Raw genomic sequence first — 40,667 nt, 5'->3', positions numbered from 1 at the left:
CTGTTCCAGCTCCAGCTCCAGCTCCAGCTCCAGCTCCAGCTCCAGCTCCAGCTCCAGCTCCAGCTCCAGCTCCAGCTCCAGCTCCAGCTCCGACGCCAGCGCCTGCTCCCGTTGTGGCGCCGGTTGTCGCGTCCGCTTCGTCATCAGTTACGCATGACGCGCAGTGGTACCGTCAGCGCGCGGGCTCCGAATACGTGGTTCAGTTGCTGGGTACGCGCTCAGAAGCGGCGGCCCGCAGTTTTATCGGTAAGCACGCCGGCGTCCCTGATCTGGGCTATTTCGAGACGACGCATCAGGGGGCCGCCTGGTTTGTGGTCACGCAGGGGATTTATCCTTCCCGCCAGGCTGCCCAGGCCGGAATTGCCGAGCTGCCTGCTGTTCTGCGCGACAGCAAGCCCTGGCCGCGCAGCATTGGGGACATTCAGGGCGGTTTGCGCTGAGCCTGAGCCCGTCGGTGCAAGGCTGACGGGCGCGGGCGTGACCCTGTGGCAGTATCGGTAAAGCGCCTTCGGGCGCTTGGCAGGGGCGGCAAAAGTTTCCTATTTACGACATTTGGATATGCCCAAGCGGCATTTTTTGCCCAAAAAAAATTGTGGGCGCTGATGCCGCTGTGTACAATTACTCCCCTTTTGTCCGGCGCAGGGCCAGATTTCTCTGTGATCTGGAGTCTAACGCGCCCGAATTTACTAGCTTTTTGAGAGAGTGCCTATGAAAGCAGGTCTATACCAGCCTGATCAGTTCAAGGATAACTGTGGCTTTGGTTTGATTGCCCACATGGAAGGCCAGCCCAGTCATCACCTGCTGCAGACGGCAATTGAAGCGCTGACGTGCATGACCCATCGCGGCGGCATTAACGCCGACGGCAAGACCGGCGATGGTTGCGGCCTGCTCATTCAGAAGCCGGACCGTTTTCTGCGCGAGGTTGCCCGCGAGGCGCTGGCGGTTGAACTGCCCGACCAGTACGCCGTGGGCATGGTGTTCATGGGCGCCGACGAGGCTGCCAGCACCGCTGCCAAACAGGCTTTTGCCGACGCCTTGAGTGATCAGGGGCTGACCGGTCTGGGCTGGCGCGAAGTGCCGGTCGATCCGTCGGTTCTCGGCCCGCTGGCCCTGAGCAGCATGCCGCGTATTGAGCAAGTGTTCGTATCAGGCGAGGGCCTGGACGAGCAGCAATTTGCCGTCAAGTTGTTCTACGTGCGCCGCAAGGCTGAAATCGCCATGCAGGCCGACAGCAACTTCTATGTCTGCAGCCTGTCGCACAAGGTCGTGTCCTACAAGGGCCTGATGATGCCGGCCGATCTGGACAAGTTCTATCCGGATCTGGGCGATGCCCGAATGGAAACCGCGATCAGCGTGTTCCACCAGCGCTTCTCAACCAATACCCTGCCGAAGTGGCCGCTGGCGCAGCCGTTCCGTCTGGTTGCCCACAATGGTGAAATCAACACCATCACCGCCAACCGTAACTGGGCCCAGGCGCGCCGTAACAAGTTCACCAACGATCTGATGCCCGATCTGGACAGCCTGGCACCGCTGGTCAACACCACCGGTTCCGACTCATCGAGCATGGACAACATGCTTGAGCTGCTGATCTGCGGCGGCATGGATCTGTTCCGCGCCATCCGCATGGTCGTGCCGCCGGCGTGGCAAAACGTGGAGACCATGGATGCCGATCTGCGGGCGTTCTACGAATACAACTCCATGCATATGGAAGCCTGGGACGGCCCGGCCGGTATTGTACTGACCGAAGGTCGCTACGCGGTCTGTCTGCTCGACCGCAACGGTCTGCGCCCGGCGCGTTATGTCATCACCAAGAACGGCTATATCACCCTGGCCTCCGAAATCGGCGTGTGGGACTACCAGCCCGAAGACGTTGTCAGCAAGGGCCGTGTTGGTCCGGGTCAGATTCTGGCTGTCGACACTCAGACTGGCGAAGTGCTGCACACCGATGATGTGGCTAATCGTCTGAAGTCCCGTCATCCGTACCGCAAGTGGCTGAAGGAGAACGCGCTGCGTATCCAGGCTACGCTGGATGATCGCGACCACGGCTCCGATTTCCTCTCGTCCGAGCGTCTCAAGCAGTACATGAAGATGTTCCAGGTCACCTTCGAAGAGCGTGACCAGGTGCTGCGCCCGCTGGCCGAGAACGGTCAGGAAGCGGTCGGCTCCATGGGCGACGACACGCCGATGGCGGTGCTGTCCGGTCGCGTGCGTTCGGTCTATGACTACTTCCGTCAGCAGTTCGCCCAGGTTACCAATCCGGCGATCGACCCGCTGCGTGAAGCCATCGTCATGTCGCTGGAAACCTGCCTGGGTGCTGAGCGCAACGTCTTTGAAGAGACTGCCGATCACGCCAATCGCGCGATTCTCAGCTCGCCGGTGATCTCTCCGGCCAAGTGGCGCACCATCATGAATCTGGACGAGCGTCCCGGTTTTGCGCGCCACGTCATTGACCTCAACGTCGCTGAAGGCACGCCGCTTGGCGAGGCCGTGCGCGATATCGCCGCCCAGGCCGAGGCCGCCGTGCGTGAAGGCAAGACGCTGATCGTGCTGAGCGACCGGGCTATCGAGCAGGGCAAGCTGCCGGTCCACGCGGCGCTGGCTGTCGGTGCTGTGCATCACCACCTGACCGCTACCGGCCTGCGTTGCGAGTGCAATATCCTGGTTGAAACCGCGACCACCCGTGATCCGCATCACTACGCGGTGCTGATCGGCTTCGGTGCGACCGCGGTCTACCCGTACCTGGCGTATGAAGTGCTGGGTGACCTGATCCGTACCGGCGAAGTCATTGGCGACCTGTACGAAACCTTCAAGTACTACCGCAAGGGTATTTCCAAGGGCCTGCTGAAGATCCTGTCGAAGATGGGTATCTCCACCATCGCGTCCTATCGTGGTGCTCAGCTGTTTGAAGCTGTGGGTCTGGCCGATGAAGTGGTTGATGTCTGCTTCAAGGGTGTTGCCAGCCGCATTCAGGGTGCCCGCTTCCAGGACCTGCAGGCCGAGCAGGCGCTGCTGGCCAAGGAAGCATGGAACCCGCGCAAGGCGATCCAGCAGGGTGGTCTGCTCAAGTTCGTGTTTGGTGGCGAATACCATGCCTACAATCCGGACGTGGTCCGCGCGCTGCAGGATGCGGTGCAGGGCGACAGCTACGACAAGTATCAGGAATACGCTGCGCTGGTGAACAGCCGCCCGGTTGCGGCGCTGCGTGATCTGCTCAAGGTGCGCGACGACCAGCAGGCGATTGCCCTGGATGACGTCGAGCCGCTGGAGTCGATCTTCAAGCGCTTTGACTCTGCCGGTATCTCGCTGGGTGCACTGTCTCCCGAGGCGCATGAGGCCATCGCCGAGGCGATGAACCGTCTGGGCGCGCGTTCCAACTCCGGTGAGGGTGGCGAAGATCCGGCCCGTTACGGTACCGAGCGTACCTCCAAGATCAAGCAGATCGCCTCCGGTCGCTTCGGTGTGACCCCGGAATACCTGGTCAACGCCGAGGTGCTGCAGATCAAGGTTGCCCAGGGTGCCAAGCCCGGTGAGGGTGGCCAGCTGCCGGGTGGCAAGGTCAACGAGCTGATTGCCCGTCTGCGTTATGCAGTCCCGGGTGTGACGCTGATTTCACCGCCGCCACACCACGACATCTACTCGATTGAAGATCTGTCGCAGCTGATCTTTGACCTCAAGCAGGTCAACCCGCAGGCGCTGGTCTCGGTCAAGCTGGTTTCCGAGCCGGGCGTGGGTACCATCGCCGCCGGTGTGGCCAAGGCCTACGCTGACCTGATCACCATCTCCGGTTACGACGGTGGTACTGGCGCCTCGCCGCTGACCTCCATCCGTTACGCCGGCTCGCCGTGGGAGCTGGGCCTGTCCGAAGCCCATCAGACCCTGCGTGGCAATGATCTGCGTGGCAAGGTCCGGGTACAGACCGACGGTGGCCTGAAGACCGGTCTGGACGTGATCAAGGCGGCGATCCTCGGTGCCGAGAGCTTCGGTTTCGGTACTGCACCGATGATCGCGCTGGGCTGCAAATACCTGCGCATCTGCCACCTGAACAACTGCGCGACCGGTGTTGCGACCCAGAATCAGCACCTGCGTGACAACCACTACATCGGTACCGTGCAGATGGTGATGAACTTCTTCACCTACGTCGCCATGGAAACCCGTGAGTGGCTGGCCAAGCTGGGTGTGCGCAGTCTGCAGGATCTGATCGGCCGTACCGATCTGCTGGAAATCCTGCCTGGCACGACCGCCAAGCAGCAAAACCTGGATCTCGAGCCGTTGCTGTTCAGCAAGGACGTTCCGGCCGACAAGCCGCAGTTCTGCGAGTCGCCGCGCAACCCGCCGTTCGACAAGGGCCTGACTGCCGAGAAGATGGTCGAGATGGCGCGTGCCGCCATCGACGGTCGTACCGGTGGCGAGTTCGAGCTGTCGCTGACCAACTGTGACCGTTCCATCGGTGCCCGTGTGTCCGGCGAGATCGCCAAGGTACACGGTAACCAGGGTATGGCCAGCGCACCGATCACCTTCCGTATGAAGGGCACGGCCGGTCAGAGCTTCGGCGTCTGGAACGCCGGTGGTTTGCACATGTATCTGGAAGGCGATGCCAACGACTACGTCGGCAAGGGCATGACCGGCGGCAAACTGACCATCGTACCGCCCAAGGGCAGCCCGTTCCGCTCCGAGCAGACCTCGATCATCGGCAACACCTGCCTGTACGGTGCCACCGGTGGCAAGCTGTTCGCAGCCGGCGTGGCCGGTGAGCGCTTCGCGGTGCGTAACTCCGGTGCGCACGCGGTCATCGAAGGCGCTGGCGACCACTGCTGTGAGTACATGACCGGTGGTATGGTCTGCGTGCTCGGCAGTACCGGCCACAATTTCGGTGCCGGTATGACCGGTGGCTTTGCCTATGTGCTGGATATGGACAATACCTTCTTCGACAAGCTCAATCATGAGCTGGTCGAGTTGCACCGCATCAGCAACGAGGCGATGGAGATGTACCGCAGCCACCTGACCCAGGTGCTGACCGAGTACGTCACCGAAACCGGCAGTGCATGGGGTGCCGAGGTGCTGGACAACCTGGACGACTACATCCGCCGCTTCTGGCTGGTCAAGCCGAAGGCCGCAAGCCTGCGGGCCCTGCTGACCAGCACGCGAGCGAACCCACAATAAAGCCGCCGCAGGCAGGCTGCCGCGCACCGAGCGCCCCAGCCTGCCGCTGGCCCTGATGAGTCTTGCAGTGGTGTGATCAAGCCGCCGCTGCAGTTTAGAGGTTGAGATATGGCAGACCGTTTGAACAACGACTTCCAGTTTATCGATGTAGGTCGTGAAGATCCCAAGAAGCGCCCGCTGCGCGTGCGCAAGACCCAGTTCGTCGAGATTCACGAGCAGTTCAAGCCGGAAGCGGCGTCCGACCAGGCGCACCGCTGCCTCGGTTGTGGCAACCCCTACTGTGAGTGGAAGTGCCCGGTACACAACTTTATTCCGAACTGGCTGAAGCTGGTCTCCGAGGGCAATATCCTCGAAGCCGCCGAGCTGTCGCACCAGACCAACACCCTGCCGGAAGTCTGCGGCCGCGTGTGCCCGCAGGACCGTCTGTGTGAAGGCGCCTGTACCCTGAACGACGGTTTTGGTGCGGTTACCATCGGCTCGGTCGAGAAGTACATTACCGATACCGCCTTCGCCATGGGCTGGCGCCCGGACATGTCCGGCGTCGTGCCAACCGGCAAGCGGGTGGCGATCATCGGTGCCGGCCCGGCCGGCCTGGGTTGCGCCGACGTGCTGGCGCGTGCCGGTGTCAGCCCGGTGGTATTCGACCGTTACCCGGAAATCGGAGGCCTGCTGACCTTCGGTATCCCCGAGTTCAAGCTCGAGAAGAGCGTGCTGTCACGCCGCCGCGAAGTATTCGAAGGGATGGGTATCGAGTTCCGCCTGAACACCGAGATCGGCAAGGACGTCATGATCGACGACCTGCTTGCCGAGTACGATGCCGTGTTCATGGGCATGGGTACCTACACCTACATGAAGGGCGGCTTCCCGGGTGAAGATCTGCCGGGCGTCTACGACGCGCTGGACTTCCTGATCGCCAACGTCAACCGCAACCTCGGGTTCGAGAAGTCCGCTGATGACTTTATCGATATGAAGGGCAAGAAGGTTGTTGTCCTCGGCGGTGGTGATACCGCGATGGACTGTAACCGCACGTCCATTCGCCAGGGTGCGACCGCAGTGACCTGCGCCTACCGCCGTGACGAAGCCAACATGCCGGGTTCGCGCAAGGAAGTGAAGAACGCCAAGGACGAGGGCGTGAAGTTCCTGTTCAACCGTCAGCCGATCGCCATTGTTGGCGAAGACAAGGTTGAAGGCGTCAAGGTGGTGGAAACCCGTCTGGGTGAGCCGGACGCCCGCGGTCGCCGCAGCCCCGAGCCGATTCCGGGTTCCGAAGAAGTGCTGCCGGCCGATGCCGTGGTCATTGCCTTCGGTTTCCGTCCGAGCCCGGCCGACTGGTTTGCTGACAAGAACGTCGAGACTGACAGCCAGGGTCGCGTGATTGCGCCTGAGCAAGGTCAGTACAAGTTCCAGACCAGCAACCCGAAGATCTTTGCCGGTGGCGACATGGTGCGCGGCTCCGATCTGGTGGTGACCGCGATCTTCGAAGGTCGCCAGGCTGCCGAGGGTATCCTCGACTTCCTCGGCGTGTGACAACCGGTCACACATACAGGGGCGCCTTCGGGCGCCCTTGTTGTTTCTGGCCCTGATCTTTCCCGCCAATTGCCGCTACAATGGCCGCTGACTTTTTCGACTGGATGTGCCCCCATGACCGAACTCAAGAATGATCGTTTCCTGCGCGCGCTGATGCGTCAGCCGGTGGATGTCACCCCTGTGTGGATGATGCGCCAGGCTGGCCGCTATCTGCCGGAGTATCGCGCCTCGCGTGCACGGGCGGGTGATTTCATGGGGCTGTGCATGAATCCGGAGATGGCCTGCGAAGTAACCCTGCAGCCGCTGGATCGCTACCCGCTGGACGCGGCCATTCTGTTCTCCGATATTTTGACGATTCCGGATGCCATGGGGCAGGGCCTGTACTTTGAGACCGGCGAAGGTCCGCGCTTTCGCAAGGTGATTAACAGTCTGGCCGATATCGAGGCGCTGCCGGTTCCCGATCCGGAGAACGATCTGGGATACGTGATGGATGCGGTGCGCACCATTCGCCGTGAGTTGAACGGCCGGGTGCCGCTGATCGGCTTCTCCGGCAGCCCCTGGACGCTGGCGACCTACATGGTCGAGGGCGGCTCTTCCAAGGACTTCCGCAAGACCAAGGCCATGCTCTACGACCAGCCTGAGGCCATGCACCTGCTGCTCGACAAGCTCGCCCAGTCTGTCACCAGCTACCTGAACGGCCAGATTCTTGCCGGCGCCCAGGCGGTGCAAATTTTTGATACCTGGGGCGGCAACCTGTCTGCCGACGCCTACCAGAAGTTTTCGCTGGCCTACATGCGCAAGATCGTTTCCGGTCTGATTCGCGAGCATGACGGTCGCAAGATTCCGGTCATCCTGTTCACCAAGAACGGCGGCCTGTGGCTGGAGAGTATCGCCGATGCCGGTGCCGATGCGCTGGGTCTGGACTGGACCATGGACATTGGCGTCGCCCGCTCGCGGATTGGTTCAAAGGTTGCATTACAGGGCAATATGGACCCGACTGTGCTGTACGCCAAGCCGGCGGCGATTCGTGCCGAGGTGGCACGTATCCTCGCCAGCTACGGCAAGGGCAGCGGCCATGTATTCAACCTGGGCCACGGTATTACACCCGAGGTCGACCCGGCTCACGCCGGCGCCTTTATCGAGGCGGTACATGAATTGTCAGCGATCTATCACGATCCGAATGCTATCGTGGTCTGACGGTTCCTGCGCCAAGATGGCGCACGACGGAAGCGACTGAACAAGGAGAAGGCGTATGCGCAGGGTAGTGTTCAACCAGAAGGGTGGGGTCGGTAAATCCAGCATCGCCTGCAACCTCGCCGCGGTCAGTGCCGCGGCGGGCTACAAGACCCTGGTGATTGACCTGGACCCGCAGGCCAACTCCAGTCACTACCTGCTGGGCGAGCGCATGGCGGATGTCGATACCACCATCGCCGACTTCTTCGCCCAGACCCTGTCGAGCGGCCTGTTCAGCAAGAAGGCCGAGCACTTCGTCACCGAGACACCGTTCGAGAACCTCTGGCTGATGCCGGCCAGCCCGGAGCTGGCCGAGCTGCAGCACAAGCTGGAATCGCGCTACAAGATCCAGAAGCTGCGCAAGTTGCTGAACGACCTCAAGGACAACTACGAGCGGATCTATATTGATACCGCTCCGGCGTTCAACTTCTACACCATGTCGGCGCTGATTGCCGCCGACCGCGTGCTGATCCCGTTCGACTGCGACAGCTTCTCCCGGCAGGCGCTCTACGGTCTGCTGAGCGAGTTGGAAGACGTGCGTGAAGAGCATAACGAGGATCTGGCGGTTGAAGGTATTGTCGTCAACCAGTTCCAGCCGCGTGCGGCGTTGCCGCAGAAGATGCTTGATGAACTCATTGCCGCGGGGTTGCCGGTGTTGCCGGTTCATCTGAACAGCTCGGTACGCATGCGCGAGTCGCATGAGGCGGCCACTCCGCTGATCTTCCTCGACGGCCGTCACAAGCTGACCCAGCAGTTCATGGCGCTGCACGACCACATCGAGAGTCAATAAGTCACGCCTGTCCGGATTGACCGTCCGGGCTTCCTTCTGCATGCTCGGCGCTGGGCTTGAACAACTCGATAACAAGGACAGCGCAATGAAGCTTGAAACGCTCGCCATTCACGCCGGCTACACTCCCGATCCGAACACCCACGCGGTGGCCGTGCCGATCTATCAGACCACCTCCTACGCCTTTGACAATACCCAGCACGGTGCCGACCTGTTCGACCTGAAGGTGCCTGGCAACATCTACAGCCGCATCATGAACCCGACCAACGATGTGCTGGAGCAGCGGGTTGCCGCGCTCGAGGGCGGCGTGGGTGCGCTGGCGGTGGCCTCCGGCATGGCCGCGATTACCTATGCGATCCAGACGCTGGCCGAAGCCGGCGACAATATCGTGTCGGTGGCCAAGCTGTATGGCGGCACCTACAACCTGTTTGCCCACACTCTGCCGCGTCAGGGCATCGAGACCCGCTTTGCCGCCCACGACGACATCGCCGCGCTGGAAAGCCTGATCGATGCGCGCACCAAGGCGGTGTTCTGCGAATCCATCGGCAACCCCTCCGGTAACGTCATCGACATTCAGGCGCTGGCCGACGCAGCTCATCGTCATGGCGTGCCGCTGATCGTCGATAACACCGTGGCTACCCCGGCGCTGTGCCGCCCGTTTGAACACGGCGCGGACATCGTGGTCCACTCGCTGACCAAATATATGGGCGGTCACGGTACCACTCTGGGCGGTATCGTTGTCGATGGTGGCTGCTTCCCCTGGGCCGAGAACGCGGAACGCTTCCCGCTGCTCAATACCGCCGACCCGTCCTATCACGGCGTGGTCTATACCGAGGCCTTCGGCCCGGCCGCCTTCATTGGTCGCTGCCGCGTGGTGCCGCTGCGCAACATGGGCGCGGCGCTGTCGCCATTCAACGCCTTCATGATCCTGCAGGGGCTGGAAACGCTGGCGCTGCGCATGGAGCGCCACTGCGACAACGCGATGGCGGTGGCGGCGTTCCTGCAGAACCACCCGCAGGTCGCCTGGGTGCAGTACGCCGGGCTGGAAGATCACCCCGAGCACGCTCTCGCCAAACGCTATATGGGCGGCAAGCCGGCGTCGGTACTGTCGTTCGGGATCAAGGGCGGGCAGGAAGCCGGTGCGCGCTTTATCGACGCGCTCAACCTGGTAGTGCGACTGGTCAATATCGGCGACGCCAAGTCACTGGCCTGCCACCCGGCCTCCACTACCCACCGTCAGCTGAACGACGAGGAGCTGGCCAAGGCCGGCGTGCCGCGTGACATGGTGCGCCTGTCGATCGGTATCGAACATATCGACGACATCCTCGCCGACCTGTCGCAGGCGCTCGACGCTTCGCTTTAGTCACCTCCCGCTTTGCGGGAGCTGAGCTACAAGCGGCAAGCCATAAGCCACAAGCAAAACCCGCGCGGTGTTGAATCGCGCGGGTTTTCTTTTGGGCAGCTTCCAGCTCGCGCGCGCCTGCGCGCGCTAGGGAAACAGCGGCCAGACGAGCGGAATGATCAGCGAGCCGGCTGCCCACATGATCAGGTTCAGCGGCACACCGATGCGCATAAAGTCGGCGAACCGGTAGCCACCGGCGCTGTAGACAAAGGTGTTGGTCTGGTAGCCGATCGGGGTGGCGAAGCTGGCGCTGGCGGCGAACATCACGGCGACAACGAAGGGCGTCGGGTCGGCACCGAGTTGCTGGGCCACACCGATGGCAATCGGGGTGACCAGTACAGCGACCGCGTTATTGCTGACGACTTCGGTAAGCACCGAGGTCAGCAGGTAGATGAACGACAGCATGAACAGCGGGCCAAGCAGCGGCGCCAGGGTCATCACGTGGCTGACCACGGTGTCCACCAGGCCGACCTTGTTCATCGCAATACTGATCGCCAGCATACCGAAGATCAGGGTCAGGATGCGCCAGTCGATGGCCTTGTAGGCGTCCTCGGTATCCAGACAGCCGGTGGCAACCACCAGTGCGGCGGCGATCATTGCCAGCCCCTCGATCGGCATGACCTTGAAGGCGGCCAGCACCATCACGGCCAGCACGGCGGCGATGGCAATCGGCGCCTTGTCGCGGCGGTAGGCGCGTTCCTGTACCGAGTTCAGGCTGATCAGCTCGCCGTTGTCGGCAAACTTCTTGATCTGAGCGGGTGTGCCCTCGACCAGCATGACGTCGCCGAATTGCAGCTCGAAGTCGTCCAGGTTGTCCTGAATATTCTCGTTATGGCGATGCACTGCCAGCACGTGAATACCGTAGCGCGCAGTCAGGTTGAGATCGCGCATCGGGCGGTGGCTGTAGCGCGAGTTGCGGCCGACGATGGCCTCGGCCAGCATCACGTCGCGGGTCGAGATGGTCTCGAAGCTGTCCGGGCGGTTGATCGCCAGCAGGCCGTTCTGGCGCAGCTCGACGAAGTCGCGCATGCCGGCATGCAGCACCAGCCGGTCGCCGGCCAGCAGCCGGGTGTCGTTGAGCGGAGTCGACAGCTCGTCGTCGCCACGGAAGATTTTCAGCACCCGGATACCGCTGTTGCCGTTCAGGTTGGCCTGGCTGATGGTCTGACCAATCACCGGCGAGTCGTGCGGTACCAGCAGCTCGGTCATGAATGTACGGGACTGATCCGGGCGCAGCTGGCGCGACAGGCTTTCGCGTTCCGGCAGCAGGCGGTGACCAATCAGCAGCACGAAGGCCATACCGATACCGGCCAGAATCAGGCCGGGCAGGGTAATGTCGAACATGCCGAAGGGCTCCATGCCCATTTGCCGGGCTACGCCGTCGACCAGAATGTTGGTCGAGGTGCCGATCATGGTCATGGTGCCGCCAAAAATGGTGGCGTAGGACAGCGGGATCAGCATCTTCGAAGGCTTGCTGCCAATCCCGGTTGCCAGCGCGATGGCGACCGGCGTGAGAATCGCGACCACCGGGGTATTGTTGATAAAGGTCGACAGCAGCAGGGCGGTCATCATCAGGCTGAACAGGGTGCGCCACTGGCTGCCCCCGCCCATGCGGGCGAGCCAGTTGCCCAGGGTTTCAACGCAGCCGGTGCGCTCCAGCGCGGCAGACAGAATAAACATGCAGGCGATGGTAATGGGCGCGCTGTTCGACAATACACCCATTACCTCGGCCGGGCTCAGCAATTGGCTGACCAGCAGCACGGCAACGGCGATGCCGACGACCACGTCGGGGCTGAACCTTTCCCGCGCGAACGCGTAGAACACCCAGCACAGCAGCAGCGCCACGCCAATCAGTGGCAGTGAATCCCAGCTCATCGGTACCGAACTCTCTCGTGAGGTATCGGGTCCATGCTTGGACCCTTGCAGGGCGTCACATTAAGAGGCGGCGCTATATTTGTCCAAGCACAAAAACTGATTTTTATATGCTTGAAAGGAATAAGCGAGACTCAGGATGAACAGCTGATTTCCAGATGCCTGCCCCAGTCCGGCGGCGTCGCCGCATAGGCATCGGCACCGGGCTGTGGCTCGAACGGCCGGCGCAGGATGTGGTGCAGATGACGTACTTCATCGAAGTCATCCTGTTCGGCCGCGGCGATGGCGTTCTGCGCCAGATAGTTGCGCAGCACATACAGCGGGTTGGCGGCCTGGCGCGCGGCCGGGCTGGCCTGGCAACGGCGCTGGTGCTCGCGATACCAGTTGTCGAAGGCGTTGCGATCAATGAACTGATCACGCACCAACGGATTATCTTCGGCCAGCTTGCGCAGGGTCAGGTGGTAATCGGCGCCACTGGTCTGCATCAGTTGCAGCAGCGCGTCCAGTTGCTCGGCGTCTTCCAGGCGGGCGTCGCCCCAGCCGAGTCGTCGGCGCATCAGCGTCAGATAGTGCTGCTCGAAGGTCGGCATGAACTGCGCCAGCTCGGCTTTCAGCGCATCGACCGCAATAAAGGGCGTCAGCGCCTGAGCCAGACAGGCGAGATTCCACTGGGCGATCATCGGCTGCCGATGGAAGGCATAGCGGCCTTCGTGGTCGGAGTGGTTGCAGACATGCCGTGCATCGAAGGCGTCGAGGAAGGCGTAGGGGCCGAAGTCGAAGGTAATCCCCAGAATCGACATATTGTCGGTGTTCATCACCCCGTGACAGAAACCCCAGGCTTGCCAATGGGCGATCATCTCGGCAGTGCGCTGGAGCACACTGCGAAACATCGCCAGCTCGGGTTCCGGCTGGTTGCGGCAGTCGGGGTAGCAGGTGTCGAGGGTGAAATCGAGCAACTGGCGCAGCTCATTGTGTTTGCGGGTGTAATAGAAGTACTCGAAGTGGCCGAAGCGAATATGCGAGCGCGCCAGGCGCAGCAGCATGGCGCCACGCTCTTCGCGTTCGCGGTAGACCGGGTTGTCGCCGACGGTCACGCACAGGGCACGGCTGCTGGGGATGCCAAGCGCATGCAGCGCCTCGCTGGCGAGGAACTCGCGGATCGACGAGCGCAGTACCGCGCGGCCGTCGCCCATGCGCGAGTAGGGCGTACTGCCGGCACCCTTGAGGTGCAGATCCCAGTGCTCGCCGGCCTGGTTTACCGCCTCGCCCAGCAGCAGGCCGCGGCCATCGCCAAGCTGCGGGTTGTAGGCGCCAAACTGGTGGCCGGAATAGATCATTGCCCGTGGTTCGGCGCTGCTCCACAGCTTGTGGCCCGAGAACAGTTCGGTGAACAGCGGGTCTCTTGCTTCGGCCGGATCCAGATCGAGCAGCCGCAGGGCATCCTCGCTGCAAACCACCAGTCGCGGGTTGTGCAGCGGGTCGGGCAGGACCTTGCTGGAGAAGGTATCGCCCAGTGCGGCGAAGCGGTTATCAAAGTGCAGATCGGCCAGAGTGGACACAGCGGGTTCCCGAAACAATGGATGCAGTGCCTATGCTACAGCAGGATGCTTCCGGTGTTATGGCTCTCCATCAGGCGGGGTAATGGACGAGCCAAAACCTTGACCACAGGGACGGGCATCCCTAGTGTTCAAACACCTGTATGAAACCATGCTGCCAGTTCTGCCTGGCGCCCCCTGGAGAGTCGACATGCCTGAATATAACGCCCCCTTGCGCGATATGCGCTTCGTCATGGATGAACTGCTGGACATGACCGGCAGCTATGCTGCCTATGGTCTGGAAGATGCCACCCCTGATCTGGTCAGCGCGATCCTCGAAGAGGGCGCCAAGTTCACCAATCAGGTGCTGTCTCCGTTGAACCGCAGCGGTGACGAAGAAGGCTGCCATATCGAAAATGGTGTGGTCACCACTCCGAAGGGCTTCAAGGAAGCCTATCAGGCCTACTGCGAGAACGGCTGGGGCTCGATGACCGCATCGCCGGAATTCGGTGGACAGGGTCTGCCGTCCTCGCTGGGTCTGATCATCAGCGAGATGGTTGCCTCGGCCAACTACTCGTTCAGCATGTACCCGGGCCTGTCCCACGGCTGTGCTGCGGCGATTGCAGCGCACGGTACCCAGGAGCAGAAAGACCTGTACCTGAGCAAGCTGACCCCCGGCACCTGGACTGGTACCATGTGTCTGACCGAGCCGCATTGCGGGACCGACCTGGGCCTGATCAAGACCCGCGCCGTACCGCAGGCTGACGGCACCTACAAGGTCACCGGCACCAAGATCTTCATTTCGTGCGGTGAGCACGACATGGCCGAAAACATCGTCCACCTGGTTCTGGCCAAGCTGCCCGACGCGCCAGCTGGCACCAAGGGTATCTCGCTGTTCATCGTGCCCAAGTTCCTGCCCGACGCCAACGGCGAAGTGGGCGAGCGCAACAGCCTGATATGCGGCTCCATCGAACACAAGATGGGCATCAAGGCCTCTGCTACCTGCGTCATGAACTTTGACGATGCCACCGGCTTTTTGATCGGCGACATCAACAAGGGTCTGAACTGCATGTTCACCATGATGAACCACGCTCGTCTGGGTACCGGCATGCAGGGCCTGTGTCACGGTGAAGCGTCCTATCAGTCGGCTCTGGCCTATGCCAAGGACCGCCTGCAGATGCGTTCGCTCAAAGGCCCGGCTGCCCCGGAAAAAGCGGCTGATCCGATCATCGTTCATCCGGACGTGCGTCGCATGCTGCTGACCATGAAAGCGTTCAACGAAGGTAACCGCGCGCTGGCCTACCACACCGCCAGCCTGCTGGATCAGGCTCACTACGCAGCAGAAGAAGAGGCCCGCGCCGATGCCGAGGCCCAGCTGGCCTTCCTGACGCCGATCTGTAAGGCCTTTATGACCGATACCGGTCTGGAAGCCACCCTGCTGGGTCAGCAGATCTTCGGCGGTCACGGATTCATCCGTGAGTGGGGGCAGGAGCAGCAGGTGCGTGATTGCCGTATCGCCCAGATCTATGAAGGCACCAACGGCATTCAGGCCCTCGACCTGCTCGGTCGCAAGGTGCTGGGTAGCCAGGGCAAGCTGCTGAAAACCTTCACCAAGCAGGTTCACCTGCTGTGCAAGGAAGTGGAAGGCAACGCCACCTTTGGCGAGTACGCCAAGAAGCTGGCCCAGCTCAACACCCAGTGGGGCGAGCTGACTACCGCCGTTGGTATGAAGGCGATGCAGAACCCCGAGGAAGTGGGCGCAGCGTCCGTTGATTACCTGGCGTTCTCCGGCTACGTTGTGCACGCCTACTTCTGGTTGAAGATGGCACTGGTCGCTCAGGCCAAGCTGGATGCCGGCACCACCGAGGTCGACTTCTACAAGGGCAAGCTGGCGACCCAGGCGTTCTACTACCAGCGTCTGCTGCCGCGCGCCCAGGCGCATGCCGAGGCGCTGAGTGCCGGTGCCTCTACTCTGATGGATATTGCTGTCGAGCAGTTCTGATCCATCCGTTGGTCCAGGAAACCCCGGCTTGCCGGGGTTTTTTGTTGTCTGGCGTGCAGGCTTTGGGTCATGCTTGGCACATCTGACCCTGATCTGCCGATGTTGCTTATGGTGACCAATCAATAATAAAAAGTCATAAAAAGACGCTACAGGTTTTTTTGTTGTCGATATACAATCTCCCGCCTGCGCCGGTATATCCCGGCACTGAATCATGAGGAGATATCCATGGCCGACTATAAAGCTCCCCTGCGCGACATGCGCTTCGTTCTCAACGAGGTCTTCGAGATCTCCAAGCTCTGGGCCGAGCTGCCCGGTCTTGCCGAGATTGTTGACGAAGACACCGCAGCCGCGATTCTGGAGGAAGCCGGCAAGGTAACCGGTGGTGTGGTCGCACCGCTGAATCGCAGTGGCGACGAGGAAGGATGCTCCTGGAACAATGGTGCCGTAACGACGCCGGCCGGCTTCCGGGAAGCCTACAAGACCTACGCCGAAGGCGGCTGGGTTGGTGTCAGCGGGGCGCCCGAGTTTGGTGGCATGGGCATGCCCAAGGTCATCGGTGCCCAGGTCGAGGAAATGGTCAACTCGGCCAACCTGTCTTTCGGTCTGTATCCGATGCTGACCTCCGGTGCCTGCCTGTCGATCCTCAACCACGCCAGCGAAGAGCTGAAGGAAAAGTACCTGCCGAATATGTATGCCGGTACCTGGGCAGGCTCCATGTGCCTGACCGAGCCGCACTGCGGCACCGACCTCGGCATCATTCGCACCAAGGCCGAGCCGCAGGCTGACGGCAGCTACAAGATTTCCGGTACCAAGATCTTCATCACCGGTGGTGAACACGATCTGACCGAGAACATCATTCACCTGGTACTGGCCAAGCTGCCTGACGCACCGGCTGGCCCGAAGGGTATTTCGCTGTTCCTGGTGCCCAAGGTCATGGTCAATGACGATGGTTCGCTGGGTGAGAAGAACTCCCTGTCTTGCGGCTCCATCGAGCACAAGATGGGCATCAAGGCCTCTGCCACCTGTGTGATGAACTTCGACGGCGCCACCGGCTGGATTGTCGACGAGCCGAACAAGGGCCTCAATGCGATGTTCACCATGATGAACTACGAGCGCCTGGGTGTAGGCATTCAGGGCCTGTCGCTGGGTGAGCGCTCCTACCAGAATGCCATCGAGTACGCCCGTGATCGTCTGCAGAGCCGTGCGCCGACCGGCCCGGTCAACAAGGACAAGGCTGCCGACCCGATCATCGTTCACCCGGACGTGCGTCGCATGCTGCTGACCATGAAAGCGCTGAACGAAGGCGGTCGCGCCTTCTCCAGCTACGTTGCCATGCAGCTCGATACCGCCAAGTACAGCGAGGATGCGGCTACCCGCAAGCGCGCCGAGGAACTGGTTGCACTGCTGACGCCGGTTGCCAAGGCATTCCTCACCGACATGGGGCTGGAAACCACGGTGCACGGCCAGCAGATCTTTGGCGGCCACGGCTTTATCCGTGAGTGGGGTCAGGAGCAGCTGATCCGCGACTGCCGTATCACTCAGATCTACGAAGGTACCAACGGGATCCAGTCGCTGGACCTAATGGGCCGCAAGATCGTCGGCAGCGGTGGGGCGTTCTACAAGCACTTCAGCGACGAGGTCAAAGCCTTCATTGCCAGTGCCGATGCTTCTCTGGCCGAGTTCACCGGCCCGCTGGAAGCGGCCATCGGCAACCTCGACGAACTCACCGCCTGGGTTATCGAGCAGTCGAAGGGTAACCCGAATGAAATCGGCGCGGCCTCGGTCGAGTATCTGCAGGCCTTCGGTTACACCGCCTATGCCTACATGTGGGCACTGATGGCGCGTACCGCCATGGCCAAGCAGGCGGAAGACGAGTTCTACGTGAGCAAGCTGGGCACTGCGCGTTTCTACTTCGCCCGTCTGTTGCCGCGTATCCACTCACTGACCTCGTCGGTCAAGGCGGGCAGTGATGCACTGTATTTGCTGACAGCGGATCAGTTCTAACTCGGATCGTGCCACGAAAGGCCCCGCTTCGACGGGGCTTTTTCGTTTCTGCGCGGCATTGTTGCTGTCGTCGGACCTATTCAGGAGGCGAAGCGCTGCCGGAGCGGGTAAACTGTGCGCGATTTTACTTTTCTCTCCCCGGAGCTTGCTCATGTCCCGTGTATCTCTCAGCCGCTACCTGATCGAACAGACGCGCAGTCACAATACCCCCGCCGACCTGCGTTTCCTCATCGAGGTGGTGGCGCGCGCCTGCAAGGAAATCAGCCATGCCGTATCCAAGGGTGCCCTTGGTGGTGTGCTGGGCAGCATGGGTACCGAGAACGTCCAGGGTGAAGTGCAGAAAAAGCTTGATGTGATCTCGAATGAAATCCTGCTGGAGGCCAACGAGTGGGGCGGCCACCTGGCCGGCATGGCGTCCGAGGAAATGGACAATGCCTATCAGATTCCGGGGCAGTATCCCAAAGGTGCCTACCTGCTGGTGTTCGATCCGCTGGATGGCTCCAGTAATATCGACGTGAACGTCTCGGTCGGTACCATCTTTTCCGTGCTGCGTTGCCCTGACAAGTATGTCGAGCAGACCGGCAGCCTCGATGAGCACGCCTTCCTGCAGCCGGGTACCGAGCAGGTGGCTGCCGGTTACGCCATCTATGGCCCGCAGACCATGCTGGTGCTGACCCTGGGCGATGGCGTCATGGGCTTTACTCTGGATCGGGAGATGGGCAGCTTCTTCCTGACTCACGAAAATCTCAAGGTGCCGACCAGTACCGCCGAGTTCGCGATCAACATGTCCAATCAGCGTCACTGGGAAGCACCGGTCAAGCGCTATGTTGACGAACTGCTGGCAGGCGTCGAGGGGCCGCTGAACAAGAACTACAACATGCGCTGGATTGCCTCCATGGTCGCCGATGTGCACCGCATTCTTACCCGTGGCGGCGTATTCATGTACCCGCGCGATGGCCGCGAGCCGGAGAAGCCGGGCAAGCTGCGCCTGATGTACGAGGCCAACCCGATGTCGATGCTGATCGAGCAGGCCGGTGGCGCCGCGACTAACGGTACTCAGCGCATTCTCGATATTCAGCCGGAGTCCCTGCACCAGCGGGTTGCCGTGTTCCTCGGCTCGAAGGAAGAAGTTGAGCGGGTTACCGGCTATCACCAGGGCTGAGCCGGGTCAGGCCGCCGGCCTGGTCGGGGCCTGATGACCCGATGTAAGCATTTGCTTACGCGTTGTGCTGGCGTTGGCCTATGGGCACACCCTGCGATGCTGCGTAGTATCAAAAGCGCTAGGAGCATCGCAGGAAGCGACCAGAACAACAGGGAACAGGGACGGTGCCTCGGAGGCACAACACATTAGGGATGATCAGGATCCTTTCTGCAAAACCTCGCCTCGGCGGGGTTTTTTCTTGCCTGCGATTTGTCCGGGGATACGTCAGCACGTACCCCCCGTTGCACCGCTCAGCCGCTGAAACGACAGCTCAAACTGCCCAGCGTGCCCATCTCTACTTCGGCCAGATCGCCGGCAGCAACCGGCTGCATGCCCGCCAGCGCGCCGGTCATGATGACGTCTCCGCTGCGCAGGTGCTGCCCGGCAGTGACCATTTGATTGATCAGCCACAGGGCTGCATCCAACGGGTTGCCCATGCTGCTGCCGGTGTTTCCGCTGCCCACCTTTTCGCCGTTGAGCTTCAGAGCCACCGGCAGGTCATCCAGCTGCACGCTGTCTGCTGCAACGCACTGGCCCAGCACGTGGGCACCAAAGGACAGGTTGTCGGCTACCGCATCAGCCAGAGACTTCGGCCAGCCCTCATAGGCTGAGTCGCAAACCTCCAGCGCGGGCATCACACCTTCGAGCGCCGCGATCAGTTCGGCGCGATCGGCCAGAGGATCTTCGATATCGCGAGCCAGGCGCATCGCAACCTCAACCTCCAGTCGCGGCGCGATAAAGTCAGCGTGGCGCAGGGTGGCGCCGTCGTTATATTCGTTGGCCGCCAGCAGCACGCCGCGCAGCGGTTCGGCGACGCCGAGTGCCGCTCGGGCCCGGGCGTCGGTCAGCCCCAGCTTGTAACCGGCCGGCCGCGCGCCGTTCAGCTGGCGGGCGATCAGCGCGTGTTGTACCGCGTAGGCGGACGTCAGGTCGGTCAGGGCATACTCGGTGGCGATCGAGCCGCGCGGCATTCCGCTGCTGCGGGCCTCCAGCAGCGCCTCTGCGGCCTGTTCTATATGACTCATGCCGTTTCTCCCCGGCTCGGTTTTTCGCCGACAACCGTGGTGCGGAACATCTCGCGGCGCTTGCCGAAGTAGTCCGAAATGGGCTGATGCCAGACGCAGCGGTTGTCCCAGATCGCCAGTGTGCCCGGCGTCCAGCGCATGCGGCAAGTAAAGGCCGGGGCGGCGGCGACGCTGAACAGGTAGTCGAGCAGCGGGCGTGACTCCTCCGGCTTCATGCCGGCGATGCCGAGGGTATAGGCCGGATTGGCGAACAGTACCTCGCGGCCGGTTTCCGGGTGGCGAATGATCATCGGATGGGTGCGGACATCTTCATCGACGTTTTCGCCGAAGCGGATCTGCATGTTCTCGATGCCGGCGTTGTGTACGGCCTTCGGGCCGTAACCGAACTCGGGGGTGTGGATGCCGTCGAGCTGGCGCAGCAGATTGCGCAGGGTGGGAGACAGCCACTCGCAGGCCAGGTACATGTTGTTGAACAGGGTGTCGCCGCCGCTTTCCGGCACATCGTGGCCGTACAGCAGGGTGAAGGCCGGCGGCCGCTCCTGGAATGACCAGTCGCTGTGCCAGGCGCCGCCGAACACGAATGGGCTGCCTTCGCCGGCTTCCTTGAGCACATGCACCACATGCGGATGATCGGCCATCGGCTGCACATAGGGTTCCTTGCCGAACTTGCCGAAACGCAGCGTCACGGCTTCGAGCTGCTCGACGCTCAGGTTCTGGTCCCGGATGAACAGCACGCCATGGTCCATCAGTGCCTGGCGCAGATCGGCCTGTCCGGCGTCACTGAGGTTGTTGAGGTCGATGTCGTGGATGTCTGCACCCAGTGAGCCTGCCACCGGTACGGTGCGGAAATGGTTGCTGGAGCGGGCCTGATTATTTTTCGCCGTGGTGTAGAAGAACTCGGGCATGGCTGTCACCTGCAGTGGTCTGTCTTGTTGTTGATGTTTTTGTTCTGCCAGGCAAGATTGCGCCTGTGCGCGGTGGCTATCCATGATAATTTCTGCCATGACATGACAATAACTGCCACGAGGTTGTATGAACTGGCGTGAAGTACGTGATGCCACCAACGTGCGCCATCTGCTGAACACCGCGCGCGGTCTTGGCTGTTCCGTCGAGGCGTGTCTGCAGGGCAGCGGGCTGGACGAGGGCGTGCTGAGTGCCGGGGCCAGGATACAGCGCTGGCAGGAACTGGCCGTGATCCGCAATCTGGTGGCGCTGGCGCCGGAACCCGGTCTCGGGCTGCTGGTGGGCAGTCGTTATCAACTGACCAGTCTGGGGCTGCTCGGCTACACCATGCTGGCCTGTCGCAATCTGCATGAGGCACTGTTGGTCAGTACCCAGTTTCGTGAACTGACGCTGTCGATCTGTCCGGTTCAGTTGCAGCCCTTTGACGGTGGCGTGCGCATGAGCCTGGACCACAAGGTACTGCCTCCGGATGCACAGGATATGGTTGCCGAGCGCGGGCTGGCAGTCTGGAAGCGCATCTTCGGTGAGTTGCTGCAGCGCCCCTTTGTGCCGTTTCGGGTGGAGCTGGCGCTGTCGCGCCCTGCCACCGCCGAGTGTTACGAAACCTACTTCGAATGCCCGGTGGTAATGGGTGCTGCCAGTAACGCGGTACTGATTGCGGACGCGGACCTGACCAGCGCCCTGCCGCTCGCCAACGAGCTTACCCGCAACGCCTGTGCGGCCCTGTGCCGGCAACTGTGTGATGGGCTTGAAGACGTGGTGTCGCCGTTCGCGCGGCAGGTTCTTCAGGTGCTGATCAGCCATTCGGGTGAACCTCCCGCCGCCGTCGAGGTGGCGGCGGCACTGGGCATATCCGAGCGTTCGCTGCATCGCCGGCTGGCGGCCGAGGGACAACCCTTTCGTCAGCTCGATGAGCGGGTGCGCGCGCGCCTGGCTGAACGCCTGCTGGGCGACAGTGATCTCGGACTGGATGCCATTGCCGCGCAGTTGGGCTACAGCGAAGCGGCCAGTTTTTCCCGTGCCTTCAAGCGCTGGACCGGCGTCTCGCCGTCGCACTGGCGTGCAGCTCAGCGGGCAGCAGCGCTGGGGCTTGAACCGTCTTCGCCGGCAGTTGTCCCGTCTCGGCAATATTAATAGGTCTCGATTCCGAGACAGTGCGTATCTCCTGTCTATACTGACCAGGTCGTCCGCATCCGGGCGGATGCGCAGCTAGTCCACCGACGTTGGATAAGGAGTGCTTCATATGTCTGGTTGGTATGAATTGAGCAACAGCACGGACGGGCAGTTCCGCTTTGTCCTCAAGGCGGGAAACGCTGAAACCATCCTCACCAGTGAGCTGTACAAGACCCGCGCCAGCGCCGAGAACGGCATCGCGTCAGTACAGAAAAATTGCACGGAGGATGGGCGCTATGAGCGCAAGGAGGCAAAGGACGGACGCCATTTCTTCAATCTCAAGGCGGCCAATCATCAGGTGATCGGCACCAGCCAGATGTACTCCGCGGCGGCGAGCTGCGAGAAGGGCATCGAGTCGGTCAAGAGCAACGGCACCAGCGACGTCATCAAGGACAAGACCGGCAGCTGAGCTTGGCCTCGTTTTTGCCCCTGCCTGCTTGACGCGCCCTGTCCGGCAGGCTGGCCCGGTTGTGCCCGCTGTTGTCAGAGTGACTGGCCGGAATGTGCGGCCATCGCTTGTTGCAGACCGCACTGAGGGCGCAATATGGGGGCACGTGAACAACCCAGAGGCACCTCGTGAATCAAGTTTGTCCTGACGATTTTGTAAAGGTCGATTCCGCGGAAGCGGCGGTCGACCGCCTGGCCATGCTTTACCAGCAGGCCACCAATGCGCTGCGCAGCGCTCTCAAGCAATACCTCAAGGATCGCACTCCGCCAAGTGCCGCGCACTGCGCGTTCCGCTACCCTGAGCTGCGGCTCACCTATCACTGCCAGGGTGAAGTGCCGAGCAGTGTGCGCGCCTACGCCAAGGTGCAGGTGCCCGGCACCTACGCGGTAACCGTGACCCAGCCGGACGCCTTCCGTACCTACCTGCTGGATCAGCTGCGGCCACTGATGTCCGACTTTACCGTCACTGTGGAAGTGGGCCCGAGTCAGGCCAATATTCCCTATCCGTATGTGGTCGAGCAGGGTGACGAGCTGGGCGCCTCGGGCGTTACCGCTGCCGAGCTGGCGCGGGTGTTCCCGAGTACCGATCTGTCCGCCGCCAATGACGGCACCGCCGACGGCCTGTACGACTGGGAAGACCAGGACCCGCTGCCGCTGGCGTTGTTTGACGCCGCCCGCACCGACTTTTCGCTGCGCCGTCTGGTGCATTACACCGGCAGCGACTGGCGCCATGTACAGCCGTGGATTCTGCTGACCAACTACCACCGCTACGTGGATCAGTTCATCCGCCACGGTCTGAACATGCTGCAGACCGATTCTCGCTTTCAGCGCATGGTGCTGCCGGGCAACGTGGTAGTTGAACGCGGCATGTCCGAAGGTGAGATGCAGGCGATCATCGAGTCGGTGGTCTGGCACCGGTTCCAGATGCCGGCTTATCACCTGCAGGGCAATAGCCCAAGCGAAGGCATCACCCTGGTCAATATCGGCGTGGGCCCGTCCAACGCCAAGAACATCACCGACCATCTGGCCGTGCTGCGGCCGCACTGCTGGCTGATGATCGGTCACTGTGGCGGTCTGCGTCAGTCGCAGACCATCGGTGACTATGTGCTGGCGCACGCCTACATGCGCCGCGACGGTATCCTCGACCGGGTTCTGCCACCGAACATTCCGCTGCCGGCGCTGGCCGAGGTGCAGCAGGCGCTGCAGCAGGCGGCAGCCGACGTGACGGGCGAGCAGGGCGATGACCTCAAGCGCCGTCTGCGCACCGGCACGGTGCTGACCTATGACGACCGCAACTGGGAACTGCGCTGGGCCCAGGAACGGCCGCTGATCAATCTGGCGCGGGCGATTGCGGTTGACATGGAGAGCGGCACCATCGCAGCTCAGGGCTACCGTCTGCGGGTGCCCTACGGCACCTTGCTGTGTGTGTCGGACAAGCCACTGCACAGCGAGATCAAGCTGCCGGGCGCGGCGGGCGCCTTTTACGAGCGCGCCGTGACCCAGCATCTGCATATCGGCATTCATGCGCTGGAGCTGATGCGCAGCCAGCTCGATTCGCTGCATTCGCGCAAGCTGCGCAGTTTCGACGAGCCGCCGTTCCGCTAGCCAGCACTGCACTGCACTGTCACTGCCCTGTCACCGCTGTCGCCTAGTATCGGCCCGACAGCGAACAGGAGCAGGTTGGATGAAGCGGCATAACAGCAAGGGGCGTCTCCATGTCGGGCACGCTTGAATGGGGCGGGCCGCTCAGGCGCAGACGCTGGCCGCAACGCCTGCTGTTACTGCTGCTTGCCGCGAGTGTGATGGCGGCAGTCTTTGCGTGGCGATACACGCTGGTCGAGTTGACCGGATTCCGCTTCAGCGGTGCGGCGATCAGCGACGGGCGCGGCGTGTTCGGGCTTGCGGATTACCGGGTGAAACATCAGGCACAGGTCATTGCCGGCATCGGCAATGACCTGTCCGGCATCACCCACGATGCCGATAACGACCGGCTGCTGGCGATCACCAACGCGGGCCCTGTTCAGGTACTGGCCCTTGACCGACAGGGCCGGCTGCTTGGCCTCTATCCACTGATCGGCTTCGAGGACCCGGAAGATCTGGCCTGGCTGGGCGACGGGCTGCTGTTGATTGTTGAAGAGCGGGTGCAGCGGTTGAATGTGGTCCGTCTTCCCGCGCATCCTGCCCCGATCAGGCGTGATCAGGCGCGGCAACTGACGCTGGGACTGGCCTTGTCGGATGACAACAAGGGTTTTGAAGGTGCCGCTTACGACCACCGGCGTGATCTGCTTTACGTGGTCAAGGAACGTGACGCCCAGCAGCTCTACCGCATCAGCGGCCTGCGTCCCACCCTGGCTGGAAATCTGCAACTCGATATCCGGGATCTGAGTGACTGGATCGATGCCGCCGGTGTGTCAAAAGACCTTTCCGCCATCACCGTCGAGCCTGACAGCGGCCACCTGTTGCTGCTCAGTGATGAGTCGCAGGTGTTGTTTGAACTGGGCTCTGACGGGGCGCTTCTCGACTGCCGCAGCCTGCGGGCTGGTGGCGGCCTTGATGCCGACATCCCGCAGCCGGAAGGGGTGGTGCTGGATAGCCGCGGCGAGCTGTTTGTCGTCAGCGAGCCCAACCTCTTCTATCGCTTCGTGCGGTAGCTCCGCTGCTCCATGCAACATTCTTGTGATCAGAGTGTAACCGCTCTGTCTCGGGGTTTTCACAGCGCATCGGTAGTCTTTGCGACTCACTCATATGGTTCGTTAAGGATGCGCCATGTTTATTCGTACAGGATTGGTTTGTTTACTGGCGGCAGGTCTGTTGACCGGCTGCCTTTCGTCGGAAAGCAGTAGCAGCAGCGATGCTGGAGGGCCGCCGGTTGCGCCGGAGGCACCGACCCTGCGGGTCGGGATCATTCCCGATACCCAGGGCGGAGGTCAGAATGCGTCGGTGATGCCGATGCGCGCGTTGATGGAGTTTTACCGTGAGCAGGACGTCGACCTGCTGCTGATTGTCGGTGATCTGTCTGAGGAGGCCACTCCTGCCGAATATGCCCAGTGGCGCAGTGTTGTCGACGATTACCGGGATGACTTCGTCATGCTGCCGTTGCAGGGCAACCACGATATCAAGGGCACTGATCAGGACTGGTATGACAACGTCAGTGACCTGATTCCGGACGACGCCATTCAGATGGCCGGTCAGACAGACAAGAACTATGCCCTGGTGCGGGACAACGTGCTTATTGTCACGGTTTCGTACGGACAGATTCCGTTCGCCTATGACTTTGTTCGGGAGATGATCGAAACCTACCGTGATCAGGTTGATCACATCATCGTGTCTTCCCATAACACCATGGTCGGCAGCCGTTACGGCAACATCCGCGAGCGTGCGGTAGAAGCCTATGACACCTCCGCCGGGGATCAGCAGTTTCTGCTGGTGCACGAGGATTATCGCCAGTTGTTTGCCGATAATGACGTCATCTATGTCGCCGGTCATGAGCATCAGTACCTTCGCAGTCTGATTTCGGGCTACTACGGTGGACACTACACCGAACTGGTCAGCGGTAACGCGTCCTACAAGGGCTACGACAGCCGCTATGGCGAGAGCGAACTGATCCAGCAGGTGGTCATGACCAAAATCAACGACGGCAGTGTCGATGGCACTCTCGACGTCAACGCCTCGATTCTGACGTTCAATGGCACACTGGTCGATTATCGCTCCTACTACGAAAGCCACACGATTCGCAGCAACGAAGATGGCATGCGCGAGCTGGCAACGCCGGACTGGAAGCTGATCGACCGCTTTACCCGCTCCGCCGAGCGTTGCGACAAGATCGTGTTTCCGGCGAGCATCCCCGCCGGCAATCAGTTGAACATGACCCATGACAAAAGTTACCGCACCAGTCTGTGTGTGGCCGGATCGGGAGAGGCAGCGCGGATTCTGGATGGCGAGAACCGTATATTCAATCGCTACGACACCCGCACCCGTACCACCAGCGTCGAGCCAGGTGTCTCAACCGCGCAGAGCAACTCTGCACTTGCCGCTCGCTACTACCGCTGGCTGCATATTCCCCATGCCAGCTATAACCCGAACCTGAACAACAGCCAGCGCGTGCGCCTGATCAACGCGGGCACGGAAGACGAAGAGGTGGAAATCCGCCAGACGACCATCGACCTCAAAAAGCAGGTATCGCTCAGCTGGGTAGCCGCGCGTGAGGGAGCAAAAAGTGCGGTTCTGCTGGTCAGCGGAATTCAGGGCCAGGACGGCACCTACAACGGTGCGCGTGGGGCGCAGAAGAGCCTGGCCGTCGACACCGGTTTCGCCGGCAGCTACGGAGATGGCAGCGAGCTGGGCAAACAGCCCTATTTGTTGCCGGAAGGCCGGGTCAACAGCAACTGGACGCTGGATGATGATTCGCGTGGTGATGACTTCGTGCTGCAATTCAACGTGCCGTCCGGCGCGGATGCCAGCAGCCTGCAGTTGGCTCGCTGGAATGATGCAGAGGGCAGCTGGGAGCCGGTGGTAGCAGCCGAGTGCCTCAGTGCACTGGACTACGACAGCAGCTATCTGACCAGCCTGCCGGCTGATGTGGGTGCCGAGTGCAGCACTGCTGCCGGCCTGGTGTCGGTAGGCACGCCGCACTTCTGGGTACGGCTGGATCGTGAGGGCGCCTTTGCCCTGATTGATCGTTGAGTGCAGCGGCTACCTTTGCGATGCAGGTAGCCCCGCTTTTGCCATGCCGCGCCGGATGCCCCTGGTATCCGGCGCGGTGCTTTTACGGGGCAACCGGATCGACCGGCGAAGCTGACCTTGCAGGCATGGCGCCTGTGCCAGTCCTGTTACGGCTGGCGCATCAGGTGTTGTGCCAGCGCGTTGTAGGCCGGTAGCGAGATCGGGTCGTTGGCGCCGTTGGCCGCCACCGGGTTGGAGGCGAAGCGGGCGATCACCATTTCTGCCTTGGGGTCGACGTAGATGGTCTGGCCGTGGATACCGCGCGCCGCAAACACGCCATGGTCGTTGTTCGACACCCACCACATATTGCGGTAGCTCCAGCCGGGCAGGGTGGCGTAACCGGCGGGGGCGAATTTGCTTTGATCACCGCCTCGGCGGATATCGGCAACCACCGCTTGCGGAATGATCTGCTGGCCGTTGAAGCGACCGTTGTTGCGCAGGGTTTCGCCGAACCTGGCCATGTCACGCAGGCTGGCATTCAGGCCGCCTCCAGCGAACTGGGTGCCGATCTGGTCAACCACGATGTAGGCGTCCTGTTCGGCGCCCAGCTTGCTCCAGATCCGCTGTTGCAACAGGTTGGCGAAGGAGCTGCCGGTGGCGCGCTGAACGATCCACGCGAGGACGTCGGAGTTGACCGTCTTGTAGGCGAACACCTCGCCGTGCTGCCCCTCGGGCTGTACCTTCTGCAGAAAACCGTACAGGGATGTGGCGCCGTCATAGTCGGCCGGGCGCGGTATCAGGTTGCCGGCCCTTGAGTATTCCCAGATTTCGGCGCTCGGGTCGGAGTAGGTCTCGGAATAGCGAATGGCCGTGGTCATGTCCATCACCTGACGCACGGTGGCGTCGCCAAAGCCACTGTCTTTCAGCTCGGGAACGTAGTGCGAGACCGGAGCCTGCTCGTCCAGCACACCCTCTTCAACCAGCATCGCCGCCAGGGTGCCGATAAACGATTTGGTCACCGAGAAGGCCATGTGCGGGCGGTCGGCCTGCAGGGCGCCGAAGTACCGCTCATAGACCACCTGGCCGCGGTGCAGCACCACGATGCCGTCGGTGTAATTGGCTGCCAGCGATTGCTCCCAGCTCATCTGCGAGCCGTCGGCCAGCTTGAACTGCACCGCGTCAATGTCATCCCGGCGGGCGTCGGGCAATGGGCTGACGGCACCGGTGCCGCGGCCGACTGTCGCCGTCGGCAGCAGTTGGCGAATATGCGAGAAAGACCAGCGGGTCTGCGGAAACAGCAGGTAGTTGCGGGCGTTGATCTGTTTGTCGGCTGCCGGCGGGAAGCCCTGCATCCAGCCCATGACGTTCGGATCGCTGGCGCGGGCGTCGAGCGGTTGCTGGTCCGCCACTGACTGGCCGGCCAGCAGGCCGCCGAGCAGCAGGGACAGGCAGGTGTGCTGCCATCGGGTTGTGCGTTTCATGGGGTCCCCCCTTTTATCTTGTTGTTCTTGGCGGGCTGGCTGGGCAGCAGCCCCTTGGGTGGCAGTATTGGTTAGTGCTATACATCAGGTCCAATGCATATATTGCGAGTTATTGATGCAATGAGTTCATTAATTGATCTGAAGCGTCTCACTCACATGGTTCTGCTCAGTGAGGAGCTGCATTTCTCCCGGGCGGCCAAGCGTGCGCACCTGTCGCAAACAGCTTTCAGCCGCAGCATTCAGTCGCTGGAAAACGACCTGCAGCTGCGCCTGTTCGACCGGGGAACCCGCAGCGTGCAACTGACCGCGGCGGGCAGGCAACTGCTGGAGCAGGCCCGTGACCTGTTGCGACGGGCCGAGAGCCTGAGTGCGTCGGCGCAGTTTCTGGCCGATGCCGAGGGGGGCGAGCTGAACTTCGGCGTTGGTCTGCTGGCAGCGCACAGTTATATGCAGGAGGTGCTGCCGCGGCTGCGGCGTGATTGCCCGGGGCTGCGGCTGAATGTGGAGGTCGACCACTGGCAGAATCTGCTGCGTCTGCTGGAGCAGGAGCGCATCGAGTTTCTGGTCGGAGGTACCGGGCCGTTGCAGCCTCCGCCGGGTCTGGCGGTCACGCCACTGCCGGCTCGGGCCACCGCGATTTATTGTCGTGCGCAGCATCCGCTGCTGTCAGCCGGCCGTCCGGTTCGGGCCGAGCTGCTGGTTGACTACCCCTGGTCTGCCGCCTTGCTGGATGATGCCTCTTTGCCGCAGTTGCTGGCGTTGCTGGGGCTGTCATCCGAGGTCAGGCCACGGGCGTTGATGAGCTGCAACAGCCTATCCCTGTTGCGCCATACCGTGCTTAACACTGACAGCCTGCTTTTTACCTGGGATGGCTGGCTGCAGGAGGATCTGGCTCAGGAAGCGCTGGTTGACCTGACGGCCTGGCTGCCGCCTGATCTTCCGGCGCTGCAATACCGTCTGCACAGCCACCTGATGCAGCTCGCCGATCGCAGTTTGTCACCACCTGCAAAGCGCGCCATTGCGATGATTCGCGAGGTCGCCGAACGGGAGTGTGGGCAGTAGTGCCAACGGGGCCGGCCGCTGGGCAATAGCGCAAGGCTTTCGGGGTTTTGTGCTATCGGCCCTGCCGTCGTGCTGGTTATCCTCCCTGCATTCTGTCCGTTTTTCACGACATTGGCGGCAGCTGTCCCGGCGTTTGTCATGCGTCTTGTTGAGGGCGTTCTGCGTCGCAACGTCCCATGCCTGCCTCGAATGCTACAGTGAACGGAACTCCAATAACCTGCGTTGCCTGACGAGGTACTTATGATCCAGTTGTCCGTTAACGGCGAGCGGTATGAGCTCGACGTTCCCGCCGACATGCCACTGCTCTGGGTAGTGCGCGATGTGCTCGGTCTGACCGGCACCAAGTTTGGCTGCGGTATCGCCCAATGCGGCGCCTGTACCGTGCATCTGGACGGTGAAGCCGTGCGCTCTTGCGTGCTGCCGGTGGGTGCTGTGGCCGGCCGTGCGGTGACCACCATCGAGGCGGTTGGCGAGTCGGCGCTGGGCAGTCAGGTGCAGCAGGCCTGGCTGGAGCACGAGGTGGTGCAGTGTGGCTACTGCCAGTCCGGTCAGATCATGTCGGCCACCGCGCTGCTGCAGCGCCAACCCAACCCCAGCGATGCGGAGATTGACGCCGGTATGGCGGGCAATATCTGTCGCTGCGCGACCTACACCCGCATTCGTGCGGCCATCAAGGACGTCGGCAAGGGGGATCAGGCATGAGCAGGCAATCACGGCAGGTCTCTCGGCGCGGCTTCCTGAAAGGCTCCGGCGCAGTGATGGGCGGCCTGGTGCTCAGCACTTGGTTGCCGGGATTTATCCCGGACAGCGTCGCGGCCGAAGCGACCGCCGCCGGCCGTCTCGGTGATCAGACACCGCGCGGCTACGGGGCCTATGTGCGCGTCGGCCACGACGGCAAGGTGACCGTCATATCGCCGAAAATCGAGATGGGGCAGGGGGCGCATACCGGTATCGCCATGATGCTGGCCGAGGAGCTGGAAGTGCGACTGGCTGATGTCAGCGTCGAGGATGCACCACCGGACGCCGAACTCTACACGGACTCGATCATGCAATTTCAGGCTACCGGCGGGTCGACGTCCACACGGCATGCCTGGCAGCCCCTGCGCGAGGCCGGTGCCACCGCGCGGCTGCTGTTGATTCAGGCGGCTGCTCAGCGATGGTCGGTCGACCCTGCCCAGTGCGAGGCGCGCGAGGGCGTGGTCTACGGGCCGGGCGATCGTCAGGCGGGCTATGGCGAGCTGGTCGATCTGGCCAGCACCCTGCCGCTGCCAGCCAGCATTACCCTGAAAACCCCGGATCAGTTCCGCCTGATCGGCACCCCGGCGCGCCGCATTGATACCCCGAACAAGGTCAACGGCAAGGCGAAGTTCACCATCGACCTGCAGGTGCCGGACATGCTGGTTGCCTCCAGCCTGGCCTGTCCGGTTTACGGCGGCACCCTGAAATCGGTTGATGCCAGCGCGGCGCGGCAGGTACCGGGTGTACGCGATGTGGTCACGCTGGATAACGCTGTTGCGGTGACTGCAACCAACTACTGGGCCTGTCAGCAGGGGCTCAAGGCGCTGAAGATCGAATGGGATTTGGGCGAGAACGCCTCGATCAGCTCGCCCGAGCTGGATGCGGCGCTGCAAAAGGCTTCCAGCGCAGACGGCGTGGTTGCTCACAGCAGCGGCGATGTTGCAGCAGCGCTGGAGGCGGCCAGCAGCCGTTTTGAAGCGGTGTACGAACAGGCGTTCCTGTCCCATTCGCCGCTGGAGCCGATGACCTGCGTAGCGCACGTGCGCCCGGATGGCTGTGACCTGTGGGTCGGCACTCAGGTGCCGGTGTTTGCCCAGCAGACTGCCGCCAGCATCACCGGGCTGAAGCCGGAGCAGGTGGTCGTGCACAACCAGCTGATTGGTGGCGCCTTCGGCCGCCGGCTGGATTACGACTTTATCGCCCAGGCGGTGGCGATTGCGCGGCAGGTGAGTTACCCGATCAAGCTGATCTGGAGTCGCGAAGAGGACATGACCCACGATATGTACCGTCCGCACTACGTCGACCGGCTGACCGCCGCACTGGACGCCGACGGCAAGCCGCAGGGCTGGCAGCATCGCATTGCCGGCGCGTCGGTGCTGGCGCGCTATGTCGGCAGCCTGCCGGCGAGCGGCGTGGATGCCGATGCGGTGGAAGTGGCCATTGACCCGCTCTATGCGCTGGACAGTCTGCAGGTCAATTACATCCGCGAGGAGCCCAAGGTGATTCCGGTCTCCTGGTGGCGCGGAGTGGGGCCGCTGCGCAGCACGCTGGCGGTGGAGTGCTTTATCGACGAGCTGGCGCACAACGCCGGCAAGGATCCGGTCGACTACCGGCTGGCGCTGATGGACAAGCATCCGCGGGCCCAGGCGGTGCTCAAGCTGGCTGCCGAGAAGGCCGACTGGCAAACGCCGTTGCCGGTCGGGCAGGGGCGTGGCATTGCGGTCAGCGCGGTGTTCGGCAGCTTCGTCGCGACCGTGGTCGAGCTGGAAATGCAGGCGGACAAGGGCATCCGCATCAAACGTCTGGTCAGCGCCATCGACTGCGGTCTGGTGACCAACCCGACCTCGGTGCTGGCGCAGATTGAAGGCGGCACCCTGTTCGGCCTGTCGGCCTCGCTGTTCAATGAAATCACGATTGAGCAGGGCCAGGTGCAGCAGCGCAATTTCAACACCTACCGGCAGTTGCGCATCGGTGAAGCGCCCGGCGTCGAGGTGCACATTGTGCCCAGCACAGAGTCACCCGGCGGAGTCGGCGAAACCGGGACTGCACTGATTGGTCCGGCGCTGCTCAACGCGTTGGCCGCTGCATCCGGCGAGCGTCTGCGGCGTCTGCCGCTGAGCCGCGCTGGTTACTTCCCGGTTTAAGGAGCTGAACCCATGCATCTGAGCAAATCCGTGATTCTCGGGCTGGGGCTGGCTGCCTCGGCGCTGTCCGTGCAGGCCGCTGACGATGAGCTGATCGCCCGTGGCAAGTATCTGGCCGCCGCGGCCGACTGTGTGGCCTGCCACACTGTCCCGGGCGGCAAGCCGTTCGCCGGGGGCGTCGAATTCAAGCTGCCGTTTGGCTCGCTGTATTCGCCCAATATCACCCCGGACAAGGCGACCGGCATTGGCGACTGGACCGACGCCGACTTCCTCGGCGCGCTGCATGAGGGCGTCGGCAAGGATGGCAAGCGCTACTACCCGGCCTTTCCGTACACCTCCTACACCTTGATGCCGGACGACGAAGTGAAGGCCATCAAGGCCTATCTGTTCAGCCTGGAACCGGTCAGCAATACGGTGCCGGAGAACACCCTGAGTTTCCCCTACAACCAGCGCTGGGGCATGTTCTTCTGGAACCTGGTATTTCACGATAACGAACGCTTCAAGCCTGATCCGAACCAGTCCGAGGAGTGGAACCGCGGCGCCTATCTGGTCGAAGGGCCGGGTCACTGCGGCGAGTGCCATACCCCGCGCAACTTTGCCCAGGCGCTGAGCAGCAGCCAGCCGCTGGCGGGCAACCTGGTGCAGGGCTGGCAGGCCTACAACATCAGTTCGGACGAGACCTATGGCATCGGTGCCTGGTCGCCGGCCGAACTGGTCAGTTATTTCAGCAAGGGGTATGCCCCGGGCAAGGGCGTGGCCAGCGGGCCGATGGGTGATGTTGTCAATCACAGCCTGCGTCATCTGACCCCGGACGACTTGTCTGCCATCGCGACCTACCTGCTCGGCACCCCGGCGCAGGCCGCCGGCATCGCCCGGCCCGAGGTGGTGCCGGATGCGACCCCGGTGGCCGATGGTGCGCTCGGCAGCAAGCTGTTTGCCGGCAACTGCGCCGGTTGTCATGCCTGGGACGGCAGCGGCACCCAGTCGCCGATTGCCGCGCTCGGCGGTCTGAAAACCGTCAATGATCCGGCCGGCACCAACCTGCTGGGTATCCTGCTGCGCGGTCACGGCGGCCCGGGCGCACGGGTAGACCAGCAGATGCCATCCTTCGCTGCGGGCTATCAGGATGCCGAACTGGCTGCGGTCGGCAGCTTCGTGCTGCAGCACTTCGGTCAGAGTGGCGGCAGCCTCAGTGCTGAGGATGTTGCGGCCAAGCGCGGTAACACCGGCCACTGAGCCGACAGCGGGAGGTGTGATGTCTGCAGTGGAACAGCTGCTCAAGGCGGTCGATGAGGCCGCCCTGCAAGGCGACGATGCGGTGCTGGCAACGGTGGTCAAGGTCGAGGGCTCGGCCTATCGCCGCCCCGGCGCGCGGATGCTGATCAACCCCCTGGGGCAGACCGAGGGAACAGTCAGCGGCGGCTGCCTGGAAACCGAGGTGGCGCGCACGGCGCGCTGGTTGACCGAACGCGGGCCGGCGCTGCGCAGCTACAGCACCGCCGAAGAGGATGAAGATGGCGATGCGGCAGTGCGTTTTGGCCTCGGCTGCAACGGTACCGTGCACCTGCTGTTCGAGCGTGTCGATTCCGCGGCCTGTCAGCTGTTGCTGGATGGCTGCCGGGCGCTGATCAATGGCGCAGTTGGACTCAGTGTGGCGACCGTCGTCAGCGCATCACAGCCTGATTTGCTCGGGCAGCGACTGCTTCTGACTGCCGATGATCAGCTGCAGGGCTGCCTGCCCGATGCCTGGTCGGCGCCGTTGCTGCCACTGCTGCGCCTGGCGCGCTCTGCCCGGCGTGCTGCGTTGCATCGCTTTCTTCAGCCCGGTGGCGCGGTTGAGGTGCTGATCGAGCACCTGCGCCCGGCGCAGCGGCTGGTGATTTTCGGTGGCGGGCACGATGCCCAGCCGCTGGTGCGGATGGCCAAACTGCAGGGCCTGCATGTGACGGTGATTGACAGTCGGGCGCACTTTGCCCGGGGCAGTCGCTTTCCGGAGGCCGATGCGGTGTTGCTCGGGCAGTTGGACAACAGCTTCGCACTGAAGGATTTGCTGGCCGACGCGGCGGTAGTGGTCATGACCCACAGTCTGCAGCAGGATGCCTGGTGGCTGGCGCAGGCGCTGGCGTCGTCGGCGTGCTACATCGGCCAGCTCGGACCGCGTGAGCGCACCGAGCGGCTGCTGGCCGGCATGGCGCAAGCCAACTTGCCGGGCGTCGAGCGGCTGCATTACCCGGTCGGTCTCGACCTGGGGGGCGATACCCCGGAAGCCGTCGCGCTGGCGATTCTGGGCGAGATCACAGCAGTACTCAACGAACGCGCCGGTGGCCAGCTGCAGCAGCGGCGGTCTGCCATCCACGAACCTTCTGCAATTCATATCCATGACGGGTGCGAGCAGGATTTGCCAGCACCCTCCACTATCGAGAGCAACTAAATGTCCGAAATCATTACCGTCGTAGCGGTGCTGCGCGCCGTTCCTGGCGCAGCCGAACAGGTCGCAGCCATCCTTGCCGACGCGGTCGAGCCGTCGCGCGCCGAGGCCGGTTGCCGAGGTTATGTGCTGCACCACGACCGCAGCGATGCCAGTCGCTTCGTGTTTGTTGAGCAGTGGGCCGGGATGGAGGCCATCGAAGCGCACCGTCAGGCGCCGCACTATCAGGCAATGGGCAAGGCGCTGGCAGGCCTGATTGCCGAGCGCGAAGTGATGCTGCTGGACGCCAAGGCCTGATGCCAGGGGTTGCCGCCCTGATGCTTGGCGCCGGGTTCTCCCGGCGCTTCGGCGGCGACAAACGGCAGGCACGTCTGGCCAGCGGCCAGACGGTACTCAATCGTGCACTGGAGAACGCACTGGCGGCCTTCGGCGCGGTAACTCTGGTGCTGCGCAGCGATGATGACCCGCAAGCGCTGGCGCTGCCGGAGGCGGTCGACGTGCTGTTCAATCCGCGCAGTGCGCAGGGCATGGCCAGTTCACTGGTACTGGGTATTGAACATCTGCGGCATGGTGATGCGGATGCCATCGCCGTGCTGCTCGCCGACATGCCGTGTATCCAGCCGACCACCCTGCAAGCGTTGGCGCAGCGGTGTGGTCCGGAGGATATTGTGCTGCCGAGCTGGCAGGGCCAGCGCGGTCATCCGGTGTTGTTCGGGCGGCGCTTCTGGCCGCAGCTGATGACCCTCAGTGGTGATCGCGGCGGACGCGAGATTGTGCGCACCCATGCCGATTGCGTTAAGGTGCTGGCGGTGGAGGATGCCGGTGTCTGTCTCGATCTGGACCAGGCCGCAGACCTTGCCACGCTGAATCCGCTTGTCTGATCCACGCAGGAGATCCCCGGTGCCATCGGTATATCTGGCCGGTTTTGACGTGTTCTATCCCGACGCCCTGGCGCGTGGCGAGTATCTCAAGGCGCTGTGCGCCACGCATGGGCTGGAAGGGCTCTATCCGCTGGATGCGGCTCTGCCGGAGGGGCTGATCGATCCGGCTGGCTGGATCTGTCAGGCCAACCTCGACAGCCTGCGCCGCGCCGACGCGGTGCTGGCCAATCTGGGCCACTTTCGCGGTAACGAGCCGGATTCCGGCACCGTCTTCGAAGTGGGCTTTGCCTGTGCGCTGGGCAAACCGGTGTGGGCGTACTTCCCCGATCAACAGCCTATGATCGAGCAACTGCCGCGTGATGAGCAGGGGCTGTGTCCGGACGGCTTTGTGGTCGAGAACTTCGGCCTGCCGCGCAACCTGATGCTGGCCTGCAGCTGGGTCGGTGCCAGCAGAACGGCGCCCCAGGCCGTTGCCGAGTTGGCCGCCTGGCTGCACGCCAACCCGCAAACGCGCTAGCCGTCTCGCAGGGTCAGGAACAGCCGCAGGTCCAGCTCCAGCTGGTGATAGTCCGGCTCCATGTGCCGGCACAGCTGGTAGAACGCCTTGTTGTGTTCCTTTTCGCGCAGGTGCGCCAGCTCGTGCACCACCACCATGCGCAGCAGCGGCTCGGGCAGGCTCTTGAGGATGGCCGAGATCTTGATCGCGTTCTTGCTCTTCAACTTGCCGCCCTGCACCCGGCTGACAAACTGGTGTTGCCCCAGCGCATTGTCGATCACGTGCATGCGGGTATCGAACAACACCTTGCTGATCGGCCCGCTACTGCGCATGTGCTGCTGCTTGAGGCGCTGGGTGTAGTCGTAGAGTGCCGCGTCGGTCTGGATCGAATGCTGCTCGCCGGGAGGGTAACGTTGCTCAAGCCAGGCGCCGAGCTGGCCACGATCGATCAACTGCTGGACCTGCTGGCGCAGATCGGGGCTGTAGCCCGCGAGGTATTTCAGGGTTGCCAGGGTGTTGTCCTCCGCGGGTCATCCAGCTGTTGATGTGGATTCTGTTGCGCGCAGTATCGGTGCTCCGGCAGCCGCTGTCACGGGCAGCCTCCGGGCTGCCCGTACATTGAGCCGTTAGCCGGTCAGCCGCTGCAGGATGCTAGCGTACAGCTCAATGCCCACCAGCACGTTGAACGGGAAGGTGACGCCCAGCGAGGCTAGCATTACCAGCCCGATGTCGGCCTCTTCAATGGCGTGGCGCACCGCGACCGGAGCGGCGATGTAGGAGGCGCTGGCGGTCAGGGTCGCGAGGATTACCGTCGTGCCCGGAGCCAGCCCCAGCAGCAGCCCGGTCGCCATGCCCGGCAAGCTCAGCAGTGTGGGCATGCACAGGGCAAAGGCGATAACCCGCCAGTGCTGCAGTCGGACCTTGCGCAGGGTTTCTGCAGCTACCAGACCCATTTCCAGCAAGAACAGCGCAAGAATCAGGGAAAATCCGCTGGTCAGCGCGCCAGTGACCTGGCTGCCGCCTTGCTTGCCGTACAGCAGGCCAATCACCACACCGCCCACCAGCAGAATTACGCTGCGGTTGGTCAGCGTCTCCTGCCAGAGCGGCGTACTCGCAACCGTTTGGGCCGGGCCGGATGGGCTACCGAGTCGGCGATACAGCCACAGCCCGGTGATAATTGCGGGCAGCTCCAGCAGCACCAGATACAGCGTGACCTGCCCGCTGACCATCATTCCGCGTGACTCGGTCCAGGCTAGCGCCACCGCAAAGGTACCGGCGCTTACCGAGCCGTAGTGGGCGCAGAAACTGGCCGCATCCGCCCCGTTCAGGCGCACCAGATAGCGCAGCAATGGGTACAGCAGCAAGGGAATCAGAAAGCCCAGCGCGGTAACGGCAAGCACTTCCCCCAGCAGCGACCAGTGCAGGTTGCCGTGCAGGGCCATGCCACCCTTCAGGCCGATGGTCAGCATCAGCAGCAGCGACAGGATGTCGTAGACCGCCTTGGGGATGGCAAGGTCCGAGCGCAGGGAGCCGGCGATCAGACCGAGAATGAAAAACATGACGATGATATCGGGCATGAAGCACGTTCCGCAGGGGCTTGATTAAAAAGCGTAGGCCAAAAAAGAGCCCCTGTGCGGGGCTCTGGTCGGTGAGTTTCAGGCTTCAGGCGCTGAGCCTGAGTGCGCTCTCTGCAGGCGGTCTGTGCACCGAGCGCTCCTCGTCCGTTGCGCTGGCAGCATTGTTCACCACCTGATAGACATGGAAGGCCTCCGGGCCAAAGGGATCAACGGCCGTGTCTACGTAGCAATGGCTAACCGGCACCGGCACACCCGAGCCAACCACCATGAACTGATGCTCGCTTACCGGCAGGTCGATCTTCAGCGGCTCTTCGACCCACAGGTATACGCGTTTCTGGGCAACCACATACTCGCAGCGCACGATCCGGAACCCCTCGCGCAGGGCCAGGCTGGTCACTTGCTTGTCATTGGCCAGTTGATACTGATGGATGGTTTTCATGACCTGTCTCCGAACAGTTTTGACGGATTCAGGGTCAGCTAAATGAGGGTCTTTATAAATCGATCTATTTGGAATTTATAGTTCGATTTTTTCGATGCTGTCGTCCAGCTCGGGCCGAGACTTCAACAGTGCCTCAATGGCCGGGTTGCCGCTGGAGCGCGCGCGGGTGACGGCGTATAGCGTCTCCCTGACCTCGCCAATCGAGCCGATACACTCCACTTCGTATTGGCGACATACCTCATCGTGAATCACCGTCGGGGCCGCAAAATAGCCCAGCCCCTGACGGCCGAATACCTTGATCAACGCACTGTCGTCGACCTCGGCCACCACATTGATGCGGATCCGCTTGGCTGCAAACCAGTTCATCAGCTCGTTGATATAGGGCGCATTGAGAGAGGTCGTCAGAAAGGGCTGGCGGTCCAGACTTAAGGGAAAGCCGGGCCTGAGCCGCGCGGCCAGCTCCGGGGTGGCAAACAGGGATATGGACGAACTGGCCAGCCGCGTGGCGCGAAACTGGCCGGCGTCTTTGAAGTCGGGCTGGCGGTCGGTCAGCAGAATATCCAGCTCCCGTTGGCCGAGCTGGCGCAGCAACTGCCCCGTCTCCCCGGTCTGGCAGACCAGATGCACCGGCCGCGGCTGCGACAGCGCAGGCTCGGTCAAATGGTAGGCGATCAGTTTGTGAATCGAGGCGGCGATGCCGATAGCCAGCGTCAACGGGCGATTTTCCGGCGGCTGCTGCAGAACCTCGGTCAACGACTGCACCGACTGGAAAATGTCGTCGGCATAGGAAAACACCGTCTTGCCAAAGTCGGTCAGCTGCAGCGAGCGGTTGGCCCGCTTGAACAGCGCACCACCCAGCGACGCCTCCAGCGTTGCCAACTGACCGCTCAGGGTCTGCGGCGACAGATCAAGACTCTCCGCCGCCCGCACAATCGACCCCGTTCGGGCAATCATCCAGAAATACTGCAAATGGCGAAGATTCAATTGGTCCACGGGCCGCACTCTCGGTCTGTCAGGGGCTGGCTGCTTGTTGGGGCGATAGTAGCAGCAGTTTTGCCAGTGTGGGGGAGGGGGCAGTTAGCGCGGCGCTGAGTGTTGCCGGCTCAGCGTTCTTGCGCACTTGGGTTCCTAACAAGAGCTTGTTCTCAGTTCTCTTTGTCAGCCAGAAACTGCGCTATCTCGGTGGTCGTGCTGCGGGCGTTGCGCGTGACGCCGATCAGAGTTGCGGAAGCCAGCCCGGTCCACTCGCCATAGCCCACCAGCCATAGCCTGGGTTCGTGGGTGGCGCGGGTGCCCTGAACCTCGACGCGGCCCTCATCGTTGATGAGCCCCAGACTCGCCAAGTGGCCCAATGCGGGCCTGAAACCGGTGCACCAGATCACGGCATCGACCTCGGTCTCGGAACCATCGGGCCACACCACACCGTTGCGGGTGAAGTGAGTGAATGGGCGCACCGCGTGCAAAACGCCGCGTTCACGCGCTTCGACCACAGGCGGGACCATCACTACATCACCCAGGCCACCCACCGGCTTATCGATGGCGCGGCCTTCCTGCTGGGCTTTCCAGCGTTCGGTTGCGCGTTCGAACAGCACGCGCCCGTCAACGTCATCAGGCAGGAACAGAGGCTCGGTAGCGGTCACCCAGGTGGAGTCTGCCACTTTGGAGACCTCGGCAAGAATCTGTGCGCCGGAGTTGCCGCCGCCCACAACCAGTACGCGCTTGCCGGCAAAGGGCTGGGCCTCGACATAGTGGGCCGAATGCAGTTGCTGGCCCTGAAACGACTCGGCGTCGGGATAGACGGGAATATAGGGGTTGCTCCAGGTGCCAGTGGTGCTGACCACGGCTCTGGCCTGCCAGTGCTGCTGCCCGGCGCGCACGCGCAGCCCTCCCTCAATACGCTCTATTGCAGTGACACGCACTGGGCGCTGAAGCGGAAACTGGTAGCGCTCCTCGTAGCGGCTCAGGTAGTCGATCACGTGGTCGCGGGCAGGATAGCCGTCCGCTACCGGCGGCATCATCCAGCCGGCGATGGAACTCCAGGTGGCGGGAGAGAACAGCCGCAGCGAGTTCCAGCCGTGCCGCCAGGCGCCCCCTGGTCCGTCTTCAGCATCGAGAATCAGATACGACAAGCCGGTACGTCGCAGGAAGTACGCCGTAGCCAGACCCGCCTGTCCGCCACCGATGATGATGACATCCAATAAGGTTTTGGATTTGGCTTTCATTCCGACTCTCCTGCACATGAACAGCTGGAGTCTAGCAACTTGCACGCATGCTTGGCTGATGTGCGACAAATGCGCAGCGAATCTTTGCGAGAGATATTCGGGGAGAATAGTGTGCATGAACCCATAGTTTGGCCAACGGCTACGAGACCTGCGTTGGCAGCACTGTCCGTCCCTGGCCCCAGTAGTCTGCCAAGGTCTTCTTTGGG

Annotated in this window: 32 protein-coding genes; 22 read left to right on the top strand and 10 right to left on the bottom strand. The window is 62.4% G+C overall.

The window, feature by feature from the left end; all coding sequences use genetic code 11:
- Positions 1-194: 194 nt before the first annotated feature.
- The 6 genes from B7O88_RS18080 to B7O88_RS14970 all read left to right on the top strand — a co-directional run bounded on the left by B7O88_RS18080 (position 195) and on the right by B7O88_RS14970 (position 10,070).
- Positions 195-440: an SPOR domain-containing protein gene (locus tag B7O88_RS18080; protein ID WP_216359015.1), complete on the top strand. Its 246-nt coding sequence runs from the start codon at positions 195-197 to the stop codon at positions 438-440.
- 268 nt (positions 441-708) lie between these two features.
- Entirely contained in the window at positions 709-5,160 is a 4,452-nt protein-coding gene (gene gltB / locus B7O88_RS14990) for a glutamate synthase large subunit (protein ID WP_088277107.1), read from the top strand.
- Positions 5,161-5,268: 108 nt separating this feature from the next.
- Positions 5,269-6,687: an FAD-dependent oxidoreductase gene (locus tag B7O88_RS14985; protein WP_088277105.1), complete on the top strand. Its 1,419-nt coding sequence runs from the start codon at positions 5,269-5,271 to the stop codon at positions 6,685-6,687.
- Between the two features lie 114 nt (positions 6,688-6,801).
- Positions 6,802-7,884 (top strand): uroporphyrinogen decarboxylase, encoded by a 1,083-nt coding sequence (gene hemE, locus B7O88_RS14980; RefSeq protein WP_088277103.1) that lies wholly within the window; start codon positions 6,802-6,804, stop codon positions 7,882-7,884.
- 55 nt (positions 7,885-7,939) lie between these two features.
- A complete protein-coding gene (locus B7O88_RS14975; RefSeq protein WP_088277101.1) occupies positions 7,940-8,710 on the top strand; it encodes a ParA family protein in 771 nt (256 codons plus the stop codon).
- Between the two features lie 85 nt (positions 8,711-8,795).
- Complete coding sequence (locus B7O88_RS14970) at positions 8,796-10,070, top strand: bifunctional O-acetylhomoserine aminocarboxypropyltransferase/cysteine synthase (protein WP_088277099.1); 1,275 nt, start codon at positions 8,796-8,798, stop codon at positions 10,068-10,070.
- A gap of 126 nt (positions 10,071-10,196) precedes the next feature.
- On the opposite strand, the gene B7O88_RS14965 is transcribed toward B7O88_RS14970, so the two are convergent.
- On the bottom strand, positions 10,197-11,984 hold the full coding sequence (locus tag B7O88_RS14965; protein ID WP_088277097.1) for an SLC13 family permease: 1,788 nt from the start codon (positions 11,982-11,984) through the stop codon (positions 10,197-10,199).
- A gap of 131 nt (positions 11,985-12,115) precedes the next feature.
- Positions 12,116-13,540 (bottom strand): protein adenylyltransferase SelO, encoded by a 1,425-nt coding sequence (selO, locus tag B7O88_RS14960; RefSeq protein ID WP_088277095.1) that lies wholly within the window; start codon positions 13,538-13,540, stop codon positions 12,116-12,118.
- A 187-nt stretch (positions 13,541-13,727) separates the two neighbouring features.
- Here selO and B7O88_RS14955 point away from each other — a divergent pair, with 187 nt between their 5' ends.
- The 3 genes from B7O88_RS14955 (at position 13,728) to B7O88_RS14945 (ending at position 18,684) form a co-directional block, all read left to right on the top strand.
- Positions 13,728-15,518: an acyl-CoA dehydrogenase C-terminal domain-containing protein gene (locus B7O88_RS14955; RefSeq protein ID WP_088277093.1), complete on the top strand. Its 1,791-nt coding sequence runs from the start codon at positions 13,728-13,730 to the stop codon at positions 15,516-15,518.
- Between the two features lie 225 nt (positions 15,519-15,743).
- Positions 15,744-17,522: an acyl-CoA dehydrogenase C-terminal domain-containing protein gene (locus B7O88_RS14950; RefSeq protein ID WP_088277091.1), complete on the top strand. Its 1,779-nt coding sequence runs from the start codon at positions 15,744-15,746 to the stop codon at positions 17,520-17,522.
- Between the two features lie 151 nt (positions 17,523-17,673).
- Positions 17,674-18,684 (top strand): class 1 fructose-bisphosphatase, encoded by a 1,011-nt coding sequence (locus B7O88_RS14945; protein ID WP_088277089.1) that lies wholly within the window; start codon positions 17,674-17,676, stop codon positions 18,682-18,684.
- A 290-nt stretch (positions 18,685-18,974) separates the two neighbouring features.
- Here B7O88_RS14945 and B7O88_RS14940 read toward each other — a convergent pair whose 3' ends face one another.
- Positions 18,975-19,748 (bottom strand): 2-keto-4-pentenoate hydratase, encoded by a 774-nt coding sequence (locus B7O88_RS14940; protein WP_088277087.1) that lies wholly within the window; start codon positions 19,746-19,748, stop codon positions 18,975-18,977.
- Entirely contained in the window at positions 19,745-20,653 is a 909-nt protein-coding gene (locus B7O88_RS14935) for a TauD/TfdA dioxygenase family protein (protein ID WP_088277085.1), read from the bottom strand. Before B7O88_RS14935 ends, B7O88_RS14940 begins: the two co-directional genes overlap by 4 nt.
- A gap of 127 nt (positions 20,654-20,780) precedes the next feature.
- Here B7O88_RS14935 and B7O88_RS14930 point away from each other — a divergent pair, with 127 nt between their 5' ends.
- From B7O88_RS14930 to B7O88_RS14910, 5 genes are all read left to right on the top strand, one after another.
- A complete protein-coding gene (locus B7O88_RS14930) occupies positions 20,781-21,845 on the top strand; it encodes an AraC family transcriptional regulator (RefSeq protein ID WP_088277083.1) in 1,065 nt (354 codons plus the stop codon).
- 109 nt (positions 21,846-21,954) lie between these two features.
- Positions 21,955-22,293 (top strand): YegP family protein, encoded by a 339-nt coding sequence (locus B7O88_RS14925; protein ID WP_088277081.1) that lies wholly within the window; start codon positions 21,955-21,957, stop codon positions 22,291-22,293.
- A gap of 167 nt (positions 22,294-22,460) precedes the next feature.
- The gene (amn, locus tag B7O88_RS14920; RefSeq protein WP_088277079.1) at positions 22,461-23,936 is read left to right on the top strand and encodes an AMP nucleosidase; all 1,476 of its coding nucleotides are present in this window, start codon (positions 22,461-22,463) and stop codon (positions 23,934-23,936) included.
- Between the two features lie 110 nt (positions 23,937-24,046).
- A complete protein-coding gene (locus B7O88_RS14915; protein WP_088277077.1) occupies positions 24,047-24,982 on the top strand; it encodes an SdiA-regulated domain-containing protein in 936 nt (311 codons plus the stop codon).
- Between the two features lie 115 nt (positions 24,983-25,097).
- Positions 25,098-27,014 carry a metallophosphoesterase family protein gene (locus B7O88_RS14910; RefSeq protein WP_088277075.1) on the top strand — a complete coding sequence of 639 codons (1,917 nt, stop codon included), beginning with the start codon at positions 25,098-25,100 and terminating at the stop codon, positions 27,012-27,014.
- 146 nt (positions 27,015-27,160) lie between these two features.
- Here B7O88_RS14910 and B7O88_RS14905 read toward each other — a convergent pair whose 3' ends face one another.
- Entirely contained in the window at positions 27,161-28,474 is a 1,314-nt protein-coding gene (locus B7O88_RS14905) for a serine hydrolase domain-containing protein (protein ID WP_088277073.1), read from the bottom strand.
- A 120-nt stretch (positions 28,475-28,594) separates the two neighbouring features.
- Here B7O88_RS14905 and B7O88_RS14900 point away from each other — a divergent pair, with 120 nt between their 5' ends.
- The 8 genes from B7O88_RS14900 to B7O88_RS14865 all read left to right on the top strand — a co-directional run bounded on the left by B7O88_RS14900 (position 28,595) and on the right by B7O88_RS14865 (position 36,244).
- Positions 28,595-29,536: a LysR family transcriptional regulator gene (locus tag B7O88_RS14900; RefSeq protein WP_160003197.1), complete on the top strand. Its 942-nt coding sequence runs from the start codon at positions 28,595-28,597 to the stop codon at positions 29,534-29,536.
- A 240-nt stretch (positions 29,537-29,776) separates the two neighbouring features.
- On the top strand, positions 29,777-30,238 hold the full coding sequence (locus B7O88_RS14895; RefSeq protein WP_088277069.1) for a (2Fe-2S)-binding protein: 462 nt from the start codon (positions 29,777-29,779) through the stop codon (positions 30,236-30,238).
- Positions 30,235-32,418 (top strand): xanthine dehydrogenase family protein molybdopterin-binding subunit, encoded by a 2,184-nt coding sequence (locus B7O88_RS14890; RefSeq protein ID WP_088277067.1) that lies wholly within the window; start codon positions 30,235-30,237, stop codon positions 32,416-32,418. Before B7O88_RS14895 ends, B7O88_RS14890 begins: the two co-directional genes overlap by 4 nt.
- Positions 32,419-32,430: 12 nt before the next feature.
- Positions 32,431-33,654 carry a cytochrome c gene (locus B7O88_RS14885; RefSeq protein WP_088277065.1) on the top strand — a complete coding sequence of 408 codons (1,224 nt, stop codon included), beginning with the start codon at positions 32,431-32,433 and terminating at the stop codon, positions 33,652-33,654.
- Positions 33,655-33,673: 19 nt separating this feature from the next.
- Entirely contained in the window at positions 33,674-34,849 is a 1,176-nt protein-coding gene (locus tag B7O88_RS14880; protein ID WP_088277063.1) for an XdhC family protein, read from the top strand.
- On the top strand, positions 34,850-35,143 hold the full coding sequence (locus B7O88_RS14875; RefSeq protein WP_088277061.1) for a putative quinol monooxygenase: 294 nt from the start codon (positions 34,850-34,852) through the stop codon (positions 35,141-35,143).
- A complete protein-coding gene (locus B7O88_RS14870; RefSeq protein ID WP_088277059.1) occupies positions 35,143-35,727 on the top strand; it encodes a nucleotidyltransferase family protein in 585 nt (194 codons plus the stop codon). The genes B7O88_RS14875 and B7O88_RS14870 overlap by 1 nt, the downstream gene beginning before the upstream one ends.
- A gap of 19 nt (positions 35,728-35,746) precedes the next feature.
- Positions 35,747-36,244, top strand: coding sequence for a nucleoside 2-deoxyribosyltransferase (locus B7O88_RS14865; protein WP_088277057.1), 498 nt, complete (start codon positions 35,747-35,749; stop codon positions 36,242-36,244).
- On the opposite strand, the gene B7O88_RS14860 is transcribed toward B7O88_RS14865, so the two are convergent.
- From B7O88_RS14860 to B7O88_RS14840, 5 genes are all read right to left on the bottom strand, one after another.
- Positions 36,241-36,735, bottom strand: a complete 495-nt coding sequence (locus B7O88_RS14860) for a M48 metallopeptidase family protein (RefSeq protein ID WP_088277055.1) — start codon at positions 36,733-36,735, stop codon at positions 36,241-36,243. The two genes, B7O88_RS14865 and B7O88_RS14860, sit on opposite strands and share 4 nt — an antisense overlap.
- Positions 36,736-36,849: 114 nt before the next feature.
- A complete protein-coding gene (locus B7O88_RS14855; protein WP_088277053.1) occupies positions 36,850-37,800 on the bottom strand; it encodes a sodium-dependent bicarbonate transport family permease in 951 nt (316 codons plus the stop codon).
- A gap of 85 nt (positions 37,801-37,885) precedes the next feature.
- Positions 37,886-38,239, bottom strand: a complete 354-nt coding sequence (locus B7O88_RS14850) for a DUF7352 domain-containing protein (protein ID WP_200818471.1) — start codon at positions 38,237-38,239, stop codon at positions 37,886-37,888.
- Between the two features lie 75 nt (positions 38,240-38,314).
- Positions 38,315-39,232 carry a LysR family transcriptional regulator gene (locus B7O88_RS14845; protein WP_088277051.1) on the bottom strand — a complete coding sequence of 306 codons (918 nt, stop codon included), beginning with the start codon at positions 39,230-39,232 and terminating at the stop codon, positions 38,315-38,317.
- A gap of 152 nt (positions 39,233-39,384) precedes the next feature.
- Entirely contained in the window at positions 39,385-40,461 is a 1,077-nt protein-coding gene (locus B7O88_RS14840) for an ArsO family NAD(P)H-dependent flavin-containing monooxygenase (RefSeq protein ID WP_088277049.1), read from the bottom strand.
- Positions 40,462-40,667 lie beyond the last annotated feature (206 nt).

Source organism: Halopseudomonas aestusnigri (assembly GCF_002197985.1).
Lineage (GTDB): Bacteria > Pseudomonadota > Gammaproteobacteria > Pseudomonadales > Pseudomonadaceae > Halopseudomonas > Halopseudomonas aestusnigri.
This window is presented reverse-complemented; position numbering and strand designations above follow the sequence as displayed.

What these genes read in the sequence shown, in the direction of transcription:
- gltB (WP_088277107.1), top strand. Translation starts at nt 709, where the DNA reads ATGAAAGCAGGTCTATACCAGCCTGATCAGTTCAAGGATAACTGTGGC.
- B7O88_RS14985 (WP_088277105.1), top strand. Translation starts at nt 5,269, where the DNA reads ATGGCAGACCGTTTGAACAACGACTTCCAGTTTATCGATGTAGGTCGT.
- hemE (WP_088277103.1), top strand. Translation starts at nt 6,802, where the DNA reads ATGACCGAACTCAAGAATGATCGTTTCCTGCGCGCGCTGATGCGTCAG.
- B7O88_RS14975 (WP_088277101.1), top strand. Translation starts at nt 7,940, where the DNA reads ATGCGCAGGGTAGTGTTCAACCAGAAGGGTGGGGTCGGTAAATCCAGC.
- B7O88_RS14970 (WP_088277099.1), top strand. Translation starts at nt 8,796, where the DNA reads ATGAAGCTTGAAACGCTCGCCATTCACGCCGGCTACACTCCCGATCCG.
- B7O88_RS14965 (WP_088277097.1), bottom strand. Translation starts at nt 11,984, where the DNA reads ATGAGCTGGGATTCACTGCCACTGATTGGCGTGGCGCTGCTGCTGTGC.
- B7O88_RS14955 (WP_088277093.1), top strand. Translation starts at nt 13,728, where the DNA reads ATGCCTGAATATAACGCCCCCTTGCGCGATATGCGCTTCGTCATGGAT.
- B7O88_RS14950 (WP_088277091.1), top strand. Translation starts at nt 15,744, where the DNA reads ATGGCCGACTATAAAGCTCCCCTGCGCGACATGCGCTTCGTTCTCAAC.
- B7O88_RS14945 (WP_088277089.1), top strand. Translation starts at nt 17,674, where the DNA reads ATGTCCCGTGTATCTCTCAGCCGCTACCTGATCGAACAGACGCGCAGT.
- B7O88_RS14940 (WP_088277087.1), bottom strand. Translation starts at nt 19,748, where the DNA reads ATGAGTCATATAGAACAGGCCGCAGAGGCGCTGCTGGAGGCCCGCAGC.
- B7O88_RS14935 (WP_088277085.1), bottom strand. Translation starts at nt 20,653, where the DNA reads ATGCCCGAGTTCTTCTACACCACGGCGAAAAATAATCAGGCCCGCTCC.
- B7O88_RS14930 (WP_088277083.1), top strand. Translation starts at nt 20,781, where the DNA reads ATGAACTGGCGTGAAGTACGTGATGCCACCAACGTGCGCCATCTGCTG.
- B7O88_RS14925 (WP_088277081.1), top strand. Translation starts at nt 21,955, where the DNA reads ATGTCTGGTTGGTATGAATTGAGCAACAGCACGGACGGGCAGTTCCGC.
- B7O88_RS14915 (WP_088277077.1), top strand. Translation starts at nt 24,047, where the DNA reads ATGTCGGGCACGCTTGAATGGGGCGGGCCGCTCAGGCGCAGACGCTGG.
- B7O88_RS14910 (WP_088277075.1), top strand. Translation starts at nt 25,098, where the DNA reads ATGTTTATTCGTACAGGATTGGTTTGTTTACTGGCGGCAGGTCTGTTG.
- B7O88_RS14905 (WP_088277073.1), bottom strand. Translation starts at nt 28,474, where the DNA reads ATGAAACGCACAACCCGATGGCAGCACACCTGCCTGTCCCTGCTGCTC.
- B7O88_RS14900 (WP_160003197.1), top strand. Translation starts at nt 28,595, where the DNA reads ATGAGTTCATTAATTGATCTGAAGCGTCTCACTCACATGGTTCTGCTC.
- B7O88_RS14895 (WP_088277069.1), top strand. Translation starts at nt 29,777, where the DNA reads ATGATCCAGTTGTCCGTTAACGGCGAGCGGTATGAGCTCGACGTTCCC.
- B7O88_RS14890 (WP_088277067.1), top strand. Translation starts at nt 30,235, where the DNA reads ATGAGCAGGCAATCACGGCAGGTCTCTCGGCGCGGCTTCCTGAAAGGC.
- B7O88_RS14885 (WP_088277065.1), top strand. Translation starts at nt 32,431, where the DNA reads ATGCATCTGAGCAAATCCGTGATTCTCGGGCTGGGGCTGGCTGCCTCG.
- B7O88_RS14880 (WP_088277063.1), top strand. Translation starts at nt 33,674, where the DNA reads ATGTCTGCAGTGGAACAGCTGCTCAAGGCGGTCGATGAGGCCGCCCTG.
- B7O88_RS14875 (WP_088277061.1), top strand. Translation starts at nt 34,850, where the DNA reads ATGTCCGAAATCATTACCGTCGTAGCGGTGCTGCGCGCCGTTCCTGGC.
- B7O88_RS14870 (WP_088277059.1), top strand. Translation starts at nt 35,143, where the DNA reads ATGCCAGGGGTTGCCGCCCTGATGCTTGGCGCCGGGTTCTCCCGGCGC.
- B7O88_RS14855 (WP_088277053.1), bottom strand. Translation starts at nt 37,800, where the DNA reads ATGCCCGATATCATCGTCATGTTTTTCATTCTCGGTCTGATCGCCGGC.
- B7O88_RS14850 (WP_200818471.1), bottom strand. Translation starts at nt 38,239, where the DNA reads ATGAAAACCATCCATCAGTATCAACTGGCCAATGACAAGCAAGTGACC.
- B7O88_RS14840 (WP_088277049.1), bottom strand. Translation starts at nt 40,461, where the DNA reads ATGAAAGCCAAATCCAAAACCTTATTGGATGTCATCATCATCGGTGGC.